Source organism: Pseudoalteromonas sp. NEC-BIFX-2020_002 (assembly GCF_013002825.1).
Taxonomy (GTDB): Bacteria; Pseudomonadota; Gammaproteobacteria; order Enterobacterales; family Alteromonadaceae; genus Pseudoalteromonas; species Pseudoalteromonas neustonica.
This window is the reverse complement of sequence record NZ_JABEPJ010000017.1, coordinates 1-57,671: the sequence shown is the minus strand read 5'-3', so window position 1 is coordinate 57,671 and position 57,671 is coordinate 1. Positions and strand designations below refer to the sequence as shown.

Here is a 57,671-nt window from a genome sequence, read left to right as displayed (position 1 = left end):
CGTATTTTTCTGCGACTTCAATCCATGCTTGAGAAAAACTGCGGTTTGAGTAGGTGATTTTACGTTTTATACCTTCAAGGCCTTCAAGTGCTTCTTCGACCTTGATGGTAATGCCTTCTTCTACTTCTTGTGGCGCTGCACCAGGATACACCGCTTGCACGCTGATCCAGTTATTTTCAAACTGCGGAAACATTTGTTTACGAATAGAAAACGCCGTTAAAATGCCGCCCACGAGAATAAAAATCATTAATAGGTTGGCTGCAACAGGGTTGCGAGCAAACCAAGCAATTAAGCCCTTTTCGCTATGAATGGTCATTTTTTATTCCTCTTTCAATGCAAGTTGGGTTGCACCAAGAGGCTTGTCAGCATCATTAATTTTTACCAGCATACCTTCACTTGGGTACTCAAGCGCAGAGGTTATTAGTTGCTGACCTTCCGTTAGGCCTTGTGATGCTATCACCATGCCGTTGTATTCTCTAACTATATCAATTGTTTTGAATGATAATGTTAAATCATCGTTGAGTACGACAATTTTGCCGTCCTTTACTAAATGGTGCGGTACAACAATCGCATTGTTTAATTCACGCCCTGAAATAGTCGCATTAATGTAAGAGCCAAAACGCAAAGGTTGCTCACTAGCATAAGGGGTTGCAATTTGTGCGACTAAATAGCTCATGCGGCTTTTTTGATCAATCACACCTTCACTGCGAACTACTTTTGCCTGCCATTGAGTTGGTTTCCCTGCAAAATCAGCACTAAGAGTGACTGTGGCGCCAATACCACCATTAATCAAATATTGCAGTTCTTTGTCTGCAACTGGAAGGCGTATTTCTGCAATGGAAGTTGAGCTTAATTCACCAAATTTATTACCTGGATTGACCACGCTGCCTAAACTAATATCACGCGCTGCAATAATTGCATCATAAGGGGCTTTGATATATGTACGCTCTAAATTACGTTTAGCTCGTTTTTCAGAGGCTTGCGCCGCACGATAGCGGGCTAGTTTTTCTGCTAGTTGTGGCTTACGTAAATACAACTGCGATGGAATTACTTGGCTTGAATTATCTTTGATGCGATCCCACTCAGCTTGTGCTACATGTGCTTGAGCACGTTCAATTTCTAAATCAGCGCTTGCTTGTGCCATGCCAGCCTGTGCTTCAATCAATGCAGCTTCATAATCATTTGGATCAATTCGTGCTAGAATATCGCCCTGTTTGACGAATCCGCCTTGAACAAATTGCTCAGAGACAAATACAACTTGCCCACTTACTTGGGCAACTAGCATGGTGTGATCTTTTGCTTTTACTACACCATAGGATTTTACATCCAAGTTTATTGGGTCAAGGTGGACAGCCGTTGTTGATACTAACGGGCGAGTATCAACTGCTGGTTTTTCTTCTGGTGGTTTCTTCATTGAAGAGAAGCCTGCAGCAAGTGCAATCCCGCCAACCAGTACCGCGATAGGTAGAATAATTTGTTTTTTAGTAGCCACAGGGCTTTCCTCATAATTAGGTGACAGAGTAATTATAGAGAATAAAATATTTTAAAACCGTATGAAGATGTAACAAGTCATTACACAGTTAACAAAGTAGATAAGTAAGGTACAAAAAGGGCAAGTATGAATACATTAACAATGACGTGTCGTTTAGGGTGTGGTGCGTGCTGTATTGCGCCAAGTATCAGCTCGCCAATTCCCGGCATGCCTAATGGTAAAAAGGCCGGAGAGCGTTGTATTCAGCTGGATGAAGGCAATTTATGCAAACTATTTGGCGATGAAAGTCGCCCTAAAGTATGCAGTGATTTTAGTGCTACTTTGGATGTTTGCGGTACCAGTAACGCACATGCTTTAACGTTGATCACAGAGCTAGAAGAGCTGACCTAACGTAAAATTTATACACACATTTTTTACGCGTCATTGGTTTGAAGAATGTTTATAGGGCGTTTTTGCTTAGGTTATATACCCAAGCCACCTCAAGATGCAGAATTCAGCGTTTCACAGGAGCTTAATATCAAGGCGTTACTTTGCAACAATGGCCATCCCTTTTAAGAAGTACAACGATGAGAGTAAGTCCCTGTGAAACGCCCAACGGGTTGGTTTTAAAGCGATTTATACTGCGTAAACTTTATAAGATATTGATTTTAATAATAAAAACACTATTGTTTGCAATCAATACCTTGCCTAAATCGCTTTAAATTCCTACTGAAACAGCATCTTGAGATGGTTGGGTTATAGGAACTAAAACCTCCTTTGCGAAGGCTTTATATGCTGTTACCAGCTGTAGGTTGCACTGAGTGTATATTGTTCACCACGTCCTGGGGTGCCTGGGATCTCTTCAAATGATTCGCCCCACACGTTATCCGCTGCAAGCGTAATAAAAAAGTTTTCAAATTGATGTGGCGTTATTTTTAAGGTTAGGTGCGTAAATAACGCGTCATCATCACCATTTCTAAGCGTGTTTTCGTGTTGTTTACGCCATTCATTATCAATGCGAAACTCAAGTAAATCGCTTGGGGTCCAAATCGCGCCAAGGGTTAGCCTGTGATCAGGGTAGTTTAATGCGTAAAAACTAGCATCTATGTCTGCAACGCCATAATCTTCTGATTTATTTAAGAAGGTGTAGCTTGCAATAACTTCTGCGGTATCAAAATGTTTAGTGGCAAAAAATTCAACGCCAGATGTATCAATATCAACCGGGTTTGCAAAGCGGGCTGATGTTGAATTTAAACTGTAGGTCCAATCGGTTAAATTTTCATCTTGGCGATAAAAGAGGGCAGAGTTAAACACCCAATTTTGCTGCTCAAAAAGTAAGCCTAGTTCTAGGTTTTTAGTTACTTCACGTTCAAGCGAATAGTTACTTCTAAATAAGCCTCCAGAGTCACTACCGCCAATGGCAGTATAACCAGCCACTTGGCTTGCTTGTGCGTACGATAAATAAAGTGCTCGTTTAGTACCATCTTGGGTTACTGTATTCCAAGTAACATCACCAATGAGTGAAATGTCAGAATCGTCTCTATTTGTATCATCAAAAGTGGCACCAAGGCGCATAGTAATGCTTTGATTAGTTTCAAGTGTTACTTTATATTCAGGTAAAATACTGACCTTATAGTAACTGCGCGACGTAAAGTTATTTTCTAAAGTCGTTGATTCAATCGAATCTTCAATATACTGCGCAGAGTAATTGAGCGCGAATGAATCATTGCGAGCATGACGACCTGAGAGCGCCAGTGATTTTACTTCGCTCTCATGAAACGCCTCAAACATAGATGGGTTTTCACGTGAAAAAACATAATGGTCGTTATGTTTACGATAGTATGCAGATATTTCAAACTCACTGTCGGCTGCGTATTCTTGCTTATGGTTTAGCATCACTAAGCGGGTTTCAAGATCTTCGGTTTCATTTACATTAAATGGCGTATACATATTTGGCCAGCCAAAAAACTTTTCTTGATAGCCAAAGAACAGGTCGGTTTGTGATTGAGGGCCGGTTAATTGTACACGTGTTGATGCGCGGCTAAAGTCATGATCGCCATTATCAATTGAGCCATCGCTTTGAGAGTGAGAAAACTCACCTTCAACTCCCACACGCCACTCATTAACTCCCTCTAGCGGTAGGCTAACAGCGCCATGTAAGCTTTGTCGATTAAAATCATTATTACCAGCACCAAGCGATACACTACCTCCTGTGTTAATTGGCTTCCAACCAAAAGAGACCGTTCCGACTGAACTATTGACACCATAAAGTGCGTTATCTACCCCTGTTATGACTTTAGGGCTCGTTAACATCTGTGGCGCAATAGGAATTTCAGCAAAGTAATGGCCTGACTGTGGATCAAATAAAGTGGCGCTGCCGACTCTAAAACCAGTGTTTTCAAAAATACCGCCGCGAATAGTCACATCTGCTTGCGCTTCAGCCATATTGCGTGATTGTAAATCAACCCGAGGGTCGTATTCTAAGTTAGAAACTGGAGAGTCGAAGGTACCGACAGGTTCTTTGTTCGCTGTTGGTGACGCTTCAATAGTGATTTTTTCTATACTTTTTGTATCGGTCTCGTCTGCTGCGAATGACAACGTTGATATACTACATAATAAGGCTGGTAGAGTGAGGTGTACCGTTCGGATCATCTTAAGTTCTCTTTTTCGCGTAGTCTACAAAGTAGCGCTTAGGGGCTAATATTTAATAACTTTGATTGTGGCGCCATTGTATCTTAATGCGAGAAAATTGCATTTACTTATACTTTATAAACACAACATATTGCTTCAATATTTAGGCGTTTTAATCACTTAGCGAATGGGGTGGTGTGGCTATACATGTAAAAGGATTTTGAACTAGGGGTGTGGGCAATCCTGAATATAGCTAGGGTGTGTTGACCTTTAGTGATTGATTTTGCAGCAGTCTATTTGGTATTTAGGCAAGGCAGCGCCTATGGTGTGTGGTGTTTCTCATAAATAGGCGATAATGCAGTATAAATGCCAAACAGGCGCGCTGTCCAAAGGGTTATTTCTAGGGGCGTGAGCAGGACGCGGGTTTACTTAGCCCGCTCGATTCCAAACCTCGGTAACCTGATATTTGTTAGAGGCTGCAAAGTCAGTTAAAGTACGTGCCTTGTTATAAACAAGGCTTGCAATTATGTTTAGATTTAGCGTGCGAAAGGGTCTGCATTTATTTTATCAACGTACCAGTTGCCTTTTTTACGTACCATTTTTACACTGCGCATATCATCGACTTTATTCCCATTAAGATAGCCGGTAAAAATGAGGTTAATATTTGCTTTGTCACCATATTGCTCTCTCAAGCTCATATTGGTCATATCAACTTCAATCGTCACTTCATCAAATTGCATGTTAATTAAGTTTCGTGCAAATTGTTTAGCGGTGCCATAGGACTTCATGATCCTAGCCATTTTTGGCGTAGCCATACTACTGGCTTTAGTAAGATCTTTTTCGTTATATAACACATCAAAGAATAATGCGGCGCTATTGCCTGGTGTATTGTTTTCACCTTTTGGTGAATCTTCACTACCACAACCGTTTAAAAGTAACATAAGCGTAATAGTGCAAAGTGTAATAAATGATTTCATTCTGATTTTAGAAACTTATTAGTGATGATTTAGTGTGTGACTAAACAGTGCAGATGTAAAGTTTACTGTAAACATTAATGGCAATAGATATAAAAAGTAATGAAAAAGGCTGTTTAAAAAGCATGTCAGATACTGTGCACTGTATTTCAAAGTTTGCATAAACATGTGTTATTCGTTAAAAATGTTATTCACACTGGTGGTTAAGCCGAAGTGTCGCGCAAAGAATTATAGAGCCGTTTATAGAAATACTCAGTGAGTTAGTCACAGCAGGTATACAAAAGTTACCAATAAATGAATGGCTGTATTAGGCAGGAGTATACAGTATGAGAAAAAAACGAAAAAATGGATTAACTACAGGCGTTTTAAATACCCATCCTTACATGGATTTAGGTTTTGTATTGTTAATTTTTTTTGTTATGTTGTTTTCTTTTCAAAAAGAGACCGCAGTTGAGGTAATTAAAGGCACAATGCTTGATAATTGTGGTAGTTATCGCAACTGGTGCGCGCACAACCCAGCCATTAGAGTCTCATTGAATCGCAGTGGATCGTTGCGATTTTCACATGATAAAACAACATACAATCTCAGTGAAAAAGAAGCTATAAACCAACTGATTTTTGAGATGCTCTCTGAGCTCCCGACTGATCGAGTGTGGTTATTTGTAGCGGATGATGTGCCATTGAGTTTGAGTCTTGAAGCTACTGATATATTCAAAAAGCAAGGGATTACGCATATTGTCTGGGGTAATACCAATCGGCATAAATATTTGAACAATTTAACGAACTAAATCACGCTATAACGTTGTTGAAATTTTTATTTAGAACAACTAGATATAAAGATTTTTGCCTAGGGCGTGTTGACCTTTCGTGATTGATTTTGCAGCAGTCTATTTGGTATTTAGGCAAGGCAGCGCCTATACTGTGTGGTTGTTCCCCATAAATAGGCGATAACGCAGGATAAATGCCAAACATGCGCTGCCCAAAGGGTTCTTCCTAGGGGCGATTAACTCTTTGTTACCTACACGGATGTAGGTAAGGGGCGTGAGCAGGACGCGGAAGCTTTGCTCGGTTTTTACTTATTCTCACATGGATGTGAGCTAGTAGAATAACGCAGGAGCAGTTATCGAGCCCGCTAGGTTACAAACCTCGCGCCGCGATTAAATCGCTCCTAGATTGAACAAATTTCAATCCACAAAGGTCAACACGCCCTAGTTATAGCGCAATTTTCTTGTCATTAAATAGACCCCATATCTACGCAGATTAGTATAATCTATAAAGCGATAGGAAATGCTAATTTTGGAGCCTGATTAAGCATGTAAATCCAGTCTCTAAAAGTGAATCAAGAAAGCTGCATTTACATTGTGTTGTTTACCATTTGACCTGCTTGATGGTCGCAAATAACAACTTGATCTCTGCCTTTAGCTTTTGCAATATATAAACGCTTGTCAGCTTGATCTAACAGTGTCTTAATAGATGCATTCGCATCATAACTGCTACTGATCCCTACACTTACTGATAAATCAATAGAGTTACCTTTAAAGTGTAAGCTATGTTCCCTTATGGCATCACACAAGCGCTGTGCAGTTTCTTTAGCTTGATATAACGATTGATCTGGGAGCAATAAGGCAAACTCTTCACCACCAATACGCGCAGCAATATCGTGGTCATTCAGCTGTGCCATAATATGTTGAGCAATCCATTTTATTGCGGTATCACCCGTGCTGTGACCATATCTATCATTCACTCTTTTAAAATGATCTATATCGATCATAACAACAGCAAAAGATTGTTGATGTGCAATACCTTGTTTTAGCAGTGCTTGTCCTTGCATAAAAAACCCACGACGATTTAACAAGCACGTTAACGTATCGTGGTTGACAAGGCGTTGAAGTTTTTCTTCAATATTTACAAATAATAAAAATGGTAATACTAGGGCTGTAGCAGTTGCCAAAATAATGTGGTTGATCAAAATAGCCTGTAGAGGTTGATGAAAATCAAGCACTGTATTTGTTATATGCGGGGCTGCTAGCATCATACTTTGTATGTACATAATAATACTGTGGCTAATAAAACACGCTGAGAGTATTTTTTGCTGTATAGGAGCGGCGCATTTCATTTTATGTACTAGATAAGCTGCGTACATAAAGAGCGTTGCAATAATAATGCTAGTGACCATTTGCCCAGCGGTAACCGCGTAAATAGGGAGTAATATAATAGCACTTACAAAAATTAAGGTTAAAAAATGACGGCTAGTACGGCTATGAGTATGAGTCACTTTTTGTAAACCAATAATCGCCAATACAGGGCTAATTATTATGCACAAATCAGCAAGGTAGTGGGTAATAAATGTATTGTCTAAAACAATACGTAAACAAGCAAAAATTTGTGCAACAACAAACACAGCACAAGAAGCCCCTAAATATAAGTAACACCGTTGTTTTTTATAATTATAAACGGTAATAAAAAAGCCGCCGATGAGTATATTCAACAGCAGCGATATGCTAATTACAGTAGGTAAATGAAGCATTAATAATTTGCTCAGCTCGATTGACCGATTTAAGTCAATAATTACAATTGTGATGCAAGTATTATTTATTAGCGTTTAAATAGCAAGGTAGTATTAAATTATTGTTTTTTGATTCTCATCTTATGGTTATTTATTATCATCCCAATAGGTTTTCTAATGCTAGGTCCAATGTAGGGTAACTAAAATTATAGTGGCTATTAAGTGCTTTTTTCGGTTGTACATATTGACCGTAAAGTAATAAATCAGCCATTTCACCCATTGCTAATTTTAGTATCCATGCAGGCATTGTAATTTTAGCGGGGCGGTTCAATGCTTTCCCTAAATGTTGACTAAACTCGGCATTTGATACTGGCGCTGGTGCGGTCATATTAATTGCACCACTGAGTTGTGAATGCGTGAGCATGTGGATAATTAGATTAATCATATCCTCAATATGTATCCATGACATACCTTGGCGACCACTGCCAATAGGTCCACCTAAACCCAGTTTAAAGGGGGGCAGCATTTTTGCTAAAGCACCGTTATTATTTGCTAAGACGATACCGGTACGTAGTAAGCATACGCGGGTATCAGTTGACTGAGCACTCAGTGCTGCTTGTTCCCAATCATTACATAGGTGGTGGCTAAATTCAGGTGTTACATCAACAAACTGCTCGTCAATGTGGGTGCTGGATTGCCTGCCATAAAACCCTATAGCACTGCCTGATATAAACGTATGCGGTGGTGTATGGCATTGCTTTATCGCATTACTAATTTGTTGGGTCAGTGTAATACGACTATTACGCAGAATACACTTTTGTTTATTACTCCAACGTTTATTTACAATGGGTTCACCCGCCAAGTTAATAACACAATCTAGGTCGTTAAAATCAACGCTAGTGAGGTCATCAATGTAATGAATGTTTGGTCCAAGTTGTTGCGTTGCTTTACTTATATTGCGAGTAAGTACTGTTAGCTTATGGTCCTTGTTCAATGCGGAGCATAAATAGCCGCCGATTAAGCCAGTCGCGCCAGTGATCAATATGTGCATAAGAGGTTTCTTTTTAGTAGCAATATTAATGTTATACGAAAGATAGACGGCTTTGATCACTTTGCAAATATTTCATTTGATTAACTTTTCACATACACTAACCGCAGTTTTTATTTTCAAGGATTATAGTTTGGCTGGATTAACTGGAGTAAACAAAAGTTTAGTTATTTTCGCGGCATTAGTAATTGGTTTAGCAGGTATAAAAGCAGCAAGTGTTATTGTTATCCCGTTTGTATTAGCTGGATTTATTGCCATTATTTGTAATCCTTTATTAAGCTTTTTTGGTCGCTATAAAATACCGAAAGGTATTGCCATTATGCTTGTCATGCTAATGGTAGTGGGTGTCGGTGTAAGTCTTGGTGGTCTAGTTGGTCAATCACTCACTGATTTTTCACAAGATTTACCACAATATAAAGCACAACTTAAAGAAGAGTTTATTTGGCTGGTGGATGTCGCTGCGAGCTATAACATATTAATTAATAAAGAACAGCTCATATCGATGTTTGATCCCGGAAAAATGATTGATGTTGCCACAGGTATGTTAACTGGGCTTGGTGGAGTGATGGCAAACCTATTCTTAATTATTTTGACCGTAGTATTTATGTTATTTGAAGGGCCAATGTTAAGCCATAAAATTCATATGGCGTTAGATGATCCTGATATGAAGATGAAGCAGATAGACCGCTTCTTAAATTCAATTAACTCATATTTAGCGATTAAAACGGTGGTGAGTCTTGGTACGGGTTTACTGGCAGCATTATTATTGTGGACTTTGAACGTTGACTACTTTGTGTTGTGGGGGGTAATCGCCTTCATGTTTAATTATATCCCTAATATCGGTTCTATTATTGCTGCTATTCCTGCGGTTCTCCTTGCATTAATAACCCAAGGCCCTTTAATCGCTGGTTTTGTTGGGGCGGGTTACTTAACAATTAATACAGTTATGGGTAATATTGTTGAGCCAAAGTACATGGGTAAGGGGCTTGGTTTATCTACATTAGTCGTATTTTTGTCATTGATTTTTTGGGGCTGGCTATTAGGTACGGTTGGCATGTTACTGTCTGTACCATTAACAATGATAGTGAAAATCGCACTCGAGACCAGTGAAGAAGGCCGATGGCTAGCAACTTTATTAGGAAATGGTGAAGAACTAGAAGGGTCAAAAGAATAGCTTTGACTAAAATTGTAACCAACACGTTACCTGTGTTGGTTACTTAGGTGTGCATTACGCTACCTATAAAGGTTGTTTTAAAGTGGCTATGTATTGATCTAATAGTAAAATCTCACAGCGTTTATATACTATTGCCGCTTGGGTGGCGTTGGGCATCTTTTGCAGATAGCGCCAACGGCAGTTGTCTTCTAAAAAGCGAGTGTGAGAAGTTAAACTACGAGTAAATATAGGTAAAAGTTGCGTGTTCCCCGTATCCTCTTGAATTTTTTCTAAATCTAAGTTGAGCTTATTGATCCACGTTTTTTGTGTTCTCTTTAAGTTAGCAATGTTTCTATCTAAACATTGAATATACTTTTTAGCTTCATTGGTAGTCGCTTTATCATCTAAGATACAGTCATCCATACTTAAAGCATCTTCAGTAAAGAGCAGTATTAATGCACATAGTAAAATTAAGCTATTATTTTTTATCATTATAATTAAACTCTAATATAAAGTTAGCACCATTTAAGGTGTGAGAATCTAAAATGGTAAGTGTCCCGTTATACGATTTTACTAAATCTGACACAATTGCCATTCCTACACCATGGCCATTTTCATATGTATCTAAACGAGTTCCGCGAGTGAGTAAAGACTCACGTTTATCAATTGGTACGCCAGGGCCATCATCACTTATAGCAACGCTGAGGTTTTTATCTTGTATTACATGGATAGCCACTTGTGAACGACACGCTTTACATGCGTTATCAATTAAATTACCTAATAATTCAAGCAAATCGGTTTTATCACCTAAAAAGTACTGCTTGTCAGTGACATCGCAAGTAAAAATAATATCTTTGTCTCGGTAAACTTTGCTCATAGCACTGAGTATTGAATCAATAACAGGCTTGATCATGGTTTGTTTTTTCCATGTATCAGCTGCACCAGTTGCAGCTCGCTTTAATTGATGTTCGATCATCACGTTGATACGATCAAGTTGTTCTTGAGCATCAGCGTCATTGGCCAGTGGACTTGATTTTAACACGGCCAAAGGCGTTTTAAGCGCGTGTGCTAAGTCACTTAAAGAAGCTCGATAACGCTCTTTTTGACGTTGTTGGGTCTGCAGTAGTAGATTTAAATCAGCTTTTATTGTTTGCAGCTCTATGGGATATAGGCCTTTTATTTCTTGAATATCACCCGATTCAATGGCTTTTATCTCTTTATCAAGACGCTGTAGCGGACGTGCGCTCCAAACAAACCCAATAGCCATTAATGCTGCTATTGCAACACCCATTACATACATCCAATTGACGAGTGTTTGTTTAAAACCGTCCATTAAACGCAGTAGGGCATCATTACGCTTTAATAATATAAAGCGCGCTTGTTCCGATTGATCAATATTACCTAAAATGACCGTTAGACTTAATTGCCAATAAGCAGTCCCTTTGTACTCAATACGGCGAAAATCAGCAGAGCCAGCACGCGCTTCGATACTTTGTGGGGCAAAATTTACATTAACCGCAGACTCAGAATGCCAAACGGGCTGTTCATCGCGATAGATCATTGCATACGTATCAGAATTTAAACGGTTCAGTTCTGGGGCTAAAATGGTACTGGGCATAATAATGCCGCGTTCCGTAAAATCAACCTCTGAAATTAATGAGTATAAATGGGCTTCGAGGGTTTTTTCGGTGGCTTCGATTAATGACGCGTAGTACGCCTTACCAATAGAGAAAAATAAAATAGGTAAGGCGACCAATAAAACAAAGACAAGGATAAATCCTTGCCTTATTTTAAGCGATATTTGCGACGCTACCACTGGCTTTTGAGCCTGTAACCACGTCCACGTAGGGTTTCTACCGGGTTTAGTGTGCCATCAGGGTCGAGCTTTTTACGTAAGCGCAGTACGAATACTTCAATGACGTTTGAATCTAAATCAAAATCTTGATCATAAATATGCTCGGTTAATTCAGATTTAGAGATTACTTTTTGAGGGTTAACCATTAAATACTCAAGAACTTTGTATTCATAGGCCGTCAGGCTTAATTCTCTGTCATCAACCCATACTTGTTGTGAGCGCGTATGAATTTTAATTGGTCCAGCAGTCATTTCTGGATTTGCTTTACCTGCACTGCGTCGAATGAGGGCATTACAACGTGCAATCAATTCTTCAACATGAAATGGTTTTGTTAGATAGTCATCAGCGCCCGCATCAAGGCCTTCTACTTTATCTTGCCAACGATCGCGTGCAGTTAATATAAGTATAGGAATGGTAATCCCTTGCGCTCGCGCTTTATTGATAAGTTCAATACCATCTATTTTTGGTAAACCTAAATCAACGACCGCCATATCAAGAGGGTATTCAGTGATATGGAATAAACCAGCTTCGCCGTCATGACATAGATCAACACTATAGCGTTCTTTTTCTAATGCATTGCGTAGATTATCTGCTAGGTGTAAATCATCTTCAATTACTAAAATTCGCATTTTTTAATCCTTTTTCGCTTCGCCGGTTTTTTTATTTACGTGAATGTCGACAACATGGCCGTCAGCTTTTAATATTCTTACGGTATAAACGTCATTTTGTACGGTAATTTTGAGAGTTTTACCATCTTCTATTTTTTTAGCAAGCTCAACCGCTTGTTTTTTTGTGATGGGTGTTTTATTTACCTGAGAGTCAGCATAACTATTATTCGAAAAAGAGAACGAAAATAGTGTAAAAATGACGACGCCAAGGGCTAATAACATACGCATGATGGGCAACTCCTAAACCAGACCTTGTTAGTTTAATGAACCAACTAGCTAAAACTCAAGTAAAAATCATGAAAAACATGATTTAAGCTGGACGAGTTTAATTAACAACTCGTGAACAAACACTGAACTGTGCAGCTCAAATTGCAATTATGAGACTAGGGATATATCCAAGCCACTTCAATATGCGCGTTTCAGTTGGAATTAAAAGCGATTTAGGCACGCCCGTTATAGCGCAGTGTTCTTGTCATTAAATAGACCCCATATCTACGCTGATTGGTATAATAGTGGTTCTATTGTTCAAATCAATAACGCCGTATAATTCGCTTTTAAACCAACTCTGTGAAGCGCTGAATTCTGCATCTTGAGTTGGTTTGGGTATAATTTTAAGGTTTAAGCTGGGAATACTTTTTTAAAGGGTTTAACAACAGAATTGTCATATACCCCACCACTGACATAAGGGTCGGCAGCAGCCCATTCACGTGCAGCTTCTAACGAGTTAAATTCAGCAATAACTAAAGAGCCTGTAAAACCAGCTTCACCTGGGTCATCATTATCAACTGCAGGAAGAGGGCCTGCAGTGAGTAATCTGCCTTGTTCATTTAGCTCTTGTAAACGTGCTAAATGGGCTGGTCGGGCTGCCTTTCTAAACGCTAAGCTCTTGTCAACATCAGTTGAGTAAATCATATACAGCATAGTGTGTTCTCTACATTTTAATATTATTGAAATTGTTTCGATATTAGCACAGCAGATCTGTTAGGCGAATAAATTGCGATTACTTAACCTTTGATTTGTTGACTGTGTGGTTTACAGCCACATTATACTTTTAAACTGAATATGCTTGAAAAGCCCAGCACAACACTGTTAGAGTCGCTGGGATGTTAAAAAATAATAATAAGGTTTTTAAATGAGCGATAATCGTGAGCACTTTAGCTCTCGCCTAGGTTTTATATTAGCAGCGGCAGGCTCTGCAGTTGGTATAGGTAACTTAGTTGGGTTTCCTGTCTCGGCAACAAAAAATGGTGGTGGTGCATTCTTACTTATTTATGCACTGTTTGTCGTTTTTATTTGTTTACCCGTAATGATGGCTGAGATGGCAATGGGCCGCCAAGCACAAAAAGATCCATTAAATGCATATAAGTTGCTCTCTGGTAATGATAAAAAGTGGACGTTTGCAGGCTTTTTAGCTGTATTAACCCCCTTTATGATTGCTGTTTTTTATATGGTTATCACCGTGTGGATATTTGGTTATTTAAGTCAAGTAGCACTCGGTAATTTAGATATGTTGGCTGACCCTAAAAGTTTTGGGGTATTTATAAATAGCTCAAGCGTGTTCGGTTATATGGCGGTTGTGGCGCTAATTGTTAACTTGATTCTTGTCGGTGGTGTTAAGCAAGGGATTGAAAAGGCAGCGAAATTTTTAATGCCCGCGTTGTTTGTATTATTAATCGCGTTGGTTGTTTATGTACTGACCCTTGATAATGCTATGGCAGGTGTTAAATACTATATTATCCCTGACTTTACTAAAATGAACGCGAGCGTACTCAATGGTGCATTAGCACAAGCATTCTTTTCATTGTCTTTAGGTATGGGTATTTTAATGACCTATGCATCGTATATTTCTAAAAAAGACGACATTGTAGGCAGTGCTAAAATGGTTGCGGTTACAGATTCGTTAGTTGCATTTATTGCCGGCTTAATGGTGTTACCAGCAATCTTTAGTTTTAATCCTGAGACAGACCCAACTAAGCTTTCAGATTCTTCTGTATCAATGATTTTTGAATTTTTACCAAAAATATTGTTAGCACTACAAACTGATATAGGTTATGTAGGCGCATCAATTGTTGCGTTTATCTTTTTCTTATTAGTATTTTTTGCGGCGATAACATCATTAGTATCAATCGTTGAAGTACCAACGGCAACATTATGTGATCGTAAAGGTATCAGCCGTAAAATGGCGTTGCTTATCTTAACGGGTAGTATTGGTGTACTGACAGTATTGTGCACAATGTCATTTGGTATGGTTGAAGGATTAACATCATTTACCAACTATGGCGGTGGTTCAAAAAGCTTATTTGATATTGTGTATGATGTGTTTTACGACACAATTTTACCGCTTAATGGTTTGATGGTATGTTTATTTGTTATGTACCGCTGGAAGAAAGTTCGCTTAAGTGAAGAGTTAAGCCAAGGTTGCCCTAGTTATGCGGGTAGCTTTACTGAAAAGTACGTAAACTTTTCTCTTTCTACGTTTATTCCTGTGATATTAACAGTAATATTGGTAAATACTGTTGCGACGAAATTTTTTGCAGTGAGTATATTTGGTTTTTAAGTTAGGTAGTTTTTGATTCAAAAGCCGCGCTATTTAGCGCGGCTTTTGTTTAAGGCACTATTGCAGAATCTAAATATTGTCCTATCCCCAATGTAAACATCCACAAGCCCCACAAGCTATGCTCAATTACACACACAAACGTCGAACGGCTTTGTGCATAGGTGAACGCAAATAATAAACCGCCAATAAATGCGAGTATTACAGCCACCCAATTAGCATAAACAATATGCGCTAATGCAAACACCGTGGCACTGACGAGAATTCGCACCGTTTTGTTTGGCATAATGCGCTTATATCGATGAAAAAAGTAGGTTCTAAATATTAATTCTTGTGGCATCACAGACAAAACAGGATAAAGAATGAGTAACATTAACCAGTCTTGAAGTGAGTTTCGTGGCATAACAAACCAATTTCCTTGATTAATTATTCCGTAGAATACGCCAGAAAATAGAGCACCTATAAAAAAGAAACTAAACAACCGACGTTTAACAGCCGAAAATTGGCCAAGGCTGGTAATCCTAAAGCGTTTAAAGTGAGGATCACCAAGTAAGAGCATGCCGCATACACTCATTAATATAATAAGTGCGGGGATCAGCCAGTTTGCTAAATAAGCACGCAGATAAAACCCAATTAAAGGCAAGCAAATAAATATAAGTGTAAATTCAAACCAGCGGTATTGATTGGCGTTCAAGGTCGTCTCAGCGTGATTTTGTATCCTAGGCTAACAAGTAAAGACGACAGATTTATGACGTTAAAGGTGTTTACTATCGACTTCGTCATCTTCATCAGGTAAGTATTTATACAATATGATCATAGTGGTAAAAATACTGATAAAAGTAATCCCCATTAAACCAAATACTTTGAAGTTAACCCAAAAATCGAGTGAGAAGTTATAGGCAATGTAAATGTTTAATGCTGATATTCCGGCAGTAATGGCCATCCATAACATGTTGAGTTTATCCCAGAGAGACTCTGGTACGGCAACCTCTTGCTCTGATTCAAATGCTGTTTGCAAAACTGAACTCAGTGCTTTCTTGACTAAGTTTTTGCCAAAAAAGTAGCGGCTGATGAGTAAGCTTAAAGAAATTACCGCATAAATAATGGTCGCTTTAAATTTAACAAACTGTTCATCATGAAAAACCAGTGTCAGCGTGCCCAAAATGATGGCAATGGCAAAAAATAGCCATTGGCGTACAGGGACATTACCTGTTTTAAAATAAGAGTAAGTCACCTGAATCAATGTGGCAGCCATTAATAGGGCTGTTGCCCAGTAGATATCAGTCAATTTAAAGACCACAAAAAATAAAATAAGCGGAATGAATTCAATTATTGCATGCATAGAATGCCCGTAATTTTAATACCAATTTGATAAAACTTGTATAACACCAAAATAATTGCAGTGGTTGTATCAACTTATTGTGTTCTTTACAAGGTTGACTTAGGGGTAACTAACCCTTAGCCTGCTTGGCTTTGTATTCGACCATTACCAAAATCCGTGAACCTAGTTAGGTTTAGCGGCGTCTTTAGGAGCATTTTATGAATAAAGCAGAACTTATCAGTGCCATGTCAGCACACAGTGAATTAACTAAAAAAGACTCTAAAGCAGCTTTAGAGAGTATGTTAGCGGCTATAACTAAGTCATTATCAGAAGGCGATCAAGTGCAAGTTAATGGTTTAGGTACGTTTGCGTTAAGTTATTATCCGGCAAGAGCAGGGCGTAATCCGCAAACGGGCGCAGTGATTGAAATTGAAGGAGCTAACAAACCGGTTTTTAAAGCAGCTAAAGCATTTAAAGATCAATTACAAATAAGCGAATAGTTCAGCTGCTCTGCCTTTCTATTTTTTATCTACATTCCGTAGGATGTATTCAATATAGGTTTGTTCACCTAGAATAAATACATTACTGTGATCAGCTTTTTTTATTTGTATTAACTTCACTCGATGGTATGACTTTAGAGTGTTTTGTAGCGATGAGAGTGGTGTGATCACATCACTTTCGCCTTGTATTATTACAATACTTTGCTGATCGTATAATGGTTCAATCGGGGCGAGTAAATCGGTTAATCTAACATTTTTTATTAATAGATTAAGTGGTAGCAGTGACATTGGTTTTAAGTACCACTTGGTTTTTAATTCTCTATCCATTGAATCCGATAACGATACAGGTACACTGTCTACAATGATCCCGGCTGGATGGTGTGTTGCGGCGCTACTCAATGCCAGAAAACTACCTAATGAACGCCCAGTAAACACAGTTGTTTGTAAATTGCATTGACTGTTTTTAAATATAGTTCTAATTGTTCTGTCATTTAACTGAGTGATACTAGATTGTCTTGCTTGCCCAATGGCGCCTTCAAAACCTGGGTACGACAGTGCGTAAACAGTAATTCCTTGTTGGTTTAGTTTAGTAAACAGAATTTGATAGTGGCTAAGTAAGCCATGTCGTCCAGGGAAGAATATAACGCATTGTTGATTATTTAAATCACCAAACAGGTGATACTTGGTCGTGGTATGATCATCTATGTTAAGGGTTTTTTGCTCAGTTTTTAAAGTTAAATCATTACCTTTAAATATAAAATAATCACTAAACAAGGCAAGCGTTACTGCTGCGATAAAAAAATACAGGAAGGTTATTAAGCTAACTAACTTTGCCAGCTTGTTACAAAGTGAAAATACAGGTTTCATACATTTAGGCAGCAAAGAGGACTTTGCTGCCTATTTAGTTAAAGAGCCGTCGCGGCTTTCATTTTAGCCACAAATGCTTTTAATTCATTGAGCATTGTTTGTGGGTTATCAAGGTTTGTTTCGATGATTTTAACCACCGCAGAGCCTGATATTACGCCGGCTGCGCCCGCTACCAAGGCTGCTTTTACATCATCTGGTGTTGAAATACCAAAACCGAGTAATGCTGGTGCACTGTGATACTCTTTTAGTTTAGTAACAATAGAGTTCGCTGGCATTTGTGCTTTGATCTCAGTACCTGTCACACCAGCACGTGAAAGCAAATAGGTATAGCCGCGGCCGTAAGAGGCGCACTCTCTAAGTGTATCGTCTGGTGCATTTGGTGTGGCGATAAAAATTGGATCTATGTCATTACTCATTGCAGCTTGTCGAAACATTTTAGATTCGTGAAGTGGTACGTCAGCCACTAAAATTGAATCAACACCGACCGCTTTGGCATCTTTATAAAAAGCTTCTAGGCCCCGTTTAAACACCAAGTTTGAATATAACAGTAAGCCAATTGGAATATCTGCATTGTATTGGCGCACTTGCTTAATGATATCAAAACAATCTTGCGTGTTAATGTGTACATCAAGGGCGCGAATGTTTGCCGCTTGAATAACCGGGCCATCAGCAATAGGGTCTGAAAATGGGATCCCTAATTCAAGCGCATCTGCGCCACCATCAATTAAACTTTTAATTATTTCAACACTAAGCTCTTTATTTGGGTCACCTATAGTCACAAATGGGACAAATGAGCCTTGATTTTGCTCGCTTAATGTTGCAAACATTTTGCCGTAGCGGTCGGTTTTTTGGTCAGTTTGGCTCATGCGTTTTCTCCTTTTGAAAGTACATCCATAACATGTGCTAAGTCTTTATCACCACGGCCACTTAAATTGACCACTAAAATGGACTCCTCAGTTAGCTGCTCCGCATACTTGAGTGCGTAAGCAAGCGCATGGCTTGATTCTAGCGCAGGAATAATCCCTTCATTTTTAGCCAGTAGCTGAAATGCTTCAAGTGCTTCTGTATCTGTAATACCCACATACTGAGCCCGGCCAGTTTCATGTAAAAATGCATGTTGTGGGCCCACTGCAGGGTAATCAAGACCTGCTGAAACAGAGTATGATTCCTCTATCTGGCCATCATCGTTTTGCATAATATAAGTATATGTACCGTGTAAAATACCTTTGGTGCCTTTGCAAATTGTTGCGCCATGTTCGTGAGTATCAAGGCCTTTACCCGCAGGCTCGACCCCGATTAATTTAACACTAGGTTCGTCAATAAAGTCAGTAAACATACCAATGGCGTTAGAGCCACCACCAACACAGGCTAGTACAGCATCAGGCAAACGACCTTCTGCTTTTAATATTTGTTCTTTTGCTTCTTCACCAATTACCTTTTGAAACTCACGGACAATGGTTGGGAATGGGTGAGGGCCTGCGGCTGTGCCCAGTAAATAGTGTGCTTCTTTATAATTTGCTGACCAGTCACGCAGCGCTTCATTTACAGCATCTTTAAGTGTGCCAGAGCCTGCGGTTACAGGAATAACTTCTGCGCCCATTAGTTTCATTCTGAATACATTAGGTTGCTGACGTTCAATGTCTTTTGCGCCCATGTAAATACGGCACTTTAAACCCAGTAGTGCGCATGCAAGTGCTGTGGCTACCCCGTGTTGTCCGGCACCCGTTTCAGCAATAACTTCTTTTTTGCCCATGCGCTTTGTTAATAATGCTTGACCTAATACTTGGTTGGTTTTATGCGCGCCACCATGGAGTAAGTCTTCACGTTTTAAGTATAGTTTTACTTTTGGGTTTTTAATTAAGTTACGGGTTAATGTAAGCGGTGTAGGGCGACCGGCATATTCATTAAGTAACTTTTCAAGTTCAACTTGAAAAGCTGGATCTGTTTGTGATTTATTGAACTCATTTTCTAGTTGTTTTAGCGCTGGAACAAGCAATTCTGGGACAAACATGCCGCCAAATTCGCCAAAGTAAGCTGGATTATTCATATTAACCTCAATATTTGCGGATGCTGATAAACGCATCATTTAATTTTTGTTGGCATTTTTTGCCTGCGCTTTGCTCAACCCCAGAGTTTAAATCTAGGCCATGAGCACCTTGGTATAAAGCGCCTTGAATATTGTCTGCATTTAAACCACCTGCGAGCATAAACGGCTGTTTTACATCTTTTAAAATTGCCCAGTCAAATGTTTTACCTGTACCGCCAGCTTGTGTATCACTGTGGGTATCGTATAGGTGACGATCAACGCCACTAATAGGTTCAGGCAAGCTATCTTTAATTGCTTGAGCTTTCCAAATTTGACAGCCACGCGGTAGTAAAGGGCGCAGTGTATTTATGTAATCATTGTCTTCTTGGCCGTGTAATTGCACTGCAGATAGCTTTAAGCTTGTTGCATGCTCAGCGACATTTGTAATGCTTTCATTTACAAATACACCCACATAAGCGAGCGGGGCGCTTTGAGTTATTTGTAAGGCGCAATCTAGGTCAACATAACGCGGTGATTTAGGCGCAAAAATTAATCCACCAAATACCGCACCACTTTTATAAGCATTAATGGCATCTTCACTGCGAGTTAAACCACAGACTTTGTTTTCACCTAAAATTACACGACGACACGCGCGTTCTAAATCACGTTCAGCCATCAATGAACTGCCAATTAAAAAGCCATTACACAAAGGTGCTAAGCGTTTTACATCTTGATGGGTATAGATACCAGATTCAGAGATCACGACTTTGTCATTAGGAATAAGTGTACGCAGTCTTTCGGTTGTAGCTAAATCAGTACTTAAATCACGTAAATCACGGTTATTAATACCGATGATCTGTGCATCAAGAGCTAATGCACGCACTACTTCTTCTTCATTGCTCACTTCAGTCAAAATAGCCATGTTTAAGCTGCGCGCTACGCTTGCCAATAGTTGATACTGTTTATCATCAAGCACTGATAACATTAACAATATTGCATCGCCACCATAAATTCGAGCCATGTAAACTTGGTATTCATCAATAAAGAAGTCTTTACAGATCAGTGGCTGTTCAACTTGGCTGCGTACAAACTCTAGGTAATCAAAACTTCCTTGAAAGTATTTTTCATCTGTTAATACACTAATACAGGTGGCGTAGTTTTTATAAACATTTGTAATTTCAGCTAAGTCAAATGGCTCTCTAATCAGGCCCTTCGAAGGAGAAGCTTTTTTACACTCTAAAATAAACTGTGTACCAGGTGCTGCTAAGGCTTTATAAAAATCACGATTTGTTGGTACTGCTTGTGCTTTAAAGCTCTCAAGGGGGCGCTTTGCTTTACGCTCAGCCAGCTCTATTTTCTTATCTGCGACGATTTTGTCTAATACGTTAGCCATTGGTTACCTCTGAGTTTGTTACGGCTTTATGGCTTTGCTCTACAATAGTGTTTAATGTGTTTAAGGCGCGACCACTTTTTAAAACCTCAACGACGTGTTGTGCGCCTGCTTTAAAGTTTTCGACTTTACCAGTGAGATACAACAGTGCGGCAACATTGACGATAATTGCTGCATTATGCGCATCCGTCCCTGTGCCTGCTAAAATGGCGCGACTGGCATTGGCGTTATATTCTGGACCTTCACCGGCGAGTTGTTCAAGTGAATAGTTTGCAAGACCAAAATCAGCAGGGCTGAGTGTGTACTGGCGAAGTTCTCCATTATTAAGCTCTACAACGGTCGTTTTACCATGCAAGGCGATTTCATCGGTGCCGGAACCATGAACTACCATAGCGCGCTTTGTACCGAGGGTTTTTAGTGTTTGCGCCATCGCTAAGCATAAGTTTTCGTCGTATACACCGAGCAATTGCACTTCAGGTGCTGCGGGGTTTGCTAAAGGCCCTAAAATATTAAAAATAGTACGGGTTTTTAACGTTGTCCGTACTTCCATCGCATGGCGTACGCCACTGTGGTAATGCGGCGCAAACAAAAAGGTAAACCCAGTTTGTTCTAAACACGCAACGGCTTGATCTGGTGTCATATCAATATTAATACCCAGCGCTTTGAGTAAATCGGCGGAGCCTGAGTTACTCGATACACTGCGGTTACCGTGTTTGACCATATTAATGCCGCAGGCGGCTGCAACAATGGCTGCGGTAGTACTAATATTAATGGTGTTTGAGCCATCGCCGCCAGTGCCGCAACTGTCAGCTAACATTGCTAATTTTGTATTAAAAGGAACGGCATTAGCACGCATGGAAGCAGCTGCGCCTGCAATTTCGTCACTTACTTCACCTTTGAGTTTCAATGCGACTAATAATGCTGAGAGCGCAATATTATTTACTTTACCTTGCATTATCGCATCAAATAACTGTTGGCTTTGGCTAAAGCTTAATGATGTTTGTGTAAGTAACACATCAATGAGGGCACTTGTGTTGTGCGTGGCTGATTGTTGATTTACTGACATAAAGTCCTCTACTGCTTTGCGTTAGCTAAAAATTGCATACTTTGTTGAAGTAGCGCGGCGCCATTTGGCGTCAAAATAGACTCAGGATGAAATTGATAACCCAAAGCATGATCTTGCGCATGATAGATTGCCATTGGAATTGCTTCATAGTTAGCAATTACTTTTACACTATCAGGTACCTGCGTTGCCATAAGTGAATGATATCGTGCCACAGGCATACGCTTGCCCATGCCTGTAAAAACAGGGTGTTCACCAAGTTCAATGATTGACGACTTACCATGTACGGTTTCGCCAGCATGGCCAATAACCCCACCATAGCTTTGTGTCAATGCTTGTTGGCCAAGACAAATCCCCAGCATGGGGAAGTGTCCTTTACATAGTTCAATCAATGCCATTAAACAGCCTGCGGCTGAGGGCGTACCTGGACCGGGTGATAGCACTAAAATGACCGGCTTAGTTTCGTTGCACATTTTTTCAAAAATAACCTGTGCATCTATGTTGTTACGATATACCACTAAATCGCTGCCTAACATAGAAAGTTCATCGACTAAGTTATAACTAAATGAATCAAAGTTATCTAAAAAGTAGATTTTTACATCCGTTAGTTTAGTGTTAGTTACGCTCATTTTAGTGTCCTTGATACGTCGATTGAATCGCTGTGATAACTGCTTGTGCTTTAGCGCGAGTCTCGTTTGCTTCAGATTGCGGGTCAGAGTCATGTACCACACCAGCACCTGCTTGAACGTAGGCTATGTTATTTTTTACAAAGGCTGAGCGAATAACAATACAGCTATCCATTGCCCCATCACCAGTAAGGTAACCTACCGCGCCACCGTAACTTCCTCGACGTTTACCTTCAGTTTGACGTACTAGCTCTGCGGCACTGACTTTAGGTGCGCCAACAAGTGTACCCATATTCATACAGGCTTGATAAGCATGCAAGGCATCAAGGTCAGGTTTTAAAGTCCCCACAACGCGAGACACTAAATGCATGACTTGAGAATAGCGGTCTACTTTTAATAGTTCTTTGGCATGACGAGTACCGGGTACGCTAATACGGGCTACGTCGTTACGTGCTAAATCGACCAGCATCAAATGTTCAGCACGTTCTTTTTGATCATTACGTAGCTCAAGCTCAATACGGCTATCTAAATCAGGATTAATTTGACCATTGGCAAACTTACCTCTGGGGCGGGTGCCTGCAATTGGATACACTTCAACTTGTTGTGACTGTGCACAAAACTTTAAAGCTGACTCCGGAGATGCACCAAACAAAGCAAATTCACTATCGCGCATGTAAAACATATACGGGCTTGGGTTTTGTTTTTTTAGTTGGCTGTAAGCATGTAGCGAGTTTGCACATGGCAGTGAAAAAGTGCGCGATGGAACAACTTGAAAGATGTCACCATCAACAATGTGTTTTTTCAAACTTTTGACCTGTTGGCAGTAAACTTCGTCGCTGATATCAACAGTTACATCACTGGCGCCCATTGTTTGTGTTGCACTAAAATTATCAGCTTGGTCGCATAATGTATTTAAGCGTTCAAGCTTCTTTCCTACCTCAAAGCAATTAGCATGAACATCAGGGCCGTTAAACACATTTCCAATGAGCTCCGTTGTTTTAGCTTGATGATCAATAATGACAAGGGTTTCGGCTAAATAAAATACATAATCAGGGCAGCTGTTATCGCCATCAGGAACATCACTTAGTTGTTCAAAGTTGGCCACCATATCGTAGGCAAATACACCGCCTAAGAATAGCGAAAAAGGATTGTTAGTGGTGCTGTTAATATTATTTATACAGCAGCGTAGAGCACTAAATGCGTTATCGGCGATAAGCTTAGTGGCTTCATCAATGTCGCTATCACAGCCCTTATACTCAATAGTCAGGGTCTGTTCGCTTAGTTGAGTGTGGCAATTTTCTAACTTACTTTGTAAATAAGGCAACAATTGCTGACCATTATTAGATTGCGCTGTTACCGTAACTGTTTTGCCCGCGCAGATAATTTTAAGCGCACAATCGACTAAAATTAAACTCTTAACACTGTCTTTAGAATCAATTTCGGCTGACTCTAATAACAATGAGTTGTCTTTATCAAGCAGCCCGTAAAGAGCTAATGGGCTATGGATGTACTCTCGCACTTGGGTGATGCTGGTAACTTCACCTGGTGTTGTTGTTATATGACTAAAAATCAAACCTCATTCCCTCAAAAAAATAAACCCCGCAAGCTATGCTATGCGGGGTTTGAATAACGATATCTATGTTTTAGATAGACCATTACCGTCCCGCTATACCAGGCGCCACCACCAATGATGTGTAAGAGTTGCTACGTTATTCATGTTTGTTACCCTAAAATTTAAATATAAAAAAACCCGCAATAAGCGGGTTTGAATATGTTAGACACGACAATTCGTCACCCGATAATTTACGAGTGCCACCACCAGATAGTGTTTTGGATTGAATTGGTCATTGTTTTTGTTCTTAATGTGTCTCAAGTGGCTACAGTAAACCGTATCAACGGCGTTAATGTCAAGTATTTATTAAAAACAATTTATTAAAATTTTTTGTTATACTTAATAACAACTTTGGCACATTTAATATGAGCAGTCTTCTCTTTTGATAAAATACGATTTACACAGCCACACTACGCATTCTGACGGGCAACTAAGTGTTGAGCAGTTATTATTGCGTGCAGTTGAAAAAAATATAGATGTGTTTGCGATTACGGATCATGACACTATCGCTGCGGTGAAACCCGCTCAAGCCTATATAAAAAACGAGTCTCTGCCATTAACCTTGATCACAGGTGTTGAAATTTCCACCAAGTGGGAAAGTTTTGAGATCCATATTGTGGCATTAAATGTAGATATCAATGAAGAAGCATTGACCAGTTTACTCACTATACAGCAACAAAAGCGTGCTGCTAGAGCAATAGAAATTGGCCGGCGCTTAGAAAAAAATGGCTTTGATGGCATTTATGAACAAGCGCAGGAGCTTGCTGGTGATGCACAGATAACCCGCGCGCATTATGCAAGAGCGCTGATCACGCGTGGTGTTGCAACCACAATACCAGGCGTATTTAAAAAATACCTTGGTCGTGCAAAAACAGGGTATGTGCCAAGTGATTGGTGTGACATGAAAACGGCGATTACGGCAATTCACGCCGCAGGTGGCGTCGCTGTTGTTGCCCATCCTGGGCGTTATCAAATGTCGAATAAGTGGCTGCGCAAATTATTAAGTCAGTTTAAAGATGCTGGTGGCGATGCAATGGAAGTTGCACAACCACAACAAGCACCCACTGAGCGACAGTTCTTGGGTGAATTGAGCCGTGAATACGGCTTACTGTGCTCGCAAGGGTCTGATTTTCATTTTCCTACTAGTTGGCTAGAATTAGGAAAAAACTTATATCTGCCAAAAGATTGCCAAGGCGTTTGGCAAACTTGGGAAGGGCAAGAAGGAGTAACACATGAGTGATTTTTTTCATATTCATCCAGATAATCCACAACCACGATTAATTAATCAAGCAGTCGATATAATTAAGAAAGGCGGGGTAGTGGTTTACCCGACAGATTCAGGCTATGCAATAGGCTGTAATTTAGGGAATAAACAAGCCAAAGAGCGTATTGAACGTATTCGTGGCATTGAGAGACACCACAATTTTACATTAGTGTGTCGCGATCTATCTGAGCTTTCGACCTATGCTCGCGTAGATAATCAATTGTTCAGGCTAATTAAGAATAATACTCCTGGGCCGTACACATTTATATTCAAAGGAACTAAAGAAGTCCCTAAACGGCTATTAAATGACAAGAAAAAGACCATTGGTATTCGTGTAATAGAGCATCCAATTACCTGTGCGTTACTCGCTGAATTAGGCGAGCCATTGATGTCGTGTTCATTAATATTACCCGGTGAGCAGTTTACAGAATCTGATCCAGATGAAATTCGCGATCGCATAGGCCCTTTGGTTGATTTAATTATTCATGGCGGTTACTTAGCCGAACAAGCAACGACAGTGATTGATCTTTCAGAAGATACAGTTGAAGTGCTACGTGTTGGCTGCGGTGATACAACTCCATTTGAATAACCTTGTTAAACACCATGAGTGAGCGTGTCACTGAACAGGTAGCTCAAACACAAGAGCTGGCGCAGCGAAAGCTGCCGCTGGCTTTTTTGCATGGCAAAGAAGTAATGAATACGCCGCAAGACTTATATATTCCGCCTGATGCGCTTGAAGTTATTTTAGAAACCTTCGAAGGGCCGCTTGATTTACTTCTGTATCTAATTAAAAAACATAAACTCGATATTCTTGAATTGTCTATTTTTAGTATTACAGAGCAGTATGTCCATTATGTTGAAATGATGACCGAGTTTCAACTTGAGTTAGCAGGCGAGTATTTAGTAATGGCAGCCTTGTTAGCGCAAATAAAATCGCGCTTATTATTGCCCAAACATGAAGAACTGGAAGAAGAAGAAGATCCTCGGGCTGAACTAATACGCCGATTACAAGAGTACGAACAATTTAAGCAAGCCGCAGAAAATCTTGACGATATTCCACGCGTTGGTCGTGATATTTATATTGCACAGGCGCTAGTGCCAGAGCAAGATGAGCAAGCGCAGTTACTCCCTGATGTAGATCTAAAGGATTTATTGTTTGCCCTTAGCGATGTGATGGCACGAGCAAAAACGCTGGAACACCATCAAATCACAGCTGAAGCACTATCAACCCGTGAACGAATGAGCTTAATATTACAAAAACTATCACAAGCCAGTTCACAGCTTCCTTTCACTGACTTATTTACCTTTGACGAAGGGCGCAGCGGGGTGGTAGTGAGTTTTATCGCGATGTTAGAACTAATTAAAGAAGGGTTGATCAGTTGCCTACAAGTCGATCCAACCACACAAATATATATTGGCTTAGTTGAACAAAACTAATTTCACCCACTCAAAGTAATTGTCGTGAAGCTTTAACTCGCAAACCCGTAACAAGTTATGTGCATATATGCACATAACTTGTTTGTTATTCGCTATTTTCTTTTAGTTAGGGACGGGCTATTCTGGCATTACTGGTTTAGGGAGTCTTTCTATGTTTAAAAATACTCACTCGAGTTATGGCTTAGTTACCATTGTTTTGCATTGGCTGATGGCATTGATAGTTATAGGTCTTTTTGGCCTAGGTTTATATATGGTCGAGCTTACTTATTACGATAGCTGGTATCGTGGTTCGATGGATTTACATAAAAGTATAGGGATCACACTTGCGGCATTATTGATATTTAGATTAGCGTGGCGGGTAATGGGCACACAGCCAAAACCTGTTGAAGGTTCAAGTAAAGTAGTGAATAAAGTCGCGCACTTTGCACATTTACTTATCTACATGTTATTGATTGGTATTGTTATTTCAGGGTATTTGATTTCGACTGCGGATGGTCGTGCGATTGAGGTGTTTACGTTATTTAGTATTCCCGCAATTGACTTATCGGTAGAAAATCAGGCAGATATTGCAGGTAAAGTTCATTACTGGGCGGCATGTAGTTTGATCGGCTTAGTAACGTTACATGCACTTGGGGCATTAAAACATCATTTTATCGATAAAGATAAAACCTTAATTAGAATGATCAAACCATTAAAGGATGATTAATAAATGAAAAAATTACTACTATCTGCTGCTGTTGCAGCAACATTATTTGGCGCAAGCACTGCACACGCAGCAGACTATGTGATTGACACTCAAGGCGCTCATGCATTTGTAAACTTTAAAATTAAACATTTAGGTTACAGTTGGTTACATGGTCGTTTTAATACATTTGATGGTGGCTTTAATTATGATTCAGCTAACCCAAATGCATCACAGATCATGGTAAATATTGATACTAAAAGTATCGATTCAAATCATGCAGAACGTGACAAACATTTAAGAGGAAAAGATTTCTTAAATGTTGATAAGTTTCCACAAGCAAGTTTTAAAAGCACCAGTATTGTATTTGATGCTAAAGGCGATGAAGCAAAAGTAACGGGTGACTTTACATTACATGGCATCACTAAAAGCATTACTTTTGAAATAGATAAAATAGGTGAAGGAAAAGATCCATGGGGTGGTTATCGTGTTGGTTTTGAAGGTGAAACCAGCCTGAAATTAGCTGATTTTGGTATTGATTATAATCTTGGGCCTGCATCAACACATGTTGATATTGGTTTATTTATTGAAGGCATACGTAAATAAGCAAAGTTTAGGCGCAGTAATATTCGGACAAATAGTTAGAAAAAACGCCTCACTTAGTTGAGGCGTTTTTGTTTGCTTGTAAACGTTGCTCAAGTAAGGGCTTTAAATTATCAGGTAACCAACGTATTAATACTTCGTGATAACTAGGCTGTTCTTTTATGATTGCCAGTGCGCTATTTAAAGTTTTTATGTGCTGCTTACCTTGTGCGGTATTAGTGCAGCCAATATAGCCAAAGCTGAGTTCTGACGCCTCGGTTAGTGGTAGCTGTATCAACTCATCATCAAAGCCCATAGATTTAGCTAAATAAAAATGCTCACTCGGATAGCCTAACAATATATCTATGCGTTTCTTTTTTAGCATATAAGTTAAGCTTGCGAGTGTATCCCGTCCCGGACGAATAATGATAGATGCATCAGCATTAGTATTTATTACGTTGTCTATCGTTTCTCCATAAGAACGGCTCATTGATATGCCTAAGGTGAGTTTGTATTCACTTAACAATTTTTTTAGTGAAATTTGGGCGTTAGGATCTAATTTTAGGCTGTGTAAGAGTTCTTTATGGATAGCGATGGAAGGTGATAAGCCAATAGTGGAAGCTTGCTCACTAAATGCTATATGTTCACGGCGATGCTCACTTTGATACAGCGAGAGCATACAATAGGTGTGATTTGGGTTCGAGACTTCGCGAACAGTTCTGCTCGAAGGTAAAATAACTCGCTTAAAGGTATAGTTTGGTAGTTGCTCTTCAAGTAAAGAGATAACACTTTCGTCACGCCCTGTACCCGCATATTGATCATTAAAAATATAATATGGGGCGAAGTCGGTGACTACCCAGTCAATTGTTTTAGCGTGTACCGTGGTGCTAGATAAAAAAAATAAAAATAGAGTTAGATACACACCTGTCATTATTTATACCACTAAAAAATGATTACTATCAGTAAGTGTAGCAGTTAGTTAAATAGTTTCTTGGAAAAAAGCAAAACGCCAGCAAAGGCTGGCGTAATTCAATAGCAATAATACAATTCAATATAAATTAATTGGATTTCAGCCATTTAACAAACTGACGTGCGTCACTTGCTTTTGTAAACAAGGCATTCTTTAAACCTTGCGTATCAGAAAAAATAACACGTTGTTTATTTACTGAAATTGATTGCACTGGATGTGCGATTTGGATCATAGATCCATTGTAATTATAAGACATAATAAAACTCACTTTTTTCTTGTTATCTTTTCTATGTCGCTAATTTCATATTAGCAGTTAAAACATGATTAGATAGACTGTTTCGTGTTTAGCTTCATTATAGTGTTGACGATCTTTATGACATTTATGCGACTATTTAAAAAATATGTCGTAGTTTGACTTGGGGTTCTCGCCGTACAATAACTTAGCTTTAAAATATACGTTTTGCGGGGCTTACTGGATCAGGGTAAAGAGGTTAACCGCGAGGCTTTTTTAGGACCAAGATGAAACTTTACCTCAGTAAATTTGTTTAGGCAAGCATTTTTGTTGTTTTATAGTTTTTTAATTATAAATACTGTATTTTGAGGCACGAAAAAGCGAGGACAATAGATGAATTACATTATTGTGAGTGATATTTTTGGAAAAACATCATATTTGACACAGTTTGCACAAACGTTGAATGGTGAGTTTATTATTGTAGATCCATACGATGCTCAACTACAGCCCGTTATTGACGAGGAGCTGCAATATCAACAGTTTATATCTCAGTGTGGGCATGACGGTTATTTTCAAAAACTAAATAAAGTGTTAGATAATATAAAAACGGATACCACAATTATTGGTTTTAGTGCTGGGGGGGCAGCCGCATGGCGTAGCCAAGCATGTACTAAAAATCGCTATATCAAAAAGCTCGTGGCATTTTATCCAAATCAAATTCGTTATAATTTAAATTTACCAGCAACAATACCATGCGAATTGATATTTCCTTATCAAGAGGCACATTTTGATGTGAGCGTTATTATCACAAGCCTACAAACAAAAGCGAACGTCAGCTGTTTTCAGTGTGACTATGGTCATGGCTTTATGAATCCATTATCAAATAATTTTGATAATCAAGGTTACTTATATTTTAGTAAACGACTGTTTAGTGATGATTTATAGGGCGTGTTGACCTTTCATGATTAATTTTTCAGCAGTCTATTTGGTATTTAGGCAAGGCAGCGCCTATGATGTGTGGTTGTTCCCCATAAATAGGCGATAACGCAGTATAAATGCCAAATATGCGCTGCCCAAAGGGTTTTTCCTAGGGGCGATTAACTCTTTGTTACCTACACGGATGTAGGTAAGGGGCGTGAGCAGGACGCGGAAGCTTTGCTCGGTTTTTACTTAGCCCGCTAGGTTACAAACCTCGCGCCGCGATTAAATCGCCCCTAGATTGAACAAATTTCAATCCACAAAGGTCAACACGCCCTAGTTGTATTGTATTAATTAAATGCTACAAACTAGTATATTGATTAGTTGTATGGCTATACTAAGTTTTTAACTTAGATTAATTTATTATATGACTGACCAACATAAGCTATATCGTCACTTCTTATCTAACCCTGTAGCAAAGCCGCCATGTCGGATGACTAATGCAAACATGTATGGCTTTTTTATAAAAATAGATCAAACAAAAGTTCAAGCGTATATAAGTAATACACTTAATACAGTAGCAACAGAGGATACTTACTTTAAAGGGCTGGGTGAGTACGCGCTACTGACATTTACTGATATTGAAAAAATCGCCTCATTAACACCACCTTTTAACGAACATGGTTGGATGCAAGAAACAGATATTATTGTTTGGTTGCCAGTTGTAAAGGTAGAAAAGCAAGGAGATGATGAAGATATTACGCATCTTTATTGGTACCCAGCATTTATTTGTGTCAATAATATTTATGCACTCATAAATGGACGAGAGACATGGGGCTACAATAAATATATGTGTGAATATAAAATGCCTAGCTCTGTTAACAAACTAACTGATTTTTCATTATCGCTAGATTGCTTTAAACATTTCTCTCCATCATCTAAATTAGAGACACACCAGCTACTTTCCTTAACAACCACAGCTAAAGAAAATAACGAAAGTGTTTTATCAACGTTGGAAGATTTTGGTGATCGTGTGGCAAATTTGTTTGATGGGGAACACATGGGTATAGACTTTTCCTTATTAAAGCAATTGCTTAGTGGGTTTGTTAATCCACAAATGGACCAAATATTATTTAAGCAATTCCCAGATGGTCAAGGCAAATTAGCGGTATATCAAGCTGTGATGCACTCGCCATCAGAAATTAAAGAAATCCATAAATTTAAATTCTTAAAGCCAGACTTTCAATTACAAATAGAGCAGTTGGATAGTTTTCCATTGGCTGAAATGTTTGGCTTAAAAGTAGGCCCACAAGATGTGTATTTACCTTTTTATATATGCATGGATTTTGACCAACTTGAAGCTTCTCAAGTCCTCCCTCTATAAAGGAAAATAGTATGAGTAATGAAAAAATAGCCATTATCGGTGGTGGGGTTGCTGCTATGACTGCTGCGTTGTATTTGACTGAGCAAGATGATTGGCAGCAGCATCGCGAAATTACTGTTTATCAGCAAGGGTGGCGTTTAGGGGGAAAAGGAGCGAGTGGGCGAAATGCAGCGATGGGCGAGCGTATAGAAGAACATGGTTTACATGTTTGGTTTGGAGCATATGTAAACAGCTTTAAAGCAATCGAAACGGTTTACAATAAATTAAATCGCCCTACAACATGCGCATTAAGCACGTGGCAACAAGCGTTTAAACCACATAGTTTTATTGCCTTAGAAGAGCATATAGATAATGAGTGGGAAACGTGGCCAATTGATTTTCCAATTTTACCGGGTAACCCTGCAAACGGCAGTTTAGATATTACAGCATGGGATTTTATTACAATGACCCTTGCGTGGTTAAAAAAATGGATCCCGCAACTAGAAATTGCAGCAAATCAACAAGCTAAAAGTACACAATTAACAACTAAAAAAACACGTGATAAATATTTACTACAACACCTATACCAACATGTTCAAGAGCTAGCCACTGATGGCAGTGATGCGTGGAAAACGTTTACACATGATATACAAAACTTAAGTCAAGAGATCACATCAACGCCCAGCTTACTGGTCGATAAATTAAATGAATTTACACAAAATAAAAATACATTACAGCCTCAAATATCTGAGAAAAAAGATAGCTTAGTAATTTGGTATATCGTCAGAAAGTTAAAGCGCTGGCTTAATCAAGAATTGACAGAGTTAATGGATGAAAATGCACAATTAAGACGCTTATATATTTGTGCTGATCTTGCAATTGCAATGCTTGTCGGGCTAATCAAAGACAAAGTTTACCGTGATGGTTTTGGTGTTATTAATAAGTATGATTTTCGCCAATGGCTGCTAAAAAATGGCGCGAATAAACAATACAGTGTGGATTCGGCCCCTGTGCGTGGGTTTTATGATTTAGTGTTTGCATACCCTAAAGGGGATTTTAGCAAACCGAATGTAGAAGCTGGGGTTGCAGCATTAGCAATGTTGAGAATCGCATTATGCTATCGTGGTGGTGTTATGTGGAAAATGCAGGCTGGAATGGGGGATGTGATTTTTTCACCACTTTATGAGCTCTTAAAGCAAAGAGGGGTTAAGTTTGAGTTTTTCCATCAACTTCAAAATATTACGCCTGGCTATGATAGTAATGGTAAGCGTTGTGTAACAGAAATTGAATTGCAACAACAGGTTGAACTGAAAAATAATACTGAGTATCAACCCCTTGTTGATGTTAAAAGTTTACCTTGCTGGCCAAGTGAGCCCCTTTATAATCAAATTAATACAGCGCAAGCGACGCTATTACAGCAATATAATATTAATTTAGAGTCTTTTTGGACAGACTGGCCAAGTCGTTATCAAGCTGAATTTGGTCAGCCATTGCCTCACAAAACATTGCGTTTCAAACACGATTTTGATCAACTTATTCTTGGTGTTTCTGTTGCATCATTGGAACATATTTGCCCGCGTTTATTAGCTATTGATGATGCATTTGCTGCACAAGCTAAAAATGTTCTTACGGTAGCAACGCAAGCCAGCCAGCTTTGGTTAAATAAAACAGATCAGCAGCTTGGTTGGGAGTATATGCCGCCAAGCGAAGAAGGGCCGATTTTAAGTGGTTTTAGCGAACCATTTGACACGTGGGCTGCAATGCAAAACTTAGTAGACAAAGAGCAATGGCCATTGAATAACAGTCCAAAAAACATTGCCTATTTTTGCAGTGCCTTTGCCTGTGCAGAATATCCACCACAAAGTGACCACACGTTCCCAGCGCGAGCAAAAGCTGATGTAAAAACGAATTTAACACAATTGGTAACGACTAATATGCAGCCATTATGGCCATTAGCTTATGATCAAAATGGCTTTGATTGGTCAGTATTATATGCAAATGATGTGTCAGGCAAAGCGCGTTTAGATCAACAATATTGGCGAGTTAATGTTGACCCGAGTGAACGCTATGTTTTGTCTGTAGCAGGTTCGAGCCAGTATCGTTTAGCGACGGATGGTACGCAGTTTAGTAATTTATTTATAACAGGGGATTGGATAAAAACGGGTGTGAATGCCGGTTGTGTTGAAGCGGCTGTTATGGCAGGAATGCAGACAGCGCGAGCATTATGTGGATATCCACAATCTATAAGTGGAGAAAATGCATTTGAGCCGACAAAAACTACCTAAAGTTACTGATATTTAGACTACTTTTAGTAATTAATTAGTCTATAATTATAAATAATTACAGTATATTTACATACTCCTAGGATAAAGGTCTGTTACGAATGAAAAGCCTATGCAAACCAATTTCAAATCATGTGTTGTTATTGTGTTCATCAAGTTTAATTTTGCCATTGAGTCTTCAGGCGCAAAATGAAGCTGCTGTGGTGTCAAAAAGTAACATGGAAGTGATAGAAGTGTATGCGCAAAAACGCGCTCAAGCGATTGAAAAAGTAAGTATTGCGGTCAGTCATGTAAAAGGAGAGGCATTAACATCTCAACATTACAAAGACACGACAGAGCTTTCAGTATTCGCACCTAATGTAAAAATTAGTCAAAATGCAGCTGAAGGCACACCGCCGGCAGTTAACATTCGTGGGGTTGGTTTAGTAGATTATAATACTGCGAATACATCGCCAGTGGCAATATACGTTGACGACGTGGCGGTTGGCTCTGCGAGCAATCAAATAGTTAACTTTTTTGATATTGAGCAAGTGGATATACTGCGTGGCCCCCAAGGAACATTATTTGGTAGAAACTCTACCGGTGGGGCGATATTGATTCGTACAAAACGCCCTGAGTTTGCCCAAACGGGTTACCTGAGTGTTGGTGCTGGCAATAATAATTCAGTAACTCTTGATGGTATGTATAACACTCAAATTAGCGAAAATAGCGCTTTGCGCGTGGCGCTTAATCATCAAGACTATGAGTATTCTACAAAAAATGTTTATACTCAATCACCTACCGCAGGTATGCAACAAACAAATGCGCGTATTTCTTTGTTAACCGACTTTGACAATGTTCAACTATTATTAAAAGGACACATTGAAGATTGGCAAGGAATTGTACAGCCTGTGGGGAGTATTGGGATTGTAGCTAATCCGCTAACATTGCAGCCGTGTTCTGTTGAACAAGCGGGCTCTCAAAATTGCTTTGATAATTTTGGTTTTAACGATGGCAGCGACGACTTTTATACCGTGAGCGTAAATAATGACTCGCCTCATAAAAGCGACGGTAAAGGTTTTAGTGCACATTTAAACTGGCAAATAAATTCTGAAAATGAGCTCGTCTCCATATCAAGTTATAATCAGTTGGAGCGAGACCATGCGTTTAATTGTGATGGTTCTCCACAGCGTCTTTGTGAAGGTTCATTAGGGCTAGATACAGACTTTATTACTCAAGAGTTACGTTTAGCAACACAATTTGGTGATCATACTCTCACAACTGGAATTTATTTTGCTGACGAATCGATAAAGCAAAATAATGTAAATGATATATTACGTGATTATCGTGGTATTTTGCCCACAAATTTAACTGCAACATTTTATTACGACAATCAAATTGATACGCAAAGTCTTGCTTTGTTTAGCCAACTTGATTATCAGCTAAGTACGAAGTGGTGGATTGCGGCAGGGCTTCGTTATTCGTATGAATCACTGGAGTACGATTCACTCTCTCAATTAAATGCCATTGTTGATCCTAGCGACCTAGAAGGCGCTATAGTGCCTTTTTATCATGTGAAAGGAGAGCAAAGCGACAACGGGTTTTCAGGACAGTTGTCTGTAAATTATCAACTAAGTGAGACCACAAACACATATTATAGGTTTGCAAACGGTGCAAAAAGCGGGGGTTATAATGGTGGGTTTTTATCATCACCAGAGCAAGCTGAGTTGGCCGCCTATGATAAAGAACGCCTAAACTCCCATGAAGTTGGTACTAAATCTTGGTGGCCTGAGCACGGTGTGCGAATGAATTGGGCTGCATTTTATTATGATTATAATGATCAACAAGTATTTATGAATCAACCATCAGCATCGCCACAAAGCCCGCCAGTTCAGCTGTTAGAAAACGTTGGTGATTCTACTATTTACGGCTTAGAAGCAGAGTTTGATTATAAAGCCAATGATGCATTATCAATGCGTTTTTCACTGGGTTATATACCGCATGCCGAGTTTGAAGAGTTTGTAGATCCACTTGGCAATAGTTTGACCAATAACCGCCTACCTTTTACATCTAAGTGGAATGTTTCGGCAGCGATAGAGTATGCATTTGAGCTTGCAAATAATCCACTAACAACTCAACTGGTTATTGATTATCAATCTGATTATTACTTTGATCAGAACCAAAACCCCTATGCCTTTCAAGACGGCTATAGTTTAGTTAACGGTAATATTCGTTATCAGATGGATCAGTGGTCAATGGTATTGTGGGGAAAAAATTTATTTGAAACGCATTACTCTCATTTGAAATTTGATTTAGGCCCATTCTTAGGTATGCTAGAAGACTTTAAAGGTGAAGGTCGCCGGTATGGGCTTGATGTTAGCTATCAGTTTTAAAAACATGCAGATAGATTAAGGTGCGTTATATGGAAATAAAGGCAGCCTTAAGCCTTAAAGTAATAATGTTTATGCTTTTTAGTTTGCTGTATTGCGGTACAGCGACTGCGGCGAGTATGCCTGATCTTTTCATTTATGATGAACAGCAGCATGAAACCAATCTTTTGCAAGTAGGTTCTGTGTTGCAAAGTAATCACAGTGGTTTTGCGCGCACAAGTGACGAGCTCGAAACGTGGATCTTAAATAAAAAGCCGCAAAATCGTACAACCTATTTTGGTGGTAGTTATTGGCTTGTTTTACCTTTAGAAAACCAAACTAAATTAACTGAATTAGTCCTGTATCCATATAATACGTTGGTGTCTAGGGTTGAAACACGTATTTATGATCTCGATACGCCTAGCGCACCTGTAGCACGTTATATTACAGGTGGCTTAGAAAAAAATGAATTCGCATTTCAATACGGTAATAAAATAACGCTGATCCCAGGGAAGCGTTATGTATTAGTCACTAAATTTGAAAGTGACTACTTTTATACTCCGCCTAAATTAGTTTTAAAACCTTACGATGATTTTTTTCCTCAAATCACCTTACAGAACATGATAATGCTGTTGTGTTTTGGGGTGGGGATTGCTCTAGGGTTATATAATTTACTGATTTATTTTGGTGCGCGCGATGTGACACACCTTTATTATGCAATGTTTACTGCATGTTGGGTGTTTGCATGGAGTCAGTTTTTTCATATTCCGGATCAAATATTTGGCTATTACAATGCACATTTGCATTGGTTAGGCTTTACGCTTATTCCCCTTACAAACATCTTATTTTATAACAGCTTACTTAAGCTTAAAGAAACCTCACCGAGATTATCCATTGCGTCGTTATTACTCGGGGCGGTTGCTACGTTAGGCGTACCATTTGCAATTTTATGGCCTGGTTTTGGTTTTATATGGGCCACTTTTGTTACCGGTGCAACCTTATGCTTAGGCATGTTTATTGGTGTGCGAAGCTGGATGAGTGGGTTTAAACCAGCGCGTTATTTTGTAATGGCTTACCTTGCTATGGCGATCCCTAATATGGTTGGGAATCTGACTAACCTAGGTTTGATACCTCCTATAGCGATTGATTTGTATTTGCTGGGTCTTATAGGTACATCACTGGATGCGATGCTCTTGGCATTTGCAGTTGCAAATAAATTTAGCCTTTTACATGACGATAATGTTGAGTTAACTAAAAATTTAGAGCAAAAAGTGCAGCTGCGCACACAAGAGCTTGAACAGTTAGCTGAAGAGCTAAGGGATGCAAGTGAAGCAAAAAGTCGTTTCTTAGCGAATATGAGCCATGAAATTCGTACCCCTATGACATCTATTATTGGCTATGCAGATGGGATCATTTTAGGGGACATAAAGCCTCACGAGCGTAATCACGGTATTCGCGTTATTTTGCAAAATAGTCGGCACGTCTTAGGCTTAATTAATGATATTTTAGATATGTCAAAAATTGAAGCAAACCGATTAGAAATATCGTTAGTTGAAACTGATTTATTTTCAACCATTGCGCATATTGAATCTATACTTGGTAAACAAATTAGAGATAAAGGCCTAAAATTTAATGTAAATTATGAATTTCCTTTACCTGATTGGATTATTTCTGATCCAACACGCTTACGGCAAATACTATTAAATCTTGCTGCTAATGCGATTAAATTTACGACCGTTGGAAATATAGAACTATCAGTAAGTTGTGAAAAAGATCAATTGTGGATCAAAGTCAAAGACACGGGCATAGGTATGACCCTTGCTGAGCAGCAAGAGTTATTTACCCCATTTTACCAAGCTGATGCAACGAACACGCGTAAATATGGTGGAACTGGATTAGGCTTAAATATATCAAAAAGTTTGGCTCAAAAATTAGATGGTGATATCAGCGTTCATTCTGAAGTAGGCAGCGGTAGTGAGTTTAGCCTAGCTTTAGCGTTACAAATAACTGAAAAAACACGCTGGGTTAACAGCTTTGAAGATATATCAATTGAGCAACCAAAAGATTTAGTCTCTTCACAATGCCAACGCAACTTAGTGGGTGAAGTACTCGTTGCTGAAGATCACCCTGAGAACCGTCAGTTAATCGAGCGTATTTTACAGCGTATGGGGTTAACAGTTACGGCAGTGGAAAACGGGCAAGATGCAGTGCAAGCAACACTTGATAACCAATTTGATTTAATTTTATTGGATATTCAAATGCCAGTGATGGATGGTGAGCAAGCTATTCATATGATGCAGGCGACGGGTTTAACAACACCAATAGTTGCATTGACGGCAAATACGATGAAAAATGAGATTGATCGTTATCTAAAACAAGGATTTGTTGATCACATTGCAAAACCAATAGATCGCAGTCAGTTTAGCCATAAAATTGCCAGTTACCTTGATATAGAAATGCACGAAGAAGTTAAATTGCCTGATCATGAATTTGATGCGTTGAAAAAAACGTATATTGAAGGGTTAAAAAATCAAAGAGATACCATTGCGGCCCAGTTTGGCAGCGGTGATATAGATGGGTTAGCAAAAAGTATTCATATGATAAAAGGGACAGCAGGGATGTTTGATTGCGATGCGCTTTATCAGCAAGCTGTTTGTTTAGATAAGTCGCTCAAAGCAGATAGCATCACCTTGGATAGTCGTTTAGTTAATGGATTATTAGCTAAAATGGACTCGATTATATCCCCAGTTAAACAATGAATTTATTATTTAGACTGTGACCCCACAGCCACGCGATCTGCTACTGAGCGTTAACCCAAAAGATTTATTGTCCTAAGCATTTTATTCACATGCCGCTCAACAAAAAACTGTTTTAGCATGATTATTTTATTGTTGAATAGTAACTATAGATGCTCTAACTACGACAGATCATTATAAGCATGGTTTAATTGTTATGGTTTTTATACAAACACATAGGAATATTATGGGCTATCAACATATTGACGTGCCGCCAAATGGCGAACAGATTAGCATTGATGAACAAGGCCAATGGCATATTCCTCTACAACCTATTATTGCTTATATTGATGGTGATGGCGTTGGGCAAGATATCTCACCCTGTATGCGAAAAGTGGTAAATCACGCTGTTGATGTGTGTTACCAAGGACAGCGTAAAATTCACTGGATGGAAGTGTTCAATGGTGAAAAAGCAGCGCAGCTTTACGATGGTGATTGGTTTCCGCAAGAAACAATACATGCTGTTAGGCAGTTTAAAATTGCTATAAAAGGCCCTTTAACCACACCGATTGGTGGTGGTTTTCGTTCACTCAATGTAGCCCTTCGTCATGAAATGGATTTGTTTGTCAATATGCGGCCTATTAAAGGCTACAGTGTATTACCTTCGCCACTGAAACATCCTGAAAAAACTAACATCGTGGTGATCCGCGATAGCTCAGAAGATATTTATTCTGGCATAGAATGGCAAGCTGGCAGTGTTGAAGCTGAAAAAATGTTGGACTTTTTATGTCAAGAAATGGGCGTTACTCGTCTACGCTTTGATCAGCAATGTGGTATTGGCATTAAGAATATCTCCAAAGAAGGGTCACAGCGTTTAGTTCGCTATGCAATTAATTATGCGCTGGAGCAAAAAAGTGACTCAGTCACTGTTGTGCATAAAGGTAATGTGCTTAAATTTACTGATGGTGCATTCAAACGCTGGGGTTTTGCGCTTGCACAGAATGAGTTTTCAGCAGTACCACATAGTAATGGTCGTTGGCTTGAAATTCCGCGAGAAGGCTTAGCACCACTGGTTATTAAAGAAGTGATTGCAGATAACATGCACCAACAAGCGCTGATGAACCCTGAGCAATTTGATGTGGTCGTGACAACCAATCAAAATGGTGACTATTTAGCTGACATGCTAACAGCACAAGTGGGAGGGATTGGCATCATGCCTGCGGCAAACTTAAATAATGAAGTGGCTTTTTTTGAACCAACGCACGGGACTTTTGAGCGAATAGCTGGTCAAAATAGCGCTAATCCAACAAGTAGCATTTTAAGTGCGGTAATGATGCTACGATTTATGAAGTGGCATGAAGCAGCTAATCAGATAGAGCATGCTTTGCAATACACCTTTTTAGCGGGTGAATTGACCTTTGATTTACAAGAAGATGCACATAACTCGACTATCCTAAGTTGCAGTGACTTTACACAAAGGATAATCGAGCATTTAAAGCACTCATAGCTTAGGCTGCATTGGCGTTACTAAGTTCTGCACGATACATACAAGGGCGGTTAACAAGGGTTGCAGCACGGTGATAAATAGCCTTTGCATCATGTTCATCGCTAGGTGTGCCGCTTAGGGTATCCATTAACGCAACCACAATGATTGCAGGCACCTGACAACAATATTCATCGAGTACCGCGGTTGTTGTTTGCGCATCAACATGACAATGAGGGTGATTATGTTCAACTTTGTACGCATGCAATAATGTTTGCACGTCTAAGCTATCATCTTCAAGGTGTTTGTTTTTACGGCACTGGCAACCAAACTCATCAACTAATGTGGCTAGTGCCTGATACACATCGTCACAATTTATCGTCATTTTTTTACATAGCTGTTGCTCAATAAAAGCATGTAAATGACCATCGATGAATAATCCGTCTTGTTGGGTAAAGCTTGCTGTCGTTTGCATCATAATGTTGTCTCTTAATTTTAGTGGCTAACTCATTTGGTATGACTTCACTCTAGCCCTAAGAACACTATTTATGAAATTGTTGTTTTCAATAACTGATATTGATTTAATCAATATCGTGAATTGGATTGAATCGTAGCATAAGTATTTAAAGATTGATTTGAACAATCTCAGCGATCCGCAATTGTTGCAGCAAAATTTTGTAATTCTCTGCGTAACCATTGATGCGGGCTTGCATGGTGCAGTAGTGGGCTCCAGATCATTTTTACCTCTATAGGCACTATTTGAAATGGTACAGGGCTGATCACTAAGTCAGTGTGTTTGGTTAGTAGCATTGCTTGTCGTCTTGGTAATGTTGCGATTAACTGGGGAGATTGGCACAATAAACTTGCCACCATGTAATGACGGGTAAACACCCTAATATGGCGGGTCTGCTCTAATTGCCAGAGTGCTTCGTCTACCCAGCCTAATTTCTGGCTCCCTGATTTATTAGTAACCGCAGCTTCAGCCCCCCAGCCAGCACGATTAACCCAAATGTGTTCTGAGGCCAAATATTGGTTTAAATTGGGCTGCTGTAAAAAGGGGTTTGCAGGGTGCATTAAACAGCAATAATTATCCCGCCACACACTGGATTGATGAAAAGATCGCGGCAAACCATTAAAGCGATTAATCGCTAAATCAATAGTGCCTTTTTCCATATCTTGCAGGTTTACATCGCTAGGACTGAGTACATCAAAATTAAGCCCTGGGTGTTTATTAAGCTGTGCGGTTATAAATGGAGCGATTAAGGTTGATTCTAAATAGTCATTTGCCATCACTCTAAATGTCATGTGTGCAGTAGTAGGATCAAAAACATCACTGGGCTGAGTAATTGCCTCGGCCATTTTTAACAACGCCTCTATTTCTGGCTTTAAGCTTAAGGCTTTTGCAGTCGGAGTCATAGAGCCTGCTGCGCGAACAAGTAGCGGGTCGTCAAATAAATCACGTAAACGCTTGAGTGCATTACTCATTGCAGGCTGTGTTAACGCTAATTTATTTGCCGCCTTAGAGACATTTTGCTCATCTATGAGTACATTTAAGTACACCAGTAGGTTGAGATCGACATTTCTTATATTCATTTGATCAATCTTATTCATTCGCTGTATTAATTATCTAAATTAAAGCCTGCTTGCTAAGGTGTGTAAACCCATAAAATTACATAGCCACCATAAGTGATAAAAATATGCCCAAACAAAACACACAAACACTGTTAGCGGCTTCACCGAATGATGCCATAGAGCATGTTATTGCAACTAAACTAGCACGGGCTGTATTTGCTGGGTTTGAAGGCATGTTTGCTGCATTTTTAAATATTACCTTGGGTGCACAAAGTCGTTTTGAGCAACGACAATGGTTAGATGTGCAATCAGCAATGCGCGAGCGTTTACAAGTGTATGAGCGCCAAGTTAAAAGCGTGAGTAATGCAGTGCGAATAATTGCTTTTAAAGAACTACATGACCCACGGCTATGGGAGCAAGCAAAACACATTTATGGAGAAATGGTCGAAAATCACGAAAACCAGCCCATTGCGCACACATTTTTTAATTCAACATTTGGCTCTATTTGGGACGATAAAAAAATACGCACTGTACATTTGTTTGTCTTAAAAGCTAAGTACCGCGCTAAACCAAGACCATTTGATAATTTAGTGAGCCGAATTTCATTACAAAATGGCTTTACCCATGCTGTAGCACAACTAATTTATCGCCAAGCTTTTCGGGTTAAATTTACAGATTTAAACAAGGATGTTGATGCTTTACAGCGTACTTTAACACTAGGTGCAAAGCAGCAATGTCGCCAAGTATATGAATTGATGAATCTAAATGATGGTTTTATTGAATACGCTAATTCATTATTTTTCAGAAATAAAGCCTGTTATTTAATTGGCCGATGCATTGCTAAAAATGGCGATAATATGCCTTTTGCAGTGGCGATATTACATACTGAAAATGGCTTAAAGCTTGATGCTGTGATGATGGGGGCTGATCAACTCAGTTTACTGTTTGGCTTTGCACGTACTTATTTTATGGTTGATACAGATCAACCAGCCCGTTATGTAGATTACCTGTCAGTGTTAATGCCACATAAGCAACGATTTGAGTTATTTAATGCCATAGGTTTTATTAAACACGCTAAAACTGAATTTTACCGTTACAAAGTAGACACGACTAAAAATAGCCCCACACACGATAAATACATTATTGCCCCAGGGACTCCAGGCATGGTGATGCTGGTATTTACGACACCGCACTCTGATTATGTTTACAAGGTGATCAAAGATAGATTTAGCGCACCCAAAACATCCACTAAAGCACAAGTAATGGCAAAATACGATTTTGTAAAACAAGCCGACAGAGTAGGGCGTTTAGTCGACACGCATGAGTTTCGCTATTTGGCATTTGATTTAAGCCGTTTTAGCGATGAACTGCTTGAGCAAATGCGCGCGAGTATTGGCAACAGCATGGCAATTTCAAATAAAGCGCTCGTGCTAAAACATGTGTACGTTGAGCGTAAAATGACCCCGCTTAATTTATACATTAATCAGTGTGACAACAAACAGCTTAGTAACGTAATGCACGATTACGGTAAAGCAATTAAAGATTTAGCTGAGGCTAATATTTTTCCTGGTGATATGCTGATGAAAAATTTTGGCGTGACACGTTGGGGTCGTGTGGTGTTTTATGATTACGATGAAATATGCCCATTAACAGATTGCGAATTTAGAGATTTACCAACGAGCCAAAATAGCTTTGATGAGATCAGTAGCGAAAGCTATTTTGATGTAGCCGAAAACGACGTATTTCCAAGTCAATTTAACGTTTTTTTTAGCGCAAACAGGCAGGCGTTTAGTTATTTTTGCCAGCAACATCACAATTTATTCAGCCCTGAGTTTTGGCAGCAATGTCAAAACCAAATCAATGCAGGGCATCTGGCTGATGTGTACCCTTATAAACAAAGTTGGCGCTTTAGTAATACCACTATTAAAGTCTAATGAATGTTGGGTGCGAAAAAGGGTATATTACTCCTCAAAATAAAACCAAGGAAATAGTATGAAATCTTTATTGTTAGCAAGTTTATTAATTGCTTCGCCAATAGCAGTGGCTAATCCACTATTGGGCAGCTGGGAGTTTGTGCAAGGCAAATACGCCGTTGAAGATGGGTTTGTGAGTGCTAAAGCACCAGAGCTGACCTCAGTAAAACTGATTACTGCAACGCATTTTAACTATATTACCCAAAAAAATGGCAAGTTCCACTATGCTGGTGGCGGACAATACACTTTAAAAAATGAACAGTTTGTTGAGACGTTCGCATATGGCAATATCCCCTCATTACTTGGTAAAACAATGGCCTTTGATTATAAAATTGAAGGGAACTTGTGGCATCATTCTTTAACTGAAAATGGTAAGTTAATTGAAGCCGAAGTATGGCGTAAAATCGATTAACAAAGGGGGCATCTATGCAATTTATTTCCCATCAACATGCGCAATTATCACTCAGCGAAACCGTTAAACCGCAATTAAAAGCGCACGAAGTATTGATTAAAGTGGCTGCGATAGGCGTTAATCGCGCCGATTGCATGCAGCGACAAGGTAAATACCCAGCTCCGCAAGGCGATAGCCCCATATTAGGATTAGAATGTGCCGGCACAGTCATTGAACTTGGCGCAGGTGCTGATAATAGCTGGCTTAATAAAGCGGTATTTACGTTGTGCGCTGGTGGCGCTTATAGTGAATATGTAGCAGTAGATGCAGCGCAATTAATGGTTTTACCGAGTGGTTTAACAATGGCGCAGGGTGCAGCCATTAGCGAAGTGTATTTAACGGCATTTGGTGCGCTTTTCCAACTAGGTAATTTGCAGCAAGGGCACACTGTGCTTATTCATGCTGGGGCCAGCGGTGTAGGTGGCGCCTGCATTCAAATGGCTAAACGCACCGGTGCAATTGTGGTTATCACCGCAGGGAGCGATGAAAAATGTCAGCACGGCAAAGCGCTCGGCGCGGACCATGCCATAAACTATAAAACAGATGACTTTGTTGATTATATGCAACAGCATAATTTAACAGCAAATGTGATTGTTGATCCGGTATCAGGGCGTTATTTAAATAAAAATGCAGCCATTGCCGCATTAGATTGCCAAATTGTGATGTTGGCATTTTTAGACGGGCGCTTTGCAGAAGTGGATTTTGCACGCTTATTACAAAAACGCATTTCATTGCATGCTTCAACACTTCGCAACCGCAGCCAAACCTTTAAACGTCAGCTGCGCGATGCGTTTGTAGCAAGGTTTTATGACGATATAGCCAATCAAACGTTTGATTTTAATATTTATAAAACCCTACCATGGCAAGATGCAGCAAAAGCGCATACCATACTTGAGCGAAACGAAAATGCAGGAAAGGTTGTATTACTCGTTGAGTAGTTTAAAAATTAAAGTTTGCCCATATAACTTAGGGTAACTGAAAAAAGCAATCCAAGGCATACAATGAACCCAATTATAGCAACCCTAAAAGAGCACAACGTAAGTGACGAAAAAGTACATGAACTTTTTCAAGCATTTACACAAAACCCTATGATGGCAATGGCGCTAGTGCAACAACTTGGTATACCGCCTGAAAAACTACAGCAATTAATGGCAGTCGTAATGACTCAACCACATTTAATTAAAGAAGCGGCTGATTCACTTGGCATTGATCAAGGCCAAGTTGAACAAGCAAAAGCACAGTTTAAAAATCAATAATAAAAAGCAATAAAATCACGTTAAGCCCTAAGTAATGTATAAAAGTAAAGCGCGCCAAGCGCGCTTTACTTTTATTTATCGTCCTATATTTTATCCTCTTTTGTATTCATAGTTTGTTACATTGTTTATTACATGTTTTATGAACCTAAGGTTATTTGCCAAGTCTATTATATAACCCACTTTTATGGATAATCTAACATGAAAAGCCTATATAAAATTTGGCGAAATAATCGCTCACTTATCGTCTTCATTTCGTTAATGTGTGTATTTAGGAGCGCAGTAGCTGATTGGTATGAAGTACCTACAGGTTCGATGAAACCAACAATTGTTGAAGGTGATAGAATCCTCACAGATAAAATGGCCTACGACTTAAGAGTTCCTTTTACAAAAATATCGCTTGCGAGAATATCTGAGCCAAGTGCGGGCGATATTATAGTATTTGATTCAGTGGCAGCTGATAATCGATTAATTAAACGCGTTATAGGTGTACCTGGCGACACGGTTGCATTAGTTAATAATGAGCTAATTATTAACGGTAAAAAACTCAGTTATGACACCTCAACAGACAACACAACAAACCAAATAAGAATCGAAAACTTAAATGGCATTAAACACCTTGTAAAAGTTGATAAGCAGCGCTCCACCATACAAAGCTTTGCGCCAATTACAATCGCAGAAGACATGTATTTAGCAATGGGCGATAACCGAGACAACAGTGCAGATTCAAGAATGATAGGCTTAGTGCCACGTAAAGAGTTACTCGGCAAAGCGCAGCGGGTGATAGTGTCATTAAATTACGATAATTACTATATACCGCGTAAAGAACGAATATTAAAAGTGTTAGAGTAAAAAATTAATACTCAACTACACGTATTTACCATGCTCGGCTGGCGAATAAAATACAGTGCAGGATGTTAACAAAAGAACACTGATTGCACGTTTTTATAGGTGATAAATGAACAGCGTATTTGATCACAGTAAAAAAAATATATTAGTACTACCCCAGTCACTTTATACAATGACGGATGTTGTGCCGCTGCTACACACCGCAAATACAGGGATTTTTTATAAAAGCCTTCGCCATGATTTAGTAGATGTTGAATTTTATACGAATACACCGTGTTTGGTGTACATTGAAAGTGGGCAAGAAACCATTACAACATCTAAAAATAAAACACATGAGCTGCATGCTGGCAGTGCTGTATTTTTACCGCAAGGGCTTAACGTGCATTCAGATTATGTAAGAACAACCTCATCGTTAAAAGCGTACTTAACTTTTTTTGATGAGGATGTGATCAGCGAATTTTTAAGCACATACAAAGTAAATAAAAGTCAGCCGTGTACGACTGTCAGCGCTACGTCGTTGTTTAATATTCAATGCGATGATTTAGTGAAAACCTATTTTGATTCAATTCAAAAATTGCATAAACGAACCTGTAATACAGCGCCTTTGTTAAAAGTTAAGCTTTTAGAGTTACTGCATTTATTAGCAATTTACGACAAAGCTATTTATCAAACGCTCGTACAATCAAAGCACACAACTTACCCACCGAAGCGTAATATCACGCGGCTGCTAAATAACCCTAATACCCTTAAGTTAACAATTAAAGATTTAGCTAATTTATCCGGTAAAAGTGTATCAACATTTACACGAGACTTTAAATCTCTTTACAGTGTTACGCCTAACCAGTGGCTACAAGAAAAACGCTTGGTTCGAGCCTACCAACTTTTACAAGAAACAGAGTTAACCGTCACACATATAGCAGCAGATTTAGGTTACGAAAACGTCTCCCATTTCATTAAATTGTTTAAAAAGAAGTACAACATAACGCCAAAACAATTTAAACAAAGTAATTGATTTAAAAACGTTACTTTTGATGGTTTTTGAGCAGTTATATTTTTTAGCGGTGATTAAATGCAACAACTCATTAATCACAGGAGAAAGGCATGAGTATAAGAGTAACGCTTAATTGTTGTGTAAAATCAGGGCAACTCGAATTATTACTGCCATTTTTAGAAAAACACTTACCCGCAGTAAGGGCATTTAACGGCTGTTTAGATGTAACGATTTATTTTGATAAACCAAACTCAGAAATGTTGATAGAAGAGCAGTGGCTTAGTGTTAAACACCACCGTGCCTATATTGAGCATATCGATAATAATGGAGTGCTTGCTGAACTTGCATCATTTTTAGCATCAGCGCCGAGTATAAAATATTTTGAAAAAGCAGCTGTTTAGTTTATTTAACTACTTTAAACTATAACTACATACTTGTTAGTCATATGCATTACAGTTGCTTAAAGTTAAAAAACGGTAATGCATTTTATTAAAGTAAGAGGCCCCGAATACAATGAATGCGCAACTTAGAGAAAAAATCATAACTGTATGTAATAAAAAAATCGCACAAAAAGGGCCCAATGTAGGGTTGTCATTTTATGCTTTTTTTGCAAATAAAAATGATGATCCGCAGTCGCTAATGGAAGCTGCAACGTGGTGGATACAAACCCATCAATTAGACCACTTTGTAAAAGCCCAAAAAATCAAAGAAATGATAGTAGAAGGCCTATAGCAATATCTGCTATTCATTTATTTTTATTAGCGGCGTCAATAAAAGCACGTTATGTCGCAGCAATTTTATGTAACGCTAAAGCTGAGCAGTTTTGAAAGTAACACTCAAAAGTAACACCTAAAGTCACGCTACTTTACGTCACTACAGTAAGTCTAACTTAAAACCACTTTTTCAAGCTAAAGGATTTTTACAGTATTTTAATCGTCAATGAAAGGTGATTTGAGAGTGTGAATCTCTAAAGTGAAACACTGTGTATGTAGACAGTATTTTATTTTTGTCCAATATTACTGATCTCTACCATTTTGGTGTATTTCTGCATTTCTAAAATATGAGGTAAAGTTAACTAATTGTTTACAGGTGTTTATTTGAGGGCTAAGATAAATGCATTGTAATATATGGACATTTGTCGGTTTATAAAACGACAAATGTCATAGACAAAATTGTTGAACAAAGCCGCTACGCGGAGCTAGCAACCTTCAGCATAATTGCCACACTTGTCATTGGGACTTCCCCCTATTTACCGGAGAAAACCAATGACCCCATTAAGACAACGCGTCATAGACGAGATCCGTTTAAGAGGCTACTCACCACGTACCGAAGAATCTTATATAAATGCACTCGCTCAGTTAGCTAATTACTACGATAAATCGCCTGACTTAATTAATAAGGAAGAGCTTGAGGCGTATTTTAGGTATGTAAACCTAACACAGCACTTGTCGCGTGCAACGATTGCAGTAAAACTCAATGCCGTTAATTTTTTATATAAATATGTACTACAGCGCTCATTCAGCATTGATATTGTATTGCCTAAAAAAGCACACAAAATACCGATACTGCTAACACGGGATGAGGTTCATCGCCTGTTTTTAAATACGGTATCTGCACAACAAAAAGTCATGCTTTGTATTTGCTATGGCTGTGGACTCAGAATAAGTGAATTACTGAATTTACGGGTTGTTGATATTGAATTTAGCCAAGACTGCCTATGGGTTAGAGCAGGAAAAGGGAATAAAGACCGTCGTGTCATATTACCTAAAAGCGCAGCAAGGCGATTAAAGGCTTATATAGCAGGCTTTTCCCTTGGCAGTATACTGTTTTGTACTAATTGGGATAAAGAAAAAGCGATAGATGCAAAAACGTTTAGTCGTGGATTAAAACGTGCGGTAGCGCGGGCTGACATTGCAAAAAATGTATCCGCGCATAGTTTGCGTCACGCTTATGCTACACATCAAATTGAAGCCGGTATGCCGCTTCACCAGTTACAAAAGCAGTTGGGACATACGAGTATTCGTACGACAGAGCGTTATTTACACTGGTTGCCAGAGATGGCACATAGTAGCCATGATTTAATGGCTGCGTGGGAGGAGGACTAAGATGGCAACGACGCATCATGTTGCAGATGTCTTAGCGCAACACCTCAGTAACTATAAAGAAATCCATGCATTAACCTATCAACAACAGCGAGTGTGTCAGCACATACAGGACTGTCGAACCGTAAAGTTAGGTGCTCAGCAATGGCAGTGTGATCGCTGCGAGCATAATAAAACAGTGTACTGCGCATGTAGAGATAGACACTGTCCGCAGTGCCAAGGGCATGTTAGCGAGCAATGGAGTGAACAACAAAGTAAAGATGTTATCAATGCGCCTTATTTTCATCTGGTATTTACACTCCCTCATGAACTAAATGGATTAGCAAGGCAATATCCGCGTGAGATTTACAGCTGTTTATTTCATGCTGTATGGCAAACACTCAGTCAGTTTGCGCAGCGTAAAAAACAGTTACAAGGCACGTTAGGAATGACTGCGGTGTTACATACATGGGGGCAAAGCCTTGCTCAACATATTCATTTGCACTGTTTAATTCCAGATGGCGTATTAACATCGTCAGGTGAGTGGCGCGGTGTTAAAAAGCCGTATTTATTTGCAGTAAAAGCCTTAGCAACCGTGTTTAGAGCAAAAATGCTAGCAGCCATTAGGGCACATAAACTAACGATACCTCAAAGCGAATTGCTCATGAAAAAATCATGGTGCGTACACAGCAAGGTGAATTTGACCGAGCCGAAAACGGTGTTGAAATACCTTGGGCGCTACACACGTAAAGGCATGTTGCATGAAGGACGACTCAAACAGGTAACAAAAGAAAGTGTCACGTTTAGCTATAAAGACTACCGAGACAGCAAAATAAAGCGAATGACATTAACGGGCATAGAATTTATCAGGCGCTATTTACTGCATGTGCTCCCAAGTGGATTTATGCGAATACGACACTACGGTTTTTTAGCCAGTGCGTGTAGAGCCAAAAAGCGGGATATTATCAGCGCACAAACAGGTAAGTATGAGGCTGTAAATCAAGGAAAGTCAGATACACCAGTGCCGGTTAGCGTTAATTGGCCGTGTCCATCATGTAAGCAAGGGCGGCTGATACTGAAAAGCCTCTGTATAAAGGATGCAAAAATAGACGGCCTAGCGACGGGAAGCATCATAATGAATAGTGGTTAATAGTCAGTCGAACCGTTAAAAATAACTCGTTAACTAAGTTGGTGTAACAGAGGATCAGCTTAGATGTGGTGCTGCCTAAAAGAAGCAAAAAAGATAACAGCAGGCAGAAACGCTATAAAAAAGCGTAGAAATGAAATTAATGAACAGTAACTAACCCGTCTAGTAGTAAAAGGGTGTCCAATAAAACTGCAATCAACGACTTCCCTAAAAAAGAGAATTCCTATAGCATTAAGCATACCAATAAAAATGTTGAGTGAGGAGTATGCTTCGTTCAACAAGGTATTTATACGATACAAACAACGTAACGTATAAATACTAAGACGTTATGTGATTCTGAGGTTTGGTGTGCTTAAATATGTTTTGTTTATTTTTCTGCTGTTTAATACCCATATTATGAAAGCTAGCGAATTTGATAATTTAATTATTGAAGTAAAAAATGAAGGCTTATTTGTTGATAAAAAAATAGTTGATGATCTCAAGCTATATATTCAGAAATCGTTTAACTGTCAGGGGAAAGTAATCTTAATGATTGATAGGAATATCGAGCACAAAAAGATCCCTGTAATCATGGATACGCTAAAAGAGTTAGGCTGCGAAAGAATATCAATTGCATCTGTTTGAGTACAATCACATAATCGGATAGCCGGAGGTCTCTAACCTCCAGCCCCCACACCACCCATCATGCGGGTCCGCAATGGGCGGTTCATCTCCCGTAATGAATATTGATCCAAATATCTCTCAATGACACTAACCCTTGTGACGCTAAGTAGTTATTGCCTAGCGCAATGTTAATTCCTTTTGTTTTTGAGCTTCTACAAGGGCCTTTACTGGTGATACCACAGGCTATGGCGAGTCGCTCGCTAACACCCAATTTCATTAAACTGCGTACTTTGGTACGAGGTTTTCGCCACTGCCGCCAGTAGCACATTCTTATCCTACGGCGGATCCAATGATCTAAATCCACTGTTAGTTGATAAGCGTTGGCTATTAGGTAGTAGTGTCCCCAGCCACGTAAATACTGTGTGAGTTTATGAATTTGTAGGGTCATTGAGATCCCCCAGTTGCGGTTAGTGAGTTCTCTTACATTTGCTTTAAATTTCTTTAGCGCCTGTTCGTGAATTTGCACTTGACCGTAACGAAAGGTAAACCCGAGAAATTTCGAGCCTGTTACTGGACCGACTCGACTTTTCGATTAGTTCACTTTGAGCTTTAATCGCTTAGTGATGAACGCAGTAATTTCCCGTTGGATTATTAGCCCTTCGCTTTTCGTTTTTACTAAAATGATTATGTCATCAGCGTAACGTGCAAACTTAAGGTGTTTGTAGGTTAGCTTCTTATCTAATTCATCGAGTAAGATGTTGGAAAGCAAAGGGGATAGTGGCCCACCTTGAGGGACTCCTTTGGTTGACTCAAACCACAGACCTGTTTCGCGCTCTGCTACTCCGGCTCGTAGATATTTACCGAGTAGACGCATGAGTGCTTTGTCTTTGATTTTACGACCAACACGATTCATCAGCATGTCATGGTCTACTTCATCAAAGAACTTAGACAAGTCTATATCAACCGCTGTTTTATAACCTTGTTTAACACAAGATTGAACATGGTTCACTGCTTGACTGGCTCTTTTATGAGGGCGATAACCATAACTATGTGGTGAAAATTGAGGCTCAAAATAAGGGCTAATCACTTGAGCAATGGCTTGTTGGATCACTCTGTCGATAACAGCAGGGATCCCAAGCATTCGCTCACCGCCATCAGGTTTGGGTATCATCACGCGTTTGACTGGCAAGGGTTGATAAGTGCCGTTAAGTAATTGTTGTTTAATACCTAACCAATGTAACTTAGCGAAGTGATTAAACTCTTCAATACTCATATTATCAATACCCGCAGCCCCTTTATTGCGCTTAACATGTTGCCATGCTACGCCAATATTGTGGTTGCTTAGTACTCTTGCCATCAGGTCATGATCTGTTTGGTTATATTCATTCGAGGTATTATTCACAGCAGAACGCTGTTCATCACTATCACAACACGGTGATCTATGTGAATTCAAGTTCATTTGTAGTGTCTCCTCTGGTTAAGATGTTCAGGCCTTCACCGTGTCCCCTCCATTACGATGGGCGTTTGGCTACTCGGCAACTGCTCCTGCGTTGCTCTACCTTCTGCATCCATGCAGTCGTATGCCATCTGCTGACTTCTGATAAATCACTCTAGCGATTACTCGATAAAGCGCGTCTAAACTAACGCTTGTTTACTGCTATTTCGCTCGCTGTAGGTCGCAGCAACCAAAGCGCCAAGGGTTGAACAACCAGTCCCTAACTGGTAATCTCCAAGCGTTAGCGCGGATGCGTGTTTATCAGATCTCCCCCCCCTTTTACCAATGAAGAACAGGTGCATCGACTTTCTCTGCACAACTGCATCATTTACGGTGGCCGTTAGATCACATGACTTCGCTATCTTGTGCTAGCTCGTCTCCAGCCTACGCCTCATATGATGTTTTTGTTCATCAGCTCGCACTTATTTTTATAAAGAATGCTAGCGGCTTCCTCCAGACTATCTCTCACGATTTAGCCCTTGCCATTTGCGAGTGTCTATCGTTTAATAACAGTGTGTTATTTAAACGGTGATCTTCCTACAGAGGACTTTCACCTCATAAGTCAATGCCCATGTCGGGCGTACACAAGGCGCTGTTGTCGGACTGTTTTTCTCGCTTCGCTCAAAAAAACAGCCGCAAAGCGCGACGTTAGCCAAATTCAATATCTAATGGAGCTTGAATGCAACGAAAACACGAACAATCAGTCGCGGATGGTTTTTCAAACCACTTTTCTAAAATTGCCATGCAACAGGGAAGAACTTTAAATCGTTGTAGTTTGGATGGTCAAGATGCGATTTTAGGAGCTGATTACATATTCACCACTACTACTAAATTTGCATTGATAGAGTTTAAGTACGAAGAACGAGATATTAAAGCTGAATCTCGTAAATCATTGCGTGCTCAATTGTGTACTCTATTAGATAGTGAGATGAATCGTCGCTCACAAAGTTTGCAATGCCATTATATTGCTTGGTCTAAAAAGCGACAGACTCGAACTGCTCATTTTAATAACTACTATCCTGAGGTTTGTAATAACCAAGTATTTAATTCCTTAGTAACACCTCTTATTAATCAGCAAAAGCAAACATCTTCTAGAATTAGCGCTGATGTAGTAATCGAGTCTTTTCTAAATGGTGAAATAGGTTCTAATTATTATACATTTAAGCAATATACTAACTGGCTAATATCACTCGGCGGTCATGAAGGCTCAACAGTTGAGGTAATGCTTGATAACCCTACTAGTGAACAGTTAGAGATACTGGATTTTACATCGCTAGATCTAATGAAAAGCTGGCTTGATCACAATCAACCCAATAGAAGAAGTACATATAGGCCTGAACCTCCGTCACCATTTGGCTAATCGGGTAGCCGGAGGTCTCTAACCTCCAGCCCCCACACCACCCATCATGCGCTTTTTATTAACAGGAAGTCCAATGGGCGGTTCATCTCCCGTAATGAATATTGATCCAAATATCTTTCAATGACACTAAATCTTGTGACGCTAAGTAATCATTGCCTAATGCAATGTTAATTCCTTTTGTTTTTGAGCTTCTACAAGGGCCTTTACTGGTGATACCACAGGCTATGGCGAGTCGTTCGCTAACACCTAATTTCATTAAACTACGTACTTTTGTACGGGCTATTCCTTAATAGAGAGCGCCATTGTCGCCAGTTGCACATCCTTATCCTACAGCGGAACCAATGATTTAAATCTAACGTCAGCTATAAAAAATCAAAGTCAAAATAGACAGCCCAATGGGCTGACGGCAGCTTTTTACTTAAGGAGTGGCAAACAACTTAGCTGTATAGACCCTGCTTTCCTTTAAATAAACAGCGGAATATTACAGTTAACAAAGGCATGAATAAATTGACCTTACGGGGTCAAACGAAAGTGAATGCGCAATGGCAACTGTATTGCTTAGTTCATAATATAGAAAAGCTGCAAAACACGATGTACTAAAAAAGGGGAAACCCCTTTTAACCTTGATAAAGCCACTCATGCATCAGAAACACCTTCCAAAACGCCAATTAAAGTAACAGCAAATCCTCTTTTGATATTTTATGTAAAACCGAAGTAACCGATTGAATCAAAATAGGAACTCGGCTATGGTTAATGAATCAAGAAAAATAAATTTAAAACGAGTTAATCTACAGGCTCGTTAGGGCTAAAAATAGATAAGGATTGAAATATTGGATTTAATTGCGTTTATTTTAGTAGGCATTGTTACTGGACTAGGATCAGCCTTAATGCTTCTTCGATTTGATGGTGCATTTATCAAGTCAATTTCATTATCAGGCGGAGCCGCTGTGTTGATCGGGGAGTTCCTTGCATTCGCAGAATTGCTCGGTATTACAGATGAAAACAAAGCAACAATGCTCGTAAGTTTACTTTCCTCATGGATTATATCATTTCTCATAGTTCTGATCGTGTTGTTACAGTCCTTTAAAAAGCAAGAGACAAAATACAAAATACAAACTTGGGAAATATTGTTAGGTGATAAAAAGGCTATTGATAATTATTATAATAGCAAATATGAAGAAATTTCGAAAAAAATTGAGGGTGAATATAATTATCAATCATTGAAAAGTGAAAAAGAACAGATCGAGCTAGAAAAAAGCAACTTAAAGTCGGAAAAACAACACCTTGAAATCCTTAATGATAGTGTTGATGATATTCTTGATAAAAAGTACAAATTGGATATTCCAGACAATTTTAAGTTTCCGATAAAAAGTGATTTTTTTGAATTATTGCCTAGGTATATTCAGTCTATCTCAGAGTTTTCTCAACATATAAGCTCATTTACTGATGCTTACATAAAGGATGTTAAGAGATTAAATTATGATCAAAGTCAAAACACTATGCTCAAATCATATTTGACTGGATTAGGGTTTTATGTAGGACAGTATTTATTTGACTGGCGTGACGTGAGAGTTCACTTTCGTAGACTAAATTCAGATGATAATACATATGAAAAATATGTTGCTGCTTTCAAGTCAGGAGAAGAATACCAGGAAATGCTAACTCCAATCCCTGCTGATGATGGTTTAATTGCTCTCGCTATAAAAACTAAAAGAAGTGTTGTATATAGCGCAAATAGAAAGGAGGCATTTGAGACAGGAAGTGGACATATTTGGAAAGACTATATCACTATGGTTTTTGAGAAATTACAAACGGAAGGAATGCCAGTATTATCACTCGGCGTATCAGTTAAGCATCATGCTGATCACAGAGACATGCTTTACTTTTTAAGTTATATCCAAATTGAGCAAATAATACAGGAAAATTTACTCAAAATAGATGAAGAATTTAATGTCAGAAACGCAGCTCTAACGGAGGCCGCATAATGGCAGTTTATACATCAAAAGTTGAAGTTTTACTTAAGATAAATGAGCTAAGAGAAAAGGGTGAGGTAGTAGAGGCTATGCGGCTTCAACGAGTTTTTATTGACTCCATTAAGAATGATAGAACGTCAGGTAAGTTCTCTTCGAAGATTGAATTGGATAGGAAGTCTAAAAAAGTTATATCTGGTGTCGGTATAACCCTAACAAGTCGTTAAAGCCGACGCCACATTTTAGCCAACCATTACTCACAGTTTAAGGTGGTGTTGTGGCTGTAGAATTACTCTTTTTTAAGAAAAACAGCCTGTTTTATGGGTTCCAAATGCATTACCTAATGCTTTAAAAACGCTTAGAGTTAATTGCAGGAGCTCGTTTTTTAATTGAATTTGGCTGTTAGAGTTATTCTACAGCCTCGTTAGGCATGTACTCATTTAGCAATAGGAAGCATTAATCAATGAATATTTGGTTTCTTAGGATGGATAAAGATGGCTGGGATGAATTAGATCTCAATCAAAATTACAAATATATTCACAGTGCTCACGGAAGCTGTGGCGGTTTAGATGTAGCTCTACGATATAAGAAAAGATGCTTTCCAGAGTTAACTATGAACGGTAAAGAGTTAGCAAAATTTATTCGTTCAATTAAACAAAAACTAATTGCAAATGGTCTCTTTGATTTAGAACAATCCGGGAAGCGGCGTTGTGATATTGCTTTGCGATATTGGCTCTCAGAAATGCAGGTAGATGATTTAGTATTTGTAAGGAATAAACAAGGAAAGGTAATGCTTTGTAAAATCACTGGATATATATCAGAAGATTTTTTTGATAAGCGTGGTTGTTTTCAGCGACCAGTTGAAATTTTAAATGAGATCAAGGAATCTGTAGTTCCTTCGGAAATCTGGGGGAGAACCCAAGGTCGAAAAACTATTGAGAGAAATGCTAAAAAGCATATAACAACTTGGGTTACTAGTAATTACGAGTTATTAATTTGCTCTGAATAATTTACATGCCTAATCGGGTAGCCGGAGGTCTCTAACCTCCAGCCCCCACACCACCCATCATGCGCTTTTTATTAACAGGAAGTGCAATGGGCGGTTCATCTCCCGTAATGAATATTGATCCAAATATCTTTCAATGACACTAAACCTTGTGATGCTAAATAGTCATTACCTAGCGCAATGTTAATTCCTTTTGTTTTTGAGCTTCGTAAGCGTATAGCTAACGACACCTAGCCTTGCTTAATATTCCAAGGTAGCAGTGGCTCAAGGTTACTTGGCTGCTCTGCAATATGTTGCAAGCACGTTGAGATGTAGTCATGCACTACAAGATCATTTGCCTTTGCGGTTTCAACAAGGCT

57 protein-coding genes and 2 pseudogenes (1 of these 59 running past the window's edge) are annotated in these 57,671 nt (G+C 39.2%); 31 read left to right on the top strand and 28 right to left on the bottom strand.

Annotated elements, in window-relative coordinates:
- Both HJP15_RS17035 and HJP15_RS17030 read right to left on the bottom strand, forming a co-directional pair.
- Positions 1–316, bottom strand: partial view of an efflux RND transporter permease subunit gene (locus tag HJP15_RS17035; RefSeq protein WP_170174220.1) — the start only. The gene continues 2,846 nt to the left of window position 1, outside the view; only the first 316 of its 3,162 coding nucleotides appear in the window; the start codon lies at positions 314–316; its stop codon lies beyond the left edge, outside the window.
- A gap of 3 nt (positions 317–319) precedes the next feature.
- On the bottom strand, positions 320–1,492 hold the full coding sequence (locus HJP15_RS17030; protein WP_054206241.1) for an efflux RND transporter periplasmic adaptor subunit: 1,173 nt from the start codon (positions 1,490–1,492) through the stop codon (positions 320–322).
- 126 nt (positions 1,493–1,618) lie between these two features.
- Here HJP15_RS17030 and HJP15_RS17025 point away from each other — a divergent pair, with 126 nt between their 5' ends.
- Entirely contained in the window at positions 1,619–1,882 is a 264-nt protein-coding gene (locus tag HJP15_RS17025) for a YkgJ family cysteine cluster protein (protein WP_054455467.1), read from the top strand.
- Between the two features lie 387 nt (positions 1,883–2,269).
- Here HJP15_RS17025 and HJP15_RS17020 read toward each other — a convergent pair whose 3' ends face one another.
- Positions 2,270–4,123: a TonB-dependent receptor plug domain-containing protein gene (locus HJP15_RS17020; protein ID WP_170174219.1), complete on the bottom strand. Its 1,854-nt coding sequence runs from the start codon at positions 4,121–4,123 to the stop codon at positions 2,270–2,272.
- 515 nt (positions 4,124–4,638) lie between these two features.
- Positions 4,639–5,043: a hypothetical protein gene (locus tag HJP15_RS17015; protein ID WP_405631904.1), complete on the bottom strand. Its 405-nt coding sequence runs from the start codon at positions 5,041–5,043 to the stop codon at positions 4,639–4,641.
- A gap of 359 nt (positions 5,044–5,402) precedes the next feature.
- Between HJP15_RS17015 and HJP15_RS17010 the strand changes: the two genes are divergently transcribed.
- Positions 5,403–5,864 carry an ExbD/TolR family protein gene (locus HJP15_RS17010; RefSeq protein WP_170174218.1) on the top strand — a complete coding sequence of 154 codons (462 nt, stop codon included), beginning with the start codon at positions 5,403–5,405 and terminating at the stop codon, positions 5,862–5,864.
- A gap of 566 nt (positions 5,865–6,430) precedes the next feature.
- On the opposite strand, the gene HJP15_RS17005 is transcribed toward HJP15_RS17010, so the two are convergent.
- Both HJP15_RS17005 and HJP15_RS17000 read right to left on the bottom strand, forming a co-directional pair.
- Positions 6,431–7,603 carry a GGDEF domain-containing protein gene (locus HJP15_RS17005; RefSeq protein ID WP_054455470.1) on the bottom strand — a complete coding sequence of 391 codons (1,173 nt, stop codon included), beginning with the start codon at positions 7,601–7,603 and terminating at the stop codon, positions 6,431–6,433.
- A gap of 136 nt (positions 7,604–7,739) precedes the next feature.
- The gene (locus tag HJP15_RS17000) at positions 7,740–8,633 is read right to left on the bottom strand and encodes a TIGR01777 family oxidoreductase (protein WP_170174217.1); all 894 of its coding nucleotides are present in this window, start codon (positions 8,631–8,633) and stop codon (positions 7,740–7,742) included.
- Between the two features lie 130 nt (positions 8,634–8,763).
- Between HJP15_RS17000 and HJP15_RS16995 the strand changes: the two genes are divergently transcribed.
- Positions 8,764–9,804, top strand: coding sequence for an AI-2E family transporter (locus HJP15_RS16995; protein WP_054206248.1), 1,041 nt, complete (start codon positions 8,764–8,766; stop codon positions 9,802–9,804).
- Positions 9,805–9,867: 63 nt separating this feature from the next.
- Here the strand turns inward: HJP15_RS16995 and HJP15_RS16990 are convergent, their stop codons facing one another.
- From HJP15_RS16990 to HJP15_RS16970, 5 genes are all read right to left on the bottom strand, one after another.
- Complete coding sequence (locus HJP15_RS16990; protein ID WP_170174216.1) at positions 9,868–10,275, bottom strand: hypothetical protein; 408 nt, start codon at positions 10,273–10,275, stop codon at positions 9,868–9,870.
- A complete protein-coding gene (locus HJP15_RS16985) occupies positions 10,262–11,599 on the bottom strand; it encodes an ATP-binding protein (protein WP_054206250.1) in 1,338 nt (445 codons plus the stop codon). The genes HJP15_RS16990 and HJP15_RS16985 overlap by 14 nt, the downstream gene beginning before the upstream one ends.
- On the bottom strand, positions 11,593–12,267 hold the full coding sequence (locus HJP15_RS16980; RefSeq protein WP_016709350.1) for a response regulator transcription factor: 675 nt from the start codon (positions 12,265–12,267) through the stop codon (positions 11,593–11,595). The genes HJP15_RS16985 and HJP15_RS16980 overlap by 7 nt, the downstream gene beginning before the upstream one ends.
- 3 nt (positions 12,268–12,270) lie before the next feature.
- The gene (locus HJP15_RS16975; RefSeq protein ID WP_054206251.1) at positions 12,271–12,534 is read right to left on the bottom strand and encodes a PepSY domain-containing protein; all 264 of its coding nucleotides are present in this window, start codon (positions 12,532–12,534) and stop codon (positions 12,271–12,273) included.
- 390 nt (positions 12,535–12,924) lie between these two features.
- Positions 12,925–13,227 carry a YciI family protein gene (locus HJP15_RS16970; protein ID WP_054206252.1) on the bottom strand — a complete coding sequence of 101 codons (303 nt, stop codon included), beginning with the start codon at positions 13,225–13,227 and terminating at the stop codon, positions 12,925–12,927.
- Between the two features lie 211 nt (positions 13,228–13,438).
- Between HJP15_RS16970 and HJP15_RS16965 the strand changes: the two genes are divergently transcribed.
- Entirely contained in the window at positions 13,439–14,863 is a 1,425-nt protein-coding gene (locus HJP15_RS16965; protein ID WP_054206253.1) for a sodium-dependent transporter, read from the top strand.
- Between the two features lie 49 nt (positions 14,864–14,912).
- On the opposite strand, the gene HJP15_RS16960 is transcribed toward HJP15_RS16965, so the two are convergent.
- Positions 14,913–15,554, bottom strand: coding sequence for a CPBP family intramembrane glutamic endopeptidase (locus tag HJP15_RS16960; protein ID WP_054206254.1), 642 nt, complete (start codon positions 15,552–15,554; stop codon positions 14,913–14,915).
- Between the two features lie 60 nt (positions 15,555–15,614).
- Entirely contained in the window at positions 15,615–16,202 is a 588-nt protein-coding gene (locus HJP15_RS16955) for an inner membrane-spanning protein YciB (RefSeq protein WP_054206255.1), read from the bottom strand.
- Between the two features lie 197 nt (positions 16,203–16,399).
- On the opposite strand from HJP15_RS16955, the gene HJP15_RS16950 reads away from it, so the two are divergent.
- Positions 16,400–16,681, top strand: a complete 282-nt coding sequence (locus tag HJP15_RS16950) for an HU family DNA-binding protein (RefSeq protein ID WP_170174215.1) — start codon at positions 16,400–16,402, stop codon at positions 16,679–16,681.
- Between the two features lie 18 nt (positions 16,682–16,699).
- Here the strand turns inward: HJP15_RS16950 and HJP15_RS16945 are convergent, their stop codons facing one another.
- The 7 genes from HJP15_RS16945 to HJP15_RS16915 are packed head-to-tail and all read right to left on the bottom strand — an operon-like array spanning position 16,700 to position 24,226.
- A complete protein-coding gene (locus HJP15_RS16945) occupies positions 16,700–17,548 on the bottom strand; it encodes an alpha/beta hydrolase (protein WP_170174214.1) in 849 nt (282 codons plus the stop codon).
- 38 nt (positions 17,549–17,586) lie between these two features.
- Entirely contained in the window at positions 17,587–18,414 is an 828-nt protein-coding gene (gene trpA / locus HJP15_RS16940) for a tryptophan synthase subunit alpha (RefSeq protein ID WP_170174213.1), read from the bottom strand.
- The gene (gene trpB / locus HJP15_RS16935; RefSeq protein WP_170174212.1) at positions 18,411–19,595 is read right to left on the bottom strand and encodes a tryptophan synthase subunit beta; all 1,185 of its coding nucleotides are present in this window, start codon (positions 19,593–19,595) and stop codon (positions 18,411–18,413) included. Before trpB ends, trpA begins: the two co-directional genes overlap by 4 nt.
- Before the next feature lie 7 nt (positions 19,596–19,602).
- Positions 19,603–20,967, bottom strand: a complete 1,365-nt coding sequence (gene trpCF, locus HJP15_RS16930; RefSeq protein WP_170174211.1) for a bifunctional indole-3-glycerol-phosphate synthase TrpC/phosphoribosylanthranilate isomerase TrpF — start codon at positions 20,965–20,967, stop codon at positions 19,603–19,605.
- Positions 20,960–22,030, bottom strand: a complete 1,071-nt coding sequence (gene trpD, locus HJP15_RS16925; RefSeq protein WP_054206259.1) for an anthranilate phosphoribosyltransferase — start codon at positions 22,028–22,030, stop codon at positions 20,960–20,962. The genes trpCF and trpD overlap by 8 nt, the downstream gene beginning before the upstream one ends.
- 8 nt (positions 22,031–22,038) lie before the next feature.
- Positions 22,039–22,656, bottom strand: coding sequence for an aminodeoxychorismate/anthranilate synthase component II (locus HJP15_RS16920; protein ID WP_170174210.1), 618 nt, complete (start codon positions 22,654–22,656; stop codon positions 22,039–22,041).
- 1 nt (position 22,657) lies between these two features.
- Positions 22,658–24,226, bottom strand: coding sequence for an anthranilate synthase component 1 (locus HJP15_RS16915; RefSeq protein WP_054206261.1), 1,569 nt, complete (start codon positions 24,224–24,226; stop codon positions 22,658–22,660).
- Between the two features lie 421 nt (positions 24,227–24,647).
- On the opposite strand from HJP15_RS16915, the gene rnm reads away from it, so the two are divergent.
- The 5 genes from rnm to HJP15_RS16890 all read left to right on the top strand — a co-directional run bounded on the left by rnm (position 24,648) and on the right by HJP15_RS16890 (position 28,254).
- Positions 24,648–25,505, top strand: a complete 858-nt coding sequence (gene rnm, locus HJP15_RS16910) for an RNase RNM (RefSeq protein ID WP_054206262.1) — start codon at positions 24,648–24,650, stop codon at positions 25,503–25,505.
- The gene (locus HJP15_RS16905) at positions 25,498–26,118 is read left to right on the top strand and encodes an L-threonylcarbamoyladenylate synthase (protein WP_054206263.1); all 621 of its coding nucleotides are present in this window, start codon (positions 25,498–25,500) and stop codon (positions 26,116–26,118) included. Before rnm ends, HJP15_RS16905 begins: the two co-directional genes overlap by 8 nt.
- 14 nt (positions 26,119–26,132) lie before the next feature.
- Complete coding sequence (locus HJP15_RS16900; RefSeq protein ID WP_054455484.1) at positions 26,133–26,966, top strand: segregation and condensation protein A; 834 nt, start codon at positions 26,133–26,135, stop codon at positions 26,964–26,966.
- Positions 26,967–27,117: 151 nt separating this feature from the next.
- The gene (locus HJP15_RS16895) at positions 27,118–27,672 is read left to right on the top strand and encodes a cytochrome b (protein WP_054206264.1); all 555 of its coding nucleotides are present in this window, start codon (positions 27,118–27,120) and stop codon (positions 27,670–27,672) included.
- A gap of 3 nt (positions 27,673–27,675) precedes the next feature.
- Complete coding sequence (locus HJP15_RS16890) at positions 27,676–28,254, top strand: YceI family protein (protein WP_170174209.1); 579 nt, start codon at positions 27,676–27,678, stop codon at positions 28,252–28,254.
- A gap of 49 nt (positions 28,255–28,303) precedes the next feature.
- Here the strand turns inward: HJP15_RS16890 and HJP15_RS16885 are convergent, their stop codons facing one another.
- Both HJP15_RS16885 and HJP15_RS16880 read right to left on the bottom strand, forming a co-directional pair.
- A complete protein-coding gene (locus HJP15_RS16885; RefSeq protein ID WP_170174208.1) occupies positions 28,304–29,161 on the bottom strand; it encodes a TIGR02285 family protein in 858 nt (285 codons plus the stop codon).
- A gap of 127 nt (positions 29,162–29,288) precedes the next feature.
- The gene (locus HJP15_RS16880; RefSeq protein WP_167349706.1) at positions 29,289–29,456 is read right to left on the bottom strand and encodes a hypothetical protein; all 168 of its coding nucleotides are present in this window, start codon (positions 29,454–29,456) and stop codon (positions 29,289–29,291) included.
- A 369-nt stretch (positions 29,457–29,825) separates the two neighbouring features.
- Between HJP15_RS16880 and HJP15_RS16875 the strand changes: the two genes are divergently transcribed.
- The 6 genes from HJP15_RS16875 to icd all read left to right on the top strand — a co-directional run bounded on the left by HJP15_RS16875 (position 29,826) and on the right by icd (position 40,585).
- Complete coding sequence (locus HJP15_RS16875) at positions 29,826–30,377, top strand: dienelactone hydrolase family protein (protein WP_054455491.1); 552 nt, start codon at positions 29,826–29,828, stop codon at positions 30,375–30,377.
- A 400-nt stretch (positions 30,378–30,777) separates the two neighbouring features.
- Positions 30,778–31,734 carry an acetoacetate decarboxylase family protein gene (locus tag HJP15_RS16870; RefSeq protein ID WP_170174207.1) on the top strand — a complete coding sequence of 319 codons (957 nt, stop codon included), beginning with the start codon at positions 30,778–30,780 and terminating at the stop codon, positions 31,732–31,734.
- Between the two features lie 11 nt (positions 31,735–31,745).
- Complete coding sequence (locus HJP15_RS16865; protein WP_170174206.1) at positions 31,746–33,998, top strand: NAD(P)-binding protein; 2,253 nt, start codon at positions 31,746–31,748, stop codon at positions 33,996–33,998.
- Positions 33,999–34,096: 98 nt separating this feature from the next.
- Positions 34,097–36,367, top strand: coding sequence for a TonB-dependent receptor (locus HJP15_RS16860; RefSeq protein ID WP_170174205.1), 2,271 nt, complete (start codon positions 34,097–34,099; stop codon positions 36,365–36,367).
- Positions 36,368–36,396: 29 nt separating this feature from the next.
- Positions 36,397–39,102 (top strand): 7TM diverse intracellular signaling domain-containing protein, encoded by a 2,706-nt coding sequence (locus tag HJP15_RS16855; protein WP_170174204.1) that lies wholly within the window; start codon positions 36,397–36,399, stop codon positions 39,100–39,102.
- A gap of 223 nt (positions 39,103–39,325) precedes the next feature.
- Positions 39,326–40,585: an NADP-dependent isocitrate dehydrogenase gene (gene icd / locus HJP15_RS16850; protein WP_170174203.1), complete on the top strand. Its 1,260-nt coding sequence runs from the start codon at positions 39,326–39,328 to the stop codon at positions 40,583–40,585.
- Between the two features lies 1 nt (position 40,586).
- On the opposite strand, the gene HJP15_RS16845 is transcribed toward icd, so the two are convergent.
- On the bottom strand, positions 40,587–41,036 hold the full coding sequence (locus HJP15_RS16845) for a hypothetical protein (RefSeq protein WP_169328058.1): 450 nt from the start codon (positions 41,034–41,036) through the stop codon (positions 40,587–40,589).
- 170 nt (positions 41,037–41,206) lie between these two features.
- Positions 41,207–42,154, bottom strand: a complete 948-nt coding sequence (locus HJP15_RS16840) for a LysR family transcriptional regulator (RefSeq protein WP_170174202.1) — start codon at positions 42,152–42,154, stop codon at positions 41,207–41,209.
- A gap of 104 nt (positions 42,155–42,258) precedes the next feature.
- On the opposite strand from HJP15_RS16840, the gene aceK reads away from it, so the two are divergent.
- The 11 genes from aceK to HJP15_RS16785 all read left to right on the top strand — a co-directional run bounded on the left by aceK (position 42,259) and on the right by HJP15_RS16785 (position 51,502).
- Positions 42,259–44,067 carry a bifunctional isocitrate dehydrogenase kinase/phosphatase gene (gene aceK, locus HJP15_RS16835; RefSeq protein ID WP_170174201.1) on the top strand — a complete coding sequence of 603 codons (1,809 nt, stop codon included), beginning with the start codon at positions 42,259–42,261 and terminating at the stop codon, positions 44,065–44,067.
- Positions 44,068–44,125: 58 nt separating this feature from the next.
- Positions 44,126–44,518, top strand: coding sequence for a hypothetical protein (locus tag HJP15_RS16830; RefSeq protein WP_054206274.1), 393 nt, complete (start codon positions 44,126–44,128; stop codon positions 44,516–44,518).
- A 14-nt stretch (positions 44,519–44,532) separates the two neighbouring features.
- Positions 44,533–45,495 (top strand): zinc-binding dehydrogenase, encoded by a 963-nt coding sequence (locus HJP15_RS16825; RefSeq protein WP_170174200.1) that lies wholly within the window; start codon positions 44,533–44,535, stop codon positions 45,493–45,495.
- A gap of 63 nt (positions 45,496–45,558) precedes the next feature.
- On the top strand, positions 45,559–45,813 hold the full coding sequence (locus HJP15_RS16820) for a DUF2999 family protein (RefSeq protein WP_054206276.1): 255 nt from the start codon (positions 45,559–45,561) through the stop codon (positions 45,811–45,813).
- A gap of 198 nt (positions 45,814–46,011) precedes the next feature.
- Positions 46,012–46,662, top strand: coding sequence for a signal peptidase I (gene lepB, locus HJP15_RS16815; protein WP_064435885.1), 651 nt, complete (start codon positions 46,012–46,014; stop codon positions 46,660–46,662).
- A gap of 106 nt (positions 46,663–46,768) precedes the next feature.
- Positions 46,769–47,671, top strand: a complete 903-nt coding sequence (locus tag HJP15_RS16810; protein WP_170174199.1) for a helix-turn-helix domain-containing protein — start codon at positions 46,769–46,771, stop codon at positions 47,669–47,671.
- A gap of 89 nt (positions 47,672–47,760) precedes the next feature.
- Positions 47,761–48,051, top strand: a complete 291-nt coding sequence (locus HJP15_RS16805; RefSeq protein ID WP_170174198.1) for a putative quinol monooxygenase — start codon at positions 47,761–47,763, stop codon at positions 48,049–48,051.
- Positions 48,052–48,163: 112 nt separating this feature from the next.
- On the top strand, positions 48,164–48,382 hold the full coding sequence (locus HJP15_RS16800) for a DUF6500 family protein (protein WP_054206280.1): 219 nt from the start codon (positions 48,164–48,166) through the stop codon (positions 48,380–48,382).
- 533 nt (positions 48,383–48,915) lie between these two features.
- On the top strand, positions 48,916–49,755 hold the full coding sequence (locus HJP15_RS16795) for a tyrosine-type recombinase/integrase (RefSeq protein WP_170174197.1): 840 nt from the start codon (positions 48,916–48,918) through the stop codon (positions 49,753–49,755).
- 1 nt (position 49,756) lies between these two features.
- Positions 49,757–50,881, top strand: a complete 1,125-nt coding sequence (locus tag HJP15_RS16790; protein ID WP_249365888.1) for an IS91 family transposase — start codon at positions 49,757–49,759, stop codon at positions 50,879–50,881.
- Positions 50,882–51,274: 393 nt separating this feature from the next.
- Positions 51,275–51,502, top strand: a complete 228-nt coding sequence (locus HJP15_RS16785; protein WP_170174196.1) for an ExbD/TolR family protein — start codon at positions 51,275–51,277, stop codon at positions 51,500–51,502.
- Positions 51,503–51,584: 82 nt separating this feature from the next.
- Here HJP15_RS16785 and HJP15_RS22010 read toward each other — a convergent pair whose 3' ends face one another.
- Entirely contained in the window at positions 51,585–52,007 is a 423-nt protein-coding gene (locus HJP15_RS22010; RefSeq protein WP_219828452.1) for a group II intron maturase-specific domain-containing protein, read from the bottom strand.
- A 66-nt stretch (positions 52,008–52,073) separates the two neighbouring features.
- Positions 52,074–52,940, bottom strand: coding sequence for a group II intron reverse transcriptase/maturase (gene ltrA, locus HJP15_RS22005; RefSeq protein WP_249365887.1), 867 nt, complete (start codon positions 52,938–52,940; stop codon positions 52,074–52,076).
- A gap of 715 nt (positions 52,941–53,655) precedes the next feature.
- On the opposite strand from ltrA, the gene HJP15_RS16775 reads away from it, so the two are divergent.
- Positions 53,656–54,336, top strand: coding sequence for a hypothetical protein (locus tag HJP15_RS16775; RefSeq protein WP_170174195.1), 681 nt, complete (start codon positions 53,656–53,658; stop codon positions 54,334–54,336).
- 82 nt (positions 54,337–54,418) lie between these two features.
- On the opposite strand, the pseudogene HJP15_RS22000 reads toward HJP15_RS16775, so the two are convergent.
- Positions 54,419–54,692: pseudogene (locus HJP15_RS22000) on the bottom strand (group II intron reverse transcriptase/maturase); the annotation flags it as partial.
- A 121-nt stretch (positions 54,693–54,813) separates the two neighbouring features.
- On the opposite strand from HJP15_RS22000, the pseudogene HJP15_RS21995 reads away from it, so the two are divergent.
- From HJP15_RS21995 to HJP15_RS16755, 3 genes and pseudogenes are all read left to right on the top strand, one after another.
- Positions 54,814–54,936 (top strand): annotated as a pseudogene (locus HJP15_RS21995) (transposase); the annotation flags it as partial.
- A gap of 230 nt (positions 54,937–55,166) precedes the next feature.
- Positions 55,167–56,321, top strand: a complete 1,155-nt coding sequence (locus HJP15_RS16760; RefSeq protein WP_170174194.1) for a hypothetical protein — start codon at positions 55,167–55,169, stop codon at positions 56,319–56,321.
- Positions 56,322–56,769: 448 nt separating this feature from the next.
- Positions 56,770–57,315: a hypothetical protein gene (locus HJP15_RS16755; protein ID WP_170174193.1), complete on the top strand. Its 546-nt coding sequence runs from the start codon at positions 56,770–56,772 to the stop codon at positions 57,313–57,315.
- Positions 57,316–57,542: 227 nt separating this feature from the next.
- Here the strand turns inward: HJP15_RS16755 and HJP15_RS16750 are convergent.
- The coding region (locus HJP15_RS16750; protein ID WP_170174192.1) for a transposase domain-containing protein at positions 57,543–57,671 on the bottom strand (129 nt) is incomplete at its 5' end.

Bases quoted from the DNA above. Each gene is read 5' to 3' on its own strand.
- HJP15_RS17010 (WP_170174218.1), top strand. From the start codon at position 5,403: ATGAGAAAAAAACGAAAAAATGGATTAACTACAGGCGTTTTAAATACC.
- HJP15_RS16920 (WP_170174210.1), bottom strand. From the start codon at position 22,656: ATGAGCGTAACTAACACTAAACTAACGGATGTAAAAATCTACTTTTTA.
- HJP15_RS16790 (WP_249365888.1), top strand. From the start codon at position 49,757: ATGGCAACGACGCATCATGTTGCAGATGTCTTAGCGCAACACCTCAGT.
- ltrA (WP_249365887.1), bottom strand. From the start codon at position 52,940: ATGAACTTGAATTCACATAGATCACCGTGTTGTGATAGTGATGAACAG.
- trpA (WP_170174213.1), bottom strand. From the start codon at position 18,414: ATGAGCCAAACTGACCAAAAAACCGACCGCTACGGCAAAATGTTTGCA.
- HJP15_RS16965 (WP_054206253.1), top strand. From the start codon at position 13,439: ATGAGCGATAATCGTGAGCACTTTAGCTCTCGCCTAGGTTTTATATTA.
- HJP15_RS16855 (WP_170174204.1), top strand. From the start codon at position 36,397: ATGGAAATAAAGGCAGCCTTAAGCCTTAAAGTAATAATGTTTATGCTT.
- HJP15_RS16800 (WP_054206280.1), top strand. From the start codon at position 48,164: ATGAATGCGCAACTTAGAGAAAAAATCATAACTGTATGTAATAAAAAA.
- HJP15_RS16810 (WP_170174199.1), top strand. From the start codon at position 46,769: ATGAACAGCGTATTTGATCACAGTAAAAAAAATATATTAGTACTACCC.
- HJP15_RS16785 (WP_170174196.1), top strand. From the start codon at position 51,275: ATGAAAGCTAGCGAATTTGATAATTTAATTATTGAAGTAAAAAATGAA.
- HJP15_RS16795 (WP_170174197.1), top strand. From the start codon at position 48,916: ATGACCCCATTAAGACAACGCGTCATAGACGAGATCCGTTTAAGAGGC.
- HJP15_RS17020 (WP_170174219.1), bottom strand. From the start codon at position 4,123: ATGATCCGAACGGTACACCTCACTCTACCAGCCTTATTATGTAGTATA.
- HJP15_RS16905 (WP_054206263.1), top strand. From the start codon at position 25,498: ATGAGTGATTTTTTTCATATTCATCCAGATAATCCACAACCACGATTA.
- HJP15_RS16865 (WP_170174206.1), top strand. From the start codon at position 31,746: ATGAGTAATGAAAAAATAGCCATTATCGGTGGTGGGGTTGCTGCTATG.
- HJP15_RS16775 (WP_170174195.1), top strand. From the start codon at position 53,656: ATGCAACGAAAACACGAACAATCAGTCGCGGATGGTTTTTCAAACCAC.
- HJP15_RS16875 (WP_054455491.1), top strand. From the start codon at position 29,826: ATGAATTACATTATTGTGAGTGATATTTTTGGAAAAACATCATATTTG.
- HJP15_RS16820 (WP_054206276.1), top strand. From the start codon at position 45,559: ATGAACCCAATTATAGCAACCCTAAAAGAGCACAACGTAAGTGACGAA.
- HJP15_RS16870 (WP_170174207.1), top strand. From the start codon at position 30,778: ATGACTGACCAACATAAGCTATATCGTCACTTCTTATCTAACCCTGTA.
- icd (WP_170174203.1), top strand. From the start codon at position 39,326: ATGGGCTATCAACATATTGACGTGCCGCCAAATGGCGAACAGATTAGC.
- HJP15_RS16840 (WP_170174202.1), bottom strand. From the start codon at position 42,154: ATGAATATAAGAAATGTCGATCTCAACCTACTGGTGTACTTAAATGTA.
- HJP15_RS16845 (WP_169328058.1), bottom strand. From the start codon at position 41,036: ATGCAAACGACAGCAAGCTTTACCCAACAAGACGGATTATTCATCGAT.
- HJP15_RS16890 (WP_170174209.1), top strand. From the start codon at position 27,676: ATGAAAAAATTACTACTATCTGCTGCTGTTGCAGCAACATTATTTGGC.
- HJP15_RS17005 (WP_054455470.1), bottom strand. From the start codon at position 7,603: ATGCTTCATTTACCTACTGTAATTAGCATATCGCTGCTGTTGAATATA.
- aceK (WP_170174201.1), top strand. From the start codon at position 42,259: ATGCCCAAACAAAACACACAAACACTGTTAGCGGCTTCACCGAATGAT.
- HJP15_RS16990 (WP_170174216.1), bottom strand. From the start codon at position 10,275: ATGATAAAAAATAATAGCTTAATTTTACTATGTGCATTAATACTGCTC.
- HJP15_RS16755 (WP_170174193.1), top strand. From the start codon at position 56,770: ATGAATATTTGGTTTCTTAGGATGGATAAAGATGGCTGGGATGAATTA.
- trpCF (WP_170174211.1), bottom strand. From the start codon at position 20,967: ATGGCTAACGTATTAGACAAAATCGTCGCAGATAAGAAAATAGAGCTG.
- lepB (WP_064435885.1), top strand. From the start codon at position 46,012: ATGAAAAGCCTATATAAAATTTGGCGAAATAATCGCTCACTTATCGTC.
- HJP15_RS16970 (WP_054206252.1), bottom strand. From the start codon at position 13,227: ATGCTGTATATGATTTACTCAACTGATGTTGACAAGAGCTTAGCGTTT.
- HJP15_RS17015 (WP_405631904.1), bottom strand. From the start codon at position 5,043: ATGTTACTTTTAAACGGTTGTGGTAGTGAAGATTCACCAAAAGGTGAA.
- HJP15_RS16895 (WP_054206264.1), top strand. From the start codon at position 27,118: ATGTTTAAAAATACTCACTCGAGTTATGGCTTAGTTACCATTGTTTTG.
- HJP15_RS16945 (WP_170174214.1), bottom strand. From the start codon at position 17,548: ATGAAACCTGTATTTTCACTTTGTAACAAGCTGGCAAAGTTAGTTAGC.
- HJP15_RS16980 (WP_016709350.1), bottom strand. From the start codon at position 12,267: ATGCGAATTTTAGTAATTGAAGATGATTTACACCTAGCAGATAATCTA.
- HJP15_RS17025 (WP_054455467.1), top strand. From the start codon at position 1,619: ATGAATACATTAACAATGACGTGTCGTTTAGGGTGTGGTGCGTGCTGT.
- HJP15_RS16830 (WP_054206274.1), top strand. From the start codon at position 44,126: ATGAAATCTTTATTGTTAGCAAGTTTATTAATTGCTTCGCCAATAGCA.
- trpB (WP_170174212.1), bottom strand. From the start codon at position 19,595: ATGAATAATCCAGCTTACTTTGGCGAATTTGGCGGCATGTTTGTCCCA.
- HJP15_RS16950 (WP_170174215.1), top strand. From the start codon at position 16,400: ATGAATAAAGCAGAACTTATCAGTGCCATGTCAGCACACAGTGAATTA.
- HJP15_RS16975 (WP_054206251.1), bottom strand. From the start codon at position 12,534: ATGCGTATGTTATTAGCCCTTGGCGTCGTCATTTTTACACTATTTTCG.
- HJP15_RS16805 (WP_170174198.1), top strand. From the start codon at position 47,761: ATGAGTATAAGAGTAACGCTTAATTGTTGTGTAAAATCAGGGCAACTC.
- HJP15_RS16880 (WP_167349706.1), bottom strand. From the start codon at position 29,456: ATGTCTTATAATTACAATGGATCTATGATCCAAATCGCACATCCAGTG.
- HJP15_RS17000 (WP_170174217.1), bottom strand. From the start codon at position 8,633: ATGCACATATTGATCACTGGCGCGACTGGCTTAATCGGCGGCTATTTA.
- HJP15_RS16900 (WP_054455484.1), top strand. From the start codon at position 26,133: ATGAGTGAGCGTGTCACTGAACAGGTAGCTCAAACACAAGAGCTGGCG.
- HJP15_RS16885 (WP_170174208.1), bottom strand. From the start codon at position 29,161: ATGACAGGTGTGTATCTAACTCTATTTTTATTTTTTTTATCTAGCACC.
- HJP15_RS16860 (WP_170174205.1), top strand. From the start codon at position 34,097: ATGAAAAGCCTATGCAAACCAATTTCAAATCATGTGTTGTTATTGTGT.
- HJP15_RS16825 (WP_170174200.1), top strand. From the start codon at position 44,533: ATGCAATTTATTTCCCATCAACATGCGCAATTATCACTCAGCGAAACC.
- HJP15_RS16955 (WP_054206255.1), bottom strand. From the start codon at position 16,202: ATGCATGCAATAATTGAATTCATTCCGCTTATTTTATTTTTTGTGGTC.
- trpD (WP_054206259.1), bottom strand. From the start codon at position 22,030: ATGTCAGTAAATCAACAATCAGCCACGCACAACACAAGTGCCCTCATT.